This window comes from Actinomadura sp. NTSP31 (assembly GCF_041951385.1).
Classification (GTDB): domain Bacteria; phylum Actinomycetota; class Actinomycetes; order Streptosporangiales; family Streptosporangiaceae; genus Spirillospora; species Spirillospora napierensis.
In genome coordinates this window covers 1-56,436 of the sequence record NZ_JBGNUT010000022.1, presented here as the reverse complement: position 1 = coordinate 56,436, position 56,436 = coordinate 1, and the positions used below count along the sequence as shown (strand labels likewise).

The following is a 56,436-nucleotide window of genomic DNA, read 5'->3' as shown; positions in this document are numbered from 1 at the left end:
GGACGACCTTGCCGCGCGCCCGCCCCGACAGGCTCAGCTCCGCGGCCGCACGCCAGTCGTCCAGCGGGAACGTGCGGGCCACCGGCACCGTGAATCGGCCCTCCGCCGCGAGCTGGGCGTACTCGCCGAGCACGTCGTTGCGGACGGTGCCGACGCCGCCGGGGCCACTGAAGAGTGCGCCGTGCTCCTTGGCCGCGTCGAAGTCGCTCACCGTCAGCACGTGTTCGGGCGCCTTCACGGTGCGCACGAGTTCCGGCAGCGCGTTGCTGACGGGCGCCGCGTCGAACGCGAGGTCGACCGGTCCGCCGGCGAGCGCCGTCACGCGCTCGGCCACGCCCTCGCCGTAACCGGTGACGTCGGCGCCCGCGGCGCGCAGGGCTTCGGCGTGCGTCCGGCCGGCGGTGGCGACGACCCGCGCCCCGTGCCGGAGCGCGATCTGCACCGCGGCGTACCCGACGGTGGTGCCGGCGCCGTTCACCAGCACGGTCGCGCCATCGCGGACGCCGAGCGCGTCCAGGCCCCGGTACGCCGTCTCGACTGCCATCGGCAGCGCGGCGGCACCGACCGGGTCGAGCCCTTCCGGACGCGGGAACCAGACGTCCAACAGTGCCCGCTCGGACGCACCGGCGGACGTCCCGCCGAAGGGCGCCGGGCCGAACACGGGGTCGCCGACCCGGGTGCCGGTCACCCCGTCGCCGACCGCGTCGACCGTGCCGGCCACCTCGAGGCCGACGCCGCGCGGCAGGTCACCGCCGAACAGGCCGCCGCACAGCGCCCAGTCCGCCGGGTTGAGCCCGCACGCCTGGACGGCCACGCGGACCTGGCCGGGGCCGGGCGTGGGCGGTTCGGCGTCCTCCAGCCGCAGGACGTCGAGCGGTTCGCCGTACTCGTGGAACCGAAGGGTGCGCATGGGATCTCCTCCTGACGACGACAGATGCTGTCATCACTCACGCTAGCAGAGTGATGACAGCATCTGCTGTCGCTATACTCGCGGGCATGGCACGCTGGGAGGGCAACACGCGGGAACGGCTGGAACGAGCGGCACTGGATCTGTTCGGCGAGCAGGGCTACGACCGCACGACGGTGGCGCAGATCGCGCGGCGCGCCAACCTCACCGAGCGGTCGTTCTACCGCTGGTTCTCCGACAAGCGCGAGGTGCTGTTCGGCGGCGACGATCTCGAGAAGCGGTTCCTCGCCGCCCTGGACGCCGTCCCGGCGGGCACCGGCGCGCTGCCGGCCCTGCTGGCCGCGTTCGCCACCGCCCCGGAGGTGTTCCGTCCCCGCGACTTCCTGGAGAAGCGGGCGGCGGTCATCGCGGCGAACCCGCCCCTGCGGGAACGCGAACTGATCAAGCTCGCGTCGCTGTCCGCGGCCCTCACCGCCGCCCTGGAGGAGCGCGGCTGCGACCGGCCGACGGCGCGGCTCGCCACCGACGCCGGCCTCGCCGTCCTCCGCCTGGCCACCGAACGCTGGATGGCCGACGACCGGGCCGACTTCCCCCAGATGCTCTCCGCGGCCGCCGCGAAGCTCCTCGCCGTAGCCACCGAAGCCGCTCCCGCCTAGAACATGAGCGCCCCCACACAAAGCCCACTGGAAGACCTGGAAACGGTCGACTGGGCCGGCCTCCATCACGCATACGGCTCGGCCGAAGACGTCCCCGGCCAACTGACGGCACTGTTGTCAGCGGACGCCGAGGAACGTCACCAGGCCCAATACCAACTGCACGGGAACGTCTACCACCAAGGAACCCGCTGGCAGGCCAGCTGTCACGTCGTCCCATTCCTGACCGCACTGGTGGACGATCCGGCAACCCCGGACCGCGCGGCCGTGGTCAGCCTGCTCCGCGTCATCGCGCTCGGCGACCGCGATGACACCCATCTGCCCTTCGACCCCGACCGGGAATTCGCCCGAGCCGAGAACGTGACCGACGCCGACGTGGCGGCTGTCGTGGACTGGCTTTATGGTGACGGCGGAAAGGAGCCCGAGAAGAGCGAGGCGGTCGCCGCGTCCTGGGACCGCGATGCCTATCTCGCAGCAGCCGCGCTGAGCAACCGTTTCGCCGCTTGGGCCGACGACCCCGACCCGGTGATCGCCGCCAGAGCAGCCGAACTGCTGGCCTGGTTCCCCGCCGCCCGTCCCACCGTGTCGCGTCTGCTGCAAGTTCCCGCGACCAAGGAACACCAGTTGGCACGGGCAAGCGCCAATCTCAGCCTCGGCTATCTCGCCCCCGGCGAACCGGCCGTCGACGACCGGCTGACGGCCTTGCTCGCCGCCGGACCCTTCGGTGTCCGACTCACCGCGGCCGTCGCTCTCGCGCTCCGCCTCGGCGCCCGGCTCCCCGATGCCGCACTTCAGATACTCGCCGAGGCACCCGACCACACCGACGAGATCACGGTCACCGCATTCCCCATACCCTGGGACCGATCACTCCTCGGATTCACCGCCCTGGCCCTCTACCAACTCGGCCTAACCCCCTAACCCCAACGGGACTCGGCGGCCATCATTCGGGAAAGCCCCGCGGGGCGCGTGACCACGGGGACGGGCGGCCACTGCCGTCCTCGCCGGTGCCTGCGCCGCCGTCCTGAAGGCTCGGTGGCACGGACTGCTGCGCCTGTAACCTGGTGTCATGAGCGCGCAGCCGGTACAGGAACATGATCCGGACGATCCGGTCGAGATCCTGCGCGTGCTCGCGGAACCGCTGCACGCCCAGTTCCTCGCGGAGTACTACGCCGCAGCCGAGGAGGCGGCGCGCCGGGTGGACGGGTACCGCAGGCTCCACGATCTGTTGCGGCGGTGGCGGCTGGCCGCGGCCGCGATGGCGGATCCGGCCTTCGCCGAAAGCGTCGACCAGGTCCGCGAGGCGGCACGGACGGGCGACCTGGACGGTGCGGTCCCGATCGAAGACCTGGTACCGGACTGGTCCGAACGACAGCGCCGACACCGCCGGTGAGCTATCGGCCCGTCTTCGTTGGACGTGCTCTCCTGCAGGTCAATGGCCTTCCCAAGGAAGCCTTCGACGCGTTGCTAGAGCGAATACTGACGCTTGTGGAGGCGCCGTGGGACGCCGCCGTCATGCCACCCGGTGACGACCGGGCATTTCGGCTGGCGGTGTTCGGCGAGGGGCTCGGGCAAGTGGCCTTTCACGTCGATGACGACGCTGCCGTGATCCGGATCTTCGAGCTGCTCTGGATCGGCTGAGAGGGTCTGCTGCACCTGAGAGGTGTCCCGTGACCGGACGCCGGCAGGATCCCTGCCGGGCCGGGTCTGGGTCTTCGTGCTCGCCGGCCGGCTCGTCCGGATCCTTACGGTCGAGCCGGCGCCTACCGGACATGCCGGTCGGGTCTTGGGCCTGAGCGAGTTCGCCCGGCGGCCGGCCGTCACTGGGTCTCGGTGATCACCGTGGCGGCCTGGCCGGAGAAGCGGACGTTGACGTTGTGCGGTGCGGCCTGCGCCCAGTCGTCGAACCCGTCGACGGAGCACTTGCTGTCGTCGGGCGGGGTGCTGCCGTCGGGGCAGTGGCCTCCGGCGACGTACACGACGGTGTCGTCGGCGACGAAGAAGCCGACGTTGCCGACGAGGAACTTGCCCGGCGCCAGGTAGCGCAGCTGGCCCCACTTGGAGGTGATCTGCTGGCCACCCTGCTGCGCGGGCGGGGTGTGACGGACCACCGGGGCGCCCGACCCTCCCGAGCCTTGCGGGGTCGCGGCGCCGCTCGGCGTGGACTCGGCGCTCGGGGTGGAGGCCGGCGCGGGCGTCGATGCGGCGGGCGACGAGGGCGAGGCCGTTGCGGAGCCGCCGGCGTTGATGCTGCCGCTGCCGTTGCAGGCCGTCAGGCCGAGGGCCAGTGCCGCCGTCACTCCGGTGATCACGATCTTCCGCATGGGTCGCCGCTCCCGTTCTCGGTGCGCTGCCTTCTTGGTCGCGCTGTGCCAGGTGAGATGCGGACGCGGCCCGGCGAGGTTGGCGCGCCGGGACGTGATCAATCCGACCCGCCGCATCCCGAACCCACCAGCCGGCGCGGGCGTCAGGATGGGCGACGGCACGCAAAGGTTCGCGCAGTCCAGTCGTTTCTTAATCGCGGACGCGAAAACGCCTCTATCGCGCTTCCGGAGGCTGGAACGCGACCCGATCCGTCCCGAACCCGCAAGCCGGCGCGGGCATCCGCCATCCCCGGGCGGGAACTACCGGCTGCCGCCGCCGAACGAAGGCGCCGAACGACTCGACGATCGTCCGACATGTCTGACGTGCCGGGCTTGCCATCCGGAGGGTGGACGGTTCGCGAAGTCCTGGTCGGTGTAGCCGCCGCCTAATAGCGTTCGATGCATATAGCGTGCCGTCGGGCGGTCTTGCTCCACGGTGTTCCAAAGACCAGGGAGCGCGAGAGCGCCGAGGTCGAGCGAGCCATGTAGGCACGTAAACGATGCGAAGCCGAACACGGTCACGCGCAGTGGAACTACAACAGGGAGGTGTGACACGTGAATGAACACAGCCCTCACTACCGTTGGACGCCAGGGGCCGGCCGCGACAGCGATGGGGTACGCGCGGGCCGGGAGGAGGCCCGTCTGGCGTTCGAACTGGGCAACGCGGTTCGGCACCGGCGCCTCGCGCTGGGATTGACACAGGCGGAACTCGCCAGGAGGGCGGGGATGACGCAACCCGCCTTGTCCCGCCTCGAGTCGGGAGGCCCCACACCGACCATCGGGGTTCTCGAGAGGCTTGCGCATGCACTCGATGCCAGGCTCAAGGTGGAGTTCACCGACGCCGCCTGAGGAAGCATGTCGTCCGTCCGCGATGAGCCCTCGTCCGGCCGTCGCGGACGAGGGCTCTCTGGCGGGAGTCGTCAGGGCAGGTCGTGGGCGTTGGTCTTCACGCGGTCGGTGAAGGTTCGCCAGGCGGGGGCGTCGAAGGCCAACTTCGGGCCGGTCGGGTCCTTGGAATCGCGGACTGCCACGAGCGGCGCCACCCCGGCAACCTCCACGCAGTTACCACCATCGTGTCCGCTGCGGCTCGCCTTGCGCCATGCCTCGTCCGCCACCTGCCGGACGCTCCCGACCTCGACGCACTCCCCGCCCTGATGTCCACTGCGGCTGGACTTGCGCCACTTCACGGTTGAGAGGTCGGACGCCGTCACCCGTACTCCTCGCTTCTCACGCGACGCGTGAACACGCGCCAGGCGGGGACGTCGAACGCGAGTTTCGGGCCGTTCGGGTCCTTGGAATCACGCACCGCCACCACCGGCGCCACGCTCGCGACCTCCACGCACTCGCCGCCCTCATGGCCGCTGCGGCTCGCCTTGCGCCATGCCTCGTCCGCGACCTGCGGGACGCTCCCGACCTCGACGCAGTCGCCGCCTTCGTGTCCGCTGCGGCTGGACTTGCGCCACTTCACGGTTGAGAGGTCGGACGCCGTCACCCGTACTCCTCGCTCTTCACGCGACGCATGAACACGCGCCAGGCGGGAGCGTCGAAGGCTAGGTTCGGGCCGTTCGGGTCCTTGGAATCGCGGACTGCCACGACCGGTGCGATCTCCGCCACCTCGACGCAGTCACCGCCTTCATGGGCGCTGCGGCTCGCCTTGCGCCACTTCACGGTTGAGCGATCACTTATGATCATCCGTACTCCTCCATGACGCTTTTAATCAGGGTCCGCGACTCCTCCACCCGGAGCGCATAACCCCGCAGTGAGTTGTACCTTACTGCGAAGCCCGCGACGATACGCGGCTCTTGCAGGAGCATTCCCTGCCCTGCCATCTCGCCGTAAACGATGTCGGGCGCATTCGAGAAGCCCAGGATGGTGAAGCTGCCAGTGAGGCCTGGGTAGTACCTCGCGTCCTGCGGGACGACATCGATGGAGATATTGGAGCGTTCGCTCAGCGCGAGGATGTGTGCGAGTTGCTCGCGCATGACGTCCGCGTCGGCGACGGCTCGTCGCAATGCCGACTCGTCGAGCGTGAACCATATGTCGGGAGCGTTCTCCCGAGTGAGGATCTCCTGACGTTTGAGGCGCTCGGCCAGGAACCGCTCGGCGGTTTCGGGATCCTGCTTATGCCCGACCACCGCGCGGATGTAGCTCTCGCTTTGAAGTAGCCCGTGGACCATCGTGAGCTGGTAGACCCTCACCTGGCTCGCGTCGGCTTCGCGTTCCTGGTACTCGGTGAAGCCGGGCGGGAGGATGGCCTTGTGGCGGGTCTCGATGATCCGCTTCTGCTGGCGCTCGAAGACGCCGTTGGTGGCGAAGTGGGTGTCGAGGTTCTGCGCGAACTCCTTGGACGGGATGCTCTTGGCCGCTTCGACCTGGCTGATCCACTGCGGGGTGTAGCCGAGGGTCTCGGCGAGCTCGGTCTTGGTGAGGCCGGCCAATTCTCGCCAGGCCGTCACTTCTGAGGCGAATGCCTGAATTGCCGGGGCTTCGTATGGTTCGTTGCGCGAGCCCATGAGATCTCCTTTGGAAACCCGGGCCGGGTTTCGTTGATCTTTCGGGGGGTTGCGCCTTCCCCAGTGGGGGTTGCTGGCGGGGAGCGACGCACTTCTGTGAGTCTTATAACACATTCCGCGTCCGCGAATCCGAGCATGGGACCTGCCATGGACGATACAAAATCGAAACCGGACGGCTCGACTATCGAGCGTCTTCGACAAGAATTTCCTGGGCACCGTATATGGCGTTCGCGGCGTTGGGACGGGCTGCCCGGTGAATATGTCGCGACGCTAGTGGATCCGTGCGCGGGTGTAGACGCGACGGTGATGCGAGTGGGTCCGGAGGAACTGCGTACCGAGCTGGTTAAGGAAGCGGCGCGCGCGCAGAGCAGCATTAGGAAATTCCGATGAACGACCGGATCCGGTCATCGGAGGAGGCGCGGCCGGTGGGCGTCCCCCCGGATTCACCGGCCGCGCCGGACGCCTGGCTCGCGTGCTTCCAGCTCAACCGGCTCGCGCGGCGGCTGCGGCTCAACGGGTGGAGTGTGCAGTTCCGCTACGAGGGCTCGCCGCCGCTGCTGCGGGTCTGGGACGCGCGGATTCCGTGGCTCGGAGACAGCATCACGGCCGTGAGGGACGAGAACGGCTGCTGGTTCACGTCCAGTACGGGAGAACGGCTCTCGCCGTGCGGGGAGCCGGGGTTGGCGGTCTTGATGCTCGATCGGCGGCTTGGGGCGGTTGTGCGGGTGCTTTTGAGGGGCTGATGACAGCGGCGGGCCGTCCCCCTGTGGGAGGCGGCCCGCCGTGCGGTCAGGGTCAGGGTTTCGGGGTCACGTACACCATGCGCTTGCCGTAGTGCTCGGTCAGCGTCCACAGGCCGCTGCGGCCGGCGTCGGAACCGGGCCAGTACGAGAGGTCCTCTGGGCCGATCCCCGCGTAGTGGCCGGGTGCGAGGGAGCGGAGGAGGCCCGTCTTCCCGTCCGGTTGCGCGGCGTGGAGTAGCGCGCCGGCCGCGGTTTCGCCGCGGCTCTGGCTCAGGTACCACGTGCCGTCGTAGCGGGCCGCGCCCTGGACGTGGTCGACCGGCATCGCGTAGGCGCCGTCCGCGTGCCAGCACGGGATCGACTCGTGGCCCGGCAGGTCGGAGACGCAGGTGGCGTTCAGGTCCGGCTGCCCGTTGTCGCCGTTCAGCGGCCAGGCGGCGACCCGGCCGTTGGTGTCGCCCTTGGCCAGCTCGCAGTACTCGCCCGTCACCAGGTGGTCGGTGCCGCTGCGGTCGATCGACACGTACGAGGTGTTCGGCGAGCTGTTGTTGCGGCACTCGTACTTCGCGGTGGCCGTGCGCGGCACCGTGTTGGTGTAGGCGGCGACCTCGGGCATGACGTAGCGGTAGCCGTGCGAGTAGAACTTGCCGTCCTGCCGCCCGATCTTCGTCTTGTCGGTGATGTCCGCCTTATCGCCGGCGGACTGCAGGTCGAAGATGTACCGCATGTCGAACACCCGCACGCCGCGCGCGGTGTCCGCCACGTACAGGTAGTTGCCGTACCAGGCGATGCCGCCCGCGTGCAGGGAGCCGTGGCTCTCGTCCTGCGTGGTGCGCAGGCTCATGTAGCTGGCGTTGCCGGAGGCGTTGACGAACGGGTAGACGAGCAGGACGTGGGCGTACTTGCCGGTGTTCGGGTCGACGATCGAGATCCGGACGCCCTTGACGCACGTCTGCTCGGCCCACTCGCCGTCCTTCTTGTACTTGCACTGCTGGCCGACGGCGGTGCCGTGCTGCTGCTGGTACCAGGTGGTGACGAACGGCTGGGCCGAGCCCCAGTACTTGTCGTCCTGGGCGTCGGCGACGGTGGAGATGCCCTGCGGCGTCCACTCGTAGTTGCCGGACGCGGCGGAGTCCGAACCGTCCCAGCAGAAGCTGTAGGTGATGTCGGGACGCTGCGTGGTGCTGGTGTCGAGCGCCTGCGGGTTGCACGCCTTGCCGCTGGCGGTGCTCCCCTGCCGGGGGGCTTCGTTCAGGATGTTCTGGACGCCGAGCTTGGGGAGTTCGGCGTCCAACTGCTTGGTCCGGTCCAGCAGTTCCGCCTGGTTCCAGGCGGGCCGCATGTAGTAGTTGTCCAGGCTGGGGGTGGGCGGGTCGTCGGCGTGGGCGGGGCCCGCGACGGCCGTCAGGCCGGCGGCGGCGACCGCGGTCGCCGCGCAGGCGCGGGCCAGCGCCCTCAGGTGCCGTTTCATGGGAGCTCTCCTCGGGCGGTCACCTGGCCACCGCGATGGCCAAGATCATTTACCGGGAACCCGCCCCAAACTGGCACAGATCATCTGTTTTGTCGCATAGAAGCTCTAGCTACGTTAAGCGATGTTTCTTGCCCGTATCGTTAGAAATCGCAGCGCGTCACCAAGGGGGCGGCTCGGGTTGCGTAAAGCGGTGTGACGGAGGTCACTTCGGCCTCGGTGACTCGGCCCGGCGGTGGCCGCGCCTGGGCCGCCGCTCGTTCGACGGCTCCGAAGATCCTTTCTCGGCAGGGAGTCGCGCGGAGGGCGGATCAGGTTTACACCATTTCCGCAAGTTTCCGGAAATGGCCAGTCAGGCACTCTTTTCGGTGCATTTCGGTGGTGGGTGGATTGATCCCGCTAGGCTCCAGGCCCATCGTTCTCATCCGTCCCACCGGGCCTCGCCAGACGAGCGCACCCGCCTGACAGCCGCGCGGCTCCGCGGCCTCCCCGCCATCGGCCAGGTGCGAGTCCAGCCCGGGACGCACGGAGAGACCCCCCGATCAGAGGAGCAGGCAAATGCGCGCAACTCGGCTGGCCGCGGCAGCGGTCGCCACCGGGTCCATGGTGCTCGGGATGGCGGGGACCGCACTCGCCGCACCCGCCCAGGAGGGGCCCAAGGCGGGGCAGTTCTGCAAGAAGGTCGAGATCGGCAAGGAGGTCGAGCTCGCCGACGGCACGCTGCTGAAGTGCACGCTGAAGGCCGGGCAGAAGGTCCCCCACTGGGTGGACGTCACCGGCCAGACGCCGCCGACGGAGCCGCCCACGTCACCGCCCACGACGCCGAAGCCGGTCTTCAGGTTCGGGTTCGACAAGGTGCAGTTGTCCAGCCGCGTCGTCGCGCCCGGCCGCAAGACGACGTTCACGGTGACCTGCCCGAGCGCGGTGACCATCACCGGCAACGGCTACACCCGCGACCCGCTGGCCGTGCAGAAGGCCGGCAAGAGCACCTGGACCGCGACCGGCACCTTCAAGAGCAGCCTGCCCGACCCGACGGTCGTCACGGTGGTCTGCAAGGGCTTCGGGTCCGTCAAGTTCAGCACCCACCCGTCCAAGAACCCGTCCAAGCCCGGCAACAGCATGCAGCCGGCCACGCCGAAGATCCCGAACGGGCGGATCGACACCGGTGACGGCAGCATGTACGGCCGGTCGGCGGGCTCCGGGGCGCCGCTGATCGCGGTCGGCTGGGGCGTGCTCGCGGCCGCCGGGCTCGGCGCCGTCGCGCTGCGCCGCAGGACGGCCCGGGAGCGGTCGAACGTTGCCTGAGTTCCCAGCATCGGCCGCCGGTCGCCGCGTCCGTTTCGCGGCGGCCGGCGCGCTGCTCACCGGACTGCTGCTCGTCGGCTGCGGCGGCGGAGGGGACGGCGGCGACGCCTCCCCCTCGAAGTCGCCCGCGCCGAGCGCGACGCCGGCCGGCACCACGGCGGCGTCGAACGTCGCGTCGCTGTCCCCGTCCGAGCCCACCAAGATCACGATCTCGAGGATCGGGGTCTCGGCCCCGGTCGGGGAGATCGGGCTGCTGCCCGGCGGGCGGATCCAGGAACCGCCGCTGAGCAGGCCTAACCTGGCGGGCTGGTACAAGGAGGGGCCGACGCCGGGCGAGGTCGGCCCGGCGGTCGTTCTCGGCCACGTCGACGCGAACAAGAAGGCCGCGGTCTTCTACCGGCTGAAGGAGCTGAAGCCGGGCGACAAGATCCAGATCGGCCGCAAGGACGGGACGACCGCCACGTTCACCGTGGAGCGGACGCAGCGCGTCGGCAAGGACGCCTTCCCGCACCAGAAGGTCTTCGGCGAGTCGCTCGACCACGCGGCGCTCCGCCTGGTGACGTGCGGCGGCGCCTTCGACCCGAAGGCGGGCCACTACACCGAGAACCTGATCGTGTACTCGAAGCTGACCGGCTCCTGAGCCGCACGCGCGTGTCGGGCCCCGGCGAAACCGCCGGGGCCCGACATGCGGGGTGGTCGTCGGGCGCCGGAGCGCCCCGGGATCAGCGCCGGTACAGGTTGAACTTCTCCTCGCCGATGCGCTCGCGCAGCGCCGGGTCGTCGACGCCCTGGCCCTCGCCGGTGGCGCCGCACAGGACGGCGACCTTGCCGATGTGCTGGTTCGTCTGGACGGCCCGGGTCGCCTCGCCCGCCTCGTCCAGCGGGAACGACTTGGACAGCGTCGGGTGGATCATGCCGAGGGAGAACAGCCGGTTCACCTCGACGGCCTCGTGGTAGTTGAAGCCGTGCGAGCCGATGATGCTCTTCAGCCGCATCCACAGGAAGCGGTTGTCGTACTCGTGCTTGTAGCCGGTCGACGAGCCGCAGGTGACGATCTTGCCGCCGCGCTTGGCGACGTAGACGGACGCGCCGAACGTCTCGCGGCCGAGGTACTCGAACACGATGCCGGGGTCCTCGCCGACGAGGCCGCGGATCGCCTCGCCAAGGATCCGGCCCGCCTTGGGGTTGCGCAGGCCCTGCTCGCCGAGGTTCAGGTCGTTGCGGTTGATGACGTGCTCGCAGCCCTGCGCCCGGACGATGTCCGCCTTCTCCTCGGAGGAGACCACGCCGACCGGGATGCCGCCGCCGTTCCTGACCAGCTGCGTCGCGAACGAGCCGAGCCCGCCGGTCGCGCCCCAGATCAGGACGACGTCGCCCTGCTTCATGCGGGCGCCGTGCGTGCCGACGAGCATCCGGTACGCGGTCGCGGCGCACAGGGTGTTGGAGCCCGCCTCCTCCCAGCTGAGGTGCGCGGGCTTCTTGATCAGCTGGTTGGCCTTGACGATGCAGTACTCGCCGAGCGACCCGAAATTGGTCTCGAAGCCCCAGGCGAGCTGCGACTCCGACATCATGCCGTCGTCGTAGGAGCCGTGGTCCTCCTCGTCCACGTAGGACGGGGACAGGACGACCTTGTCGCCGACCTTCCAGCTCTTCACGCCGCTGCCGGTGCGGACGACGACGCCGGAGCCGTCGGAGCCGAGGATGTGGTACGGCAGGTCGTGGCGGGCACCGTGCCAGCCCTGCCGGCCGAACTTCTCCAGGAACGCGAACGTCGGCACCGGCTCGAAGATCGCGGACCAGACGGTGTTGAAGTTGATCGCCGCCGCCATCACCGCGACGACGCACTCGTCGGGCGCCAGCTCGGGCATGTCGACCTCGCCGACGTGCAGCGACTTGCGCACGTCCTTGTCGGTCTGGCCGTCGAAGATGCCGACCTCGTCCTTGCGGGTGAACGCGGCGCGGAACCGGGTCGGCAGGTCGATGTCCTGCAGCTCGGGTCCGCTCGCACCGGACCGGACGGCGTCGAGCAGGTCGTGGGCCATGAATGTCCTCCGTGGAACGACGGGGTGGGGGGCGCGGCCCTCAGCGGGCCAGAGTTGACCGTGCCGCGGTCCGGGCGCGGCCGGGCGCGTCCTGCGCCTGCGAGCCGTCCGCGGGCCGCCGTGTCTCACCGCTTGCGGTGCCGTCCGCGGCGGGTCCGCGGCCGGCGAGCCGGCCCTCCAGGTGCGCGGCGAGGATCTCCACGCCCGGCGGGTCCAGCAGGTTCAGGTGGTGCACCCCGGGGATCGTGACGATCTCCAGGTCGGAGCAGAGCCCGCCGAAACCGTTGGTCCCGTCGAGCACGTAACGCGCGTCGCGCACCGCCCAGGGGGTCTCCTCCGGGGCGTAGTAGAGGATGACGCGGCCGTCGTAGGGCTCCGGCCGGTACGCCTCCAGGGATCGGGTGTCCTGGTGGGACGTGAGCTGGTGGGTGAGGGCCGCCGGCGGGATGTAGTCCACCAGCGGCGCCGCCCGCTCCATGACCAGCGCGAACTGCGCCTCCTCGTCCAGGCCGGACAGCTCCTCGTAGGTGAGCGTGACGTCCAGCCCGTACGTCTCGTTGATGTAGTCGGCGAACGCGGAGAAGCGGCGGGCGAGGGTGTCGGACTCGTCGTCGACGGCGAGCGGGATGCCCGCGTCGAACAGCGCGACGAACTCGACCTCGCGCCCGGCCGCCTGGAGCCGGCGGGCCGTCTCGTAGGCGAGGACGCCGCCGAACGACCAGCCGCCGAGCCGGAACGCGCCCTCGGGCTGCGCTTCGAGCAGGTGCTGGACGTAGCGGGCGGCGCGCTCCTCGACGGACGGCGCGTCCTCGAACCGCTCCAGGCCGTAGACCGGCTGGCCGGCGCCGAGCAGGTCGACGAGCTGCCGGTAGCAGGCGGTGGTGCCGCCGGCGGGGTGCGCGATGAAGATCGGGCGGCGGTCCCCGGACGGCTTGAGCGGCCGGACGGTCTGCCGCGCGGCCTCCTCGTCGGCGGCCCGGATGACCTCGGCGACGTTCTCGGCGGTCGGCACCTCGAACAGCTCGCCGCGGGTGACCTCGCCGCCGAGTTCGGCGGCGACCATCGCGACGACCCGGTCCGCCTGGTGCTCCTGGCCGCCGAGGTCGGCGAAGAAGTCGGCGGTGACGCCGACCCGGTCCAGGCCGAGGACGTCCTCGAAGATCCGGACGGCGAGGCGCTCGGCGGCGTCGCGCGGCATCACGTAGCCGGACTCGGCGTTGGAGACGGCGGCGGGGGCGGCCGGCGCGGCGGCGCCGGCGAGGCCGAGCTCGCCGGCCGCCCACTCCTCGAACACGTTCACGCTCGCGCCCTGCAGCAGCACGGCGGGCGGGACGGTCAGGCCGAGGTCGTGCTCGACGCCGCTCTTGATCCGGACGGCGACGAGGGAGTCCAGGCCGAGGTCGGTGAGCGGGACGGCCGGGTCCAGGCGCTGCGGGTCGAAGCCGAGGACCGCCGCGATCCGGTACCTGACCTGCGCGGCGATCAGCCGGCGGGCCTCCGCCGGGTCGAGCTCCGCGAGCGCGTCGACGCCGGGCCAGTCGCCCGCGTCGCCGGCGCCGCGCTCGGCGGCGGCCTCGGTCAGCGCCGCGAAGTACGGCATGTCGCCGATCTCGGGGAACAGCTCGACGGCCGTGACGGGGTCGAAGCGGAGCACGCCCGTCGCGGCCATGCCGTGGGCGAGGAGCGCTTCGAGCGCCTCGGCGCCCTCCTGCGGGCTGATCGGGTCGATGACGTTCACCGCGGACTCGGCGGCGCCGCCGACGCGCGACCAGGTGCCCCAGTTGATCGTGGTCCCGGGGCGGCCGTGCGCCCGCCGGTACGCGGCCAGCGCGTCGATCGCCGCGTTCGCGGCCGCGTAGGCGGCCTGGCCGGGCGAGCCGAGCAGCGCCGCCGCGGACGAGTGCATGACGAGCCAGTCGAGGTCGATGTCCCAGGTGGCGTCGCTGAGCCGGCGGGCGCCCTCGACCTTCGCCGTCCACACCCTGTGGAGATCCTCGGCGCCGAGGTCGGCGATCAGCCGGTCGTCGATCGCGCCGGCGCCGTGCACGACGCCGCACAGCCGCACGCCGCCCTCCCGCGCGACCCTGACCAGGCGCTCGGCGGTGCCGGGCGCGGCGATGTCGCCGAGGACGACGCCGACGTCCACGCCGCTCTCGCGCAGCTTCGCGATCACCTTCTCGGCGTCGGCGCCGGGGCCGCCGCGGCCGGACAGCACGATGCGCCCGGCGCCGCGCTCGGCCAGCAGCCGCGCGGTGACCAGGCCGATCCCGCCGTACCCGCCGGTGATGACGTAGGCGCCGCCGCGCCGGACGATCTTCTTCGGCTTCGCAGCCGATGCCGACGAAGTCGGCCCGGGGGGTGCGGGGGGTCGTCCCCCCTCGGACGGCGCCGCCCCGGGCAGGGCGGCCTGCGCGAGGCGGGCGACGTACCGCGTGCCGCCGCGCCAGGCGACCTCGCGGGCGGCGGCGCCGCCGAGCAGCTCCCCGACCAGGTCGGCGGGGCGGTCGACGTCCACGAGCGTGGCCCGCTGGACGGTCCGCTCGAACGCCAGGACGCGGGTGAGCGCCGCCGCGAACCCGTGCCCGGGCTCGCCGGCCTCGCCCGCCCGCACGGGGACGGCGCGGTGCGTCGCGATGTACAGGCGCGGGCCGTCGGGGAGGGTGCGGCTCACGTCCGCGATGGCGAGCACGAGGTCCTCGTCCACGAGGTCGGCGGACGGGACGAGCACGACGCCGTCGACCGGGTCGTCCGTCTTCGGGAGTTCGTCCCGGTTCGCCAGAGCGTGCCGGACGACGCGGCGCCCGCGCGCCTCCAGGCCGGCGGCCGTGGCGCCGGCGAGCGCGTCGTCGTCCTCGGCGAGGACCAGCCAGAGGCCGTCGCCCTCGGCCGCCTCGGGGGCGTCGGCCTCGTCCCAGACCAGCTCGACCAGCTTGCCGGCGACCGGGACGGGCACGTCGTGGCGTTCGGCGCGGCGCAGCACGATGCCGGTCGCCTCGGCCAGTACCTCGCCGTCCCCGTCCAGCAGCAGGACGGACCCGGTGAGCTCGCCGTCCTCGTCGGTCACCGCCGCGCGGACGTGCCCGCCGCGGTGCGACGGCCCGTACACGCGCAGGCTCCCGATCGTCTCGGCGAGCCAGACGCCGCCGCGCTCGCCCGCGAGCGCCGCCGCCTCGTCGGACAGCACCGCCAGGCAGCGGTCGAACACCTCGGGGTGCAGCCGGTAGTGCCGCGAACCGCGCTCGGCGCCCGCGACCTCCGTCGCCGCGCCGTGCTCCGGCGGGGCCGGGGTCCGGTCGTCCTCGCCGACGTCCGCGCTGGCCAGCCGCGCCCAGGTGCCGGCGGGCGTCAGCGCGTGGATCTCCACCCGCTGCTCGGTCTCGGCGAACGTCGTGGTCACGGTCGTGTGGTCGGCGAGCGCGAGCGGGCGCTCTATCCACAGGCTGTTGACGCGGACGGCGTCGGTCCCGAGCACGGTCGCGCCCGCCGCCAGCGCCATCTCCGCGAACGCCGCGACCGGCAGCACGTGCAGGCCGTGCACGGCCAGGTCGTTCAGCCAGGGCTGCGCCTCCAGGCCGACGTCGGCGCGCCAGGCGTGCCGGTCCTCGCCGGGCAGCTCGACGTGCGCGCCGAGCAGCGGGTGCTCGTCGCGGCCGCCGCGCTTGCGCGCCGAGAAGTCCACCCAGTGGCGCTCGTGCCGCCACGGCGACTGCGGGACGTCCACGATCCGTCCGTCCACAGGCTGTGCAACGGCCAGGCCGTGCGCGGCGAGCGTCGCGAGCTGCGCGTGGAAGGTCAGGGTGTCGTCGGTCTCCTGGCCCTTGGGCGCCCGCTTCAGCGTGTGCGTGACGAGGGCGCCGCTGCCGTCGAGGGTCTCCCCGACCGCGTGCGCGAGGATCGGATGCGCGTTGACCTCGACGAACGTCCGGAAGCCGTCCTCGGTCGCCGCCGACACCGCGTCCGTCAGCCGGACCGGGTTGCGCAGGTTCGCCGCCCAGTACTCGACGTCCAGCCGCGCGTCCTCGCCGTCGAACGCGCGCGGGTCGGGCAGGGCGGTCGTGTAGAGCCTGATGCCGTCGGCGAGCGGCGTGCCCGGTTCGAGGCCGACCTCGGCGAGCTGTTCGCGCAGGTCGGGCAGCAGCGGATCGACCTGCGGGGAGTGCCCCGCGCCCTCCGCCTGCACCATCCGGGCGAGCCGGCCCTCCGCCTCCGCGCGCTTGACGACCTCGGCGACCTGGCCGGCGTCGCCCGTCACGACCGTCTGCTTCGGCGACGAGTGCACCGCCGCGTACACCTCGGGCAGTCCGTCCGCCAGCCGCTCGACCTCCTGCGCGGACGCGCCGAGCACCGCCATCGCGCCGCCGCCGACCAGCTGCGTCAGCAGCCTCGACCGCCGGACGATCACCCGCACGCCGTCCTGCGGCGTCAGCGCGCCCGCGACGACCGCCGCCGCGACCTCGCCCATCGAGTGCCCGATCACCGCGCCCGGCGTCACGCCGTACGCCTTCCACATCCGGGCCAGGCCGAGCTGGATCGCGAACAGCACCGGCATCGCGTCGGCCGGGCCGTCCGGCTTGCGGCCCTCCTCGAGCAGCGCCCACAGGTCGGGGCCGCCCTCCTCGGCGAACAGGCCGTCCAGGTCGTCGATCGCCTCGGCGAACGCCGGCTCCTCCTCCAGCAGCCGCTGCGCCATGCCCGCGCGCTGCGCCCCGTACCCGGAGAACACCCACACCGGACGTCCCGGGACGCCGAGCGCCGAGCCGGTCACGACGCCGGGATGCGGACGGCCCTCCGCGAGCGCCTTCAGGCCCTCGACCAGGCCGGCGCGGTCACGGGCCGACACCGCCGCGCGGGACCGGCCGCGCCCGCCGCGCCGGTGCAGCGTCCGCGCCAGGTCGGCGAGCTTCACGTCGTCGCGGTTCGGGACCCACTCCGCCAGCAGCGCGGCGTGGTCGCGGACGCGGTCGTCGCTGGTGTCCGACAGCGGGAACGTCCGGACGACCGCCGCGTGCGACACGGCCTCCTGCGCCGGAGCCTCCTCCAGCAGGACGTGCGCGTTCGTGCCGCCGAACCCGAAACCGGACACGCCGGCCCGCGCCGGGTGGCCGCGCTCCGGCCACGGCGTCTCCTCGGCCACGACCTGGAGCCGCAGCTCGTCGAACGGGATGTGCGGGTTCGGCTCCTTGTAGTGCGCGCTCGGCGGGATCACCTTGTGATGCAACGCCAGGACGGTCTTGATAAGACCGGCTATGCCCGCCGCCGACTCCATGTGCCCGAGGTTCGACTTCGCCGAGCCGATCAGCAGCGGCTCGCCCTCGCCGCGCCCGACCCCGAGCACCTCGCCGACGGCCTTCGCCTCGATCGGGTCGCCCAGGAACGTCCCGGTGCCGTGCGCCTCGACGTAGTCGACCTCGCCGGTCCCGACGCCCGCCGTCGCGTACACGTCGCGCAGCAGCGCCCGCTGTGCGTCCGAGTTCGGCGCGACCAGGCCGTTGGAGCGCCCGTCGGAGTTGACGCCCGAGCCCTTCACCACCGCGAGGACGCGGTCGCCGTCGCGGACCGCGTCCGACAGCCGCTTCAGCACCACCGCGCCGCAGCCCTCCGCGCGGACCATGCCGTCGGCGGACGCGTCGAACGCCTTGCAGTGCCCGTCCCGCGCCGTCGCGTCGGCCAGGTCGAACGTCATCGTCACCGTCGGCGACAGCAGCAGGTTCACCCCGCCCGCGAGCGCCACGTCCGCCTCGCCGCTGCGCAGCGCCTGCACCGCCAGATGCGTCGACACCAGCGACGACGAGCACGCCGTGTCGACGATCATGCTGGGGCCGCGCAGGTCCAGCAGGTACGACAGCCGGTTCGCGATGATGCTGAGCGCCGCGCCCGTCGCGGTGAACGGCTCCAGCGACGCCAGGTCCGACGCGGTGAACGCCGCGTACTCCGGCGCCGAGACGCCCACGAACACGCCCGTGCGGCTGCCGCGCAGCGACGCCGGACCGATCCCGGCGTGCTCGAACGCCTCCCACGCCACTTCCAGGACGAGGCGCTGCTGCGGGTCCATCACCGCCGCCTCGCGCGGCGTGAGACCGAAGAACTGCGCGTCGAACCGCGCGACGTCGTCCAGGAACCCGCCGAGCCGCGTCGTCTTCGCGAGCCGGTCGGCGACCTCGGGGGAACCGTCGTCGAACGGGTCCCAGCGGCCGTCCGGGACCTCCCGGATCGCGTCGCCGCGCCCGGTCAGGAACCGCCAGTAGTCCTCGGGCCCGGTCAGGTCGCGGTCGCCGCCGGGGAATCGGCAGCCGATCCCGACCACCGCGATCGGCTCGTCCTGCCGGGCCTCGCGGACCGGCGACGCCGCCGCCTGCTCGGCCGCACCGTCGCCACCGCCCGCCAGCGCGCGGGAGAGCTTGTTGATCGTGGGGTGCTCCCACACCAGCGTCGCGGGGAGGGCCCGGCCCAGCATCTGCTCGAGATCCCCGGCGATCGCCACCGCGTCCCGGGACGCCAGCCCGAACTCCTCCAGCGGACGGTCGGGGTCGACCTCGGCCACGGTGATCCGGGAGCGCCGCGCGATCTGCTCGATCAGGTGCCGGCGAATCGCGTCCGCGGCGATCCGAGGGTCGCCGGGCTCGCCGGCTCCGGAACGATCGTTGCTCTGCATGCGGTGGGTTCCCCCCATGAAACCGGGATCGTTCATCGAAGCGGAGGGACCACTTTGTCCTACGGTGACCGGCTCACGATGCGCATCCAGACCACTTTTCTCCCCGGGCACTTGTCACGGTGATGACAAGACTCGGCAGTAACCAATGTGGCCTGATGGGATAGTTGTGGGACTCTGCCCTGCGAGCGGGCTGAGTGACCGGATGCCAACCAATCGTAACAATAGCCACGAACGCATTTAGGGGGAAGCGGCGGATTTCCCGCAGGCACGGGACGGACCGCCGCAGGACAGGTGACCCGGGGCCGATACCGATGGGCGCTGGCCGTGGTGGCCGTCAGCGCGTTCATGACCACCATGGACAACACGGTGGTCTTCACCGCCCTGCCCAGGATCATGGCGGACCTCGGCATGACGTCCTCGGCCAAGGACTGGGTCGCCACCGGCTACATCCTGATGTTCTCCTGCCTGATGATCACCGGCGGGCGGCTCACCGACCTCTACGGCTGCCGCGTCACCTTCACCACCGGCATGGTCGTCTTCACCGCCGCCTCCGCCGTCTGCGGCCTCGCGCACACCTCCGAAGTGCTCATCCTCGCCCGCATCGTCCAGGGCGGCGGCGCCGCGCTCGTCCTGCCCGCCACCCAGGTGATGGTCACCGTCGGGCGCAACGACAAGCAGCGCTCCATCGGCAACATCGTCTTCATCGGCGCCGCGTCCAGCGCCACCGCGCTCGGCCCCACCATCGGCGGCATCATCGTCGAGCACTTCCACTGGGGCTGGATCTTCCTCATCAACATCGTGCCCGGCATCCTGGTGATCCTGCTCGGCCTCTTCGTCCTCACCGGGCGCAGCAAGAACCGGCGCGCCCGCATCGACCTGCCCGGCGTGCTGATCTCCGCGACGATGCTGTTCGCGTTCATCTACGGCCTCGAGGACGGCAACAAGCACGGCTGGGGCGACCCGTCCGTGCTCAGCACGTTCGCCCTCGGCGTCATCGCGCTCGTCTGCTTCATCGTGGTGGAGAGCTGGGCCCCCGACCCGATGATCGACCTGCGGTTCTTCCGCAACCGCGTCTTCACCGGCGGGCTGCTGTCGCAGATGCTCTACGGCATCGGCTTCAACGGCATGATGTTCTATTCCCAGCCGTTCCTGCAGCGCTTCCTCGGCTTCTCCCCGCCCGAGGCCGGCCTGGTCATGCTGCCGCCCGCCATCGCGATCATGATCCTGACCCCGGTGGCGTTCCTGCTCGCCGCCAAGATCGGCCCGCGGCCCGCGATCGGCGCCGGGCTCGCCCTGATGGGCGTCGGCATGGTGCTGTTCTCCACCCTGCAGATCGGCGACGGCTACGCCGACCTCATGCCCGGCGTCATGCTCGTCGGCGTCGGCGCCGCCCTCGGCATGCCCCTGGTCATGTACGTGCTCAAGGCCGTCCCGGAGAAGCGCGCGGGCGTCGCCAGCGGCGTCATCAACGTCATCCGCGAGGCGTCCGGCGCCTTCGGCATCGCCATCGTCGGCCTGCTGATCCACGACATCCCGGACACGGGCGCGAGCGCCGAAGCCCTCGAGACCTTCCGGAAGGGCACCTCCTCCGGCCTCGTCCTCGGCGCCGTCCTCGTCCTCGTCGGCGGCGTGATCAGCGGCCTCACCCTGCCGAGCCGGCGCGGCTGGACCGGCCCCAAGCACGGCAAGCAGGCCCCGCTGGTCACCGAACCGGAACCGGCCCTCGCCACCGCCGCCGTCACCGCCACGCCCCGCGACCCGCTCCCCGTCGTCCGGCCCGCCGAGGCCGCACCCGTCCCCGCGCCCCTCTCCCTCAGGACGGAAACGGAGACCATGGCCGCACCCCCCACCCCCGGCCCCCACTGGTGGAGCGACACCCCCGACGACGAGACGCCCACCGCCTGGCGCCCCGCACCACCGGACGCGACGTCCCCCTGGCAGGACTGGGCCGACACCGCCATCCCCACCTGGACCAGCCCCGCCGAGGAGAACCCGTTCCCCGACGAGCCCACCTGGTGGACGCAGACCCCCGAGGGCCCCCCGCAACGCCCGCCGACCAGCCGGTGGTTCGACGACGAAACCGCCTCCCGCTCCCGGCCCTCCGGCGACGACCCCCTCGGCACCCTCCCCGACAACCACGAAGGCTTCCCCCTCGCGGCCCCGATCCCGCCCGGCGACAAGCTGCCCATCGAGCGGGAGGCCGAAGCCATCGCCAAGGCCCGCACGCCCGAGCAGGAGACACCGCCCGCCGACGCACTGAACACCACGCCGGCAGGCGTCCAAGACGTACTCAGCGCACCGGCCGAACCGACCGGCGCCGAGGTCGTCGACGGCCAGGTCGGCTGGGCGCCGGAGGCCGGCGGCGAACTCGCGACCACCGACGAGACGGACCCCACGGCCGAAAGCGCCAACGTCCCCCTGGGCAGCACCGAGCGCCAGGAACCCGACCACCAAACGGCGTCGTCCACCGGAGGCGGCCAGGGCGAAGCCTCGGACGGGTGGGCGCCGGAGGGCGGGGTCGAACTCGCGCTCGCGACAGCAGACGGGACGAGTCCGGCGACCGGAAACGCGGACGATCCCCTCGGCATCGCCGACCACCAGGCGGTACCGGCCGCCGGAGGCGGCCAGGGCGCCGCCTCGGACGAGTGGCCAGCAGAAGCCAGTGGCGAACTCGCGCTAGCGACAGGCCCGGCGGCCGGAGGCGCGGACGACTCTCTCGCCGGTGCCGAGCCCGAGGAGGCGGCGTCCGGCGGAAACGAGGCCGGGCCGGCCCTGCCGCAGGGGGAGCCTGGGGACGAGTGGGTGGCCGGGCGCGGGGGTGCGGCCGGCGACGAGGACGCGGGCGAGAGGCCGGAGGTCGGCGGGCCCGGGTGGCCTCCGCCGCCGCCCGACGGGTGGTTGTACGCGCCGTACGTGCCAGAGGACGAGGAGCCGGCCGGTGAGCCGGACCCGCGTCCGCGTAGCGATGCCTGGTGAGGAGCTGCCGTGAGCCGAATCGTGATCTTCGCCGCCGGGTCGCGGGGGGACGTCCAGCCGTGCCTGGCGCTGGGGCGGGCGCTGCGGGAGCGGGGTGACGAGGTCCGGCTCGTGGCGAGCACGCGGTACGCGCCGATGGCGCTGGCGGCGGGGCTGGAGCCGGCGCCGCTGACGGCCGATCCGACGGAGATCCTGGAGTCGGACGCGGGGCAGGAGCTGCTGGCCGGCGGGCGGAACCCGGTGAAGTTCCTCGGCGGGTTCCGGCGCATCCTCGGGCCGATGGCCGAGCGGCTGCTGGGCGAGTGCCTGGACGCGTGCAAGGGCGCCGACCTGATCCTCGGGCCGACGCTGGGGTTCCTGCCGGAGCACATCGGCGAGCATCTGAACGTGCCGCGGGCGCTGATCCACTTCCAGCCGAGCCGGGCGACGGGGGCGTTCCCGCATCCGTTCGCGCCGCAGGCGCGGCTGCTGGGGCGGTGGGGGAACCGGGCGAGTTTCGGGGCGGTCGACCAGATCGCGTGGCAGCTGTCGCGGCCGTTCATCAACCCGTGGCGGGACGAGCGGCTCGGGCTGCGGCGGCTTCCGCTGCGGGGGTTGCGCAGCGACGGGACGACGGTGCTGGCGTGCTTCAGCGAGGCCGTGGTGCCGCGCCCGCAGGACTGGCCGGCGAATGTGCACATGACCGGGTACTGGTTCCTGGACGAGCCGGAGTGGGAGCCGCCGAAGGAGATCGCCGCGTTCCTGGAGGCCGGACCGCCGCCGGTCTATGTCGGGTTCGGGAGCATGGTGCCGAAGGACGCGGAGATGACGGGGCGGATCGTCCGGGCGGCGCTGCGGCTGGCCGGTGTCCGCGGCGTGGTGCAGGGCGACCCGGACACGTCGGACGACGAGGTCCTCGCGGTGCGGGACGTCCCGCACTCGTGGCTGTTCCCGAGGATGTCGGCGGTCGTGCACCACGGCGGCGCGGGGACGACCGCGGCGGGCCTGCGGTTCGGGGTGCCGACGCTGGTGTGCCCGTTCTTCGGCGACCAGCCGTACTGGGGCGAGCGGGTCGCGGCGCTGGGCGCGGGGCCGTCGCCGCTGCCGTTCCGCGCGATGACGGTACCGAGGCTCGCCCGCAAGCTGCGGCGGGTCGCCGAAGACCAGGAGATGGCCGACCGGGCGTACGAAGTGGGCCGGCGGATCCGGGCGGAGGACGGCGTGGGCCGCGCCCGCGAGATCGTCGCGGGGCTGCTGCGCTGAAAGTCAGTCGGAGCTCCACGTCCAGCCGTTGCCGTCCGGGGACGGGACGATCCGGCGCCTGACCCGCGGCGGGCGGACGGGCCGGGGCTGCGGCTGGCCGTTCGCCCACGGCGCCCACGGGGCCTGCTGTGCCGCCGGGCGGGGCGGGGCGTCGCGGAACACCAGCTGCGGGCGCTCGCCGTTGGGGGATCCGCCCGGTGTCGGACGGAACGCCGGCCTGAAGGCGTCGTTCGCCCCCACCATGGGCGCGTGGGACGGCGTCGGAACCGGCGTGGGCGCCACGACCGGAGGCGCGGGGGCCGGGGGCGCGGGGGCCGGAGGCGCGGCGGCCGAAGGAGCCGGTGCGTCGGGCTCGGCGGTGGCCTGTTCCCAGTGCACCCGGTACGGGTACGGCTGCTCTTCCGGCAGCGGCGGCGGGACCGCCACGGTCGCGGCCCCCGCGGCGGCGGGGCCGTGCTCCCGCAGGTCCATCCTGGCGTGCAGGAAGGCGAGCGGGCCGGGCAGCCACCAGTTCGCGGCCCCCATGAACCGCATGGTGGCGGGGACGAGCAGCGACCGGACGAGCGCGGCGTCCACGACGACCGCGACGAACATGCCGACGCCGATCAGCTTCACGACGGTGATGCCGGCGAGGCTGAACGCGGCGACGACGACGAGGAACAGCAGGGCGGCGCTGGTGATGATGCCGCCGGTGTGCTGCATGCCGCGCGCGACGGCGGCGCGGTTGTCGTGGGTGCGGTCCCATTCCTCGCGGATGCGGCTGAGCAGGAAGACCTCGTAGTCCATGGACAGGCCGAACACGACGGCGAGGATGAGGATCATGCTGGTGGCCTCGACGCCGCCGGTCGGGGTGAAGTTCAGCAGGCCGGCGAGGTGCCCGTACTGGAAGCCCCAGACGATCGCGCCGAACGACGCGCCGATCGACAGCACGTTCATGACGATGGCCTTCAGCGGCAGCACGACCGAGCCGAAGAACATGAACAGCAGGATGAACGTGGCGAGCCCGACGGCGATCGCCATCTTCGGCAGGCTGCGCATCAGGCTGGACATCAGGTCCATCTGCGCGGCGGTGCTGCCCCCGACGTCGATGTGCATCGGGTAGCCGTCCTTGACCAGGCTCATGGCGCGGATCGACTTGACGAGGTCCTGCGCATGCTGGTCCATGGGCTCGTACTTGTGCGTGACGGAGATGCGCACGCCGCCGTACGTGCCGGAGTAGCCGGTGAACTTCGCCTCGGTGACGCCCGGCTCCGCGGCGAGCTTCTTGCGGAAGTCCTCCAGGTAGGGCGGGATGTTGTCGCCCGTCTTGGTCGGCCTCCAGTTGCGCGGGATGAGGTCGCCGGAGATCACCACGTCGATGGGCTCGGCGGACCCGTTCGGGAAGTCCTTCTTGACCGTCTCGACGACGGCGCGGGTCACGCTGTCCTTCGGCAGGACCCGCGCGTCGACGCTGCCGAACTGGACGTGCAGGAACGGCCCGAACAGCACGCCCAGGATGACGAGCACCGCGGCGAAGTACGGCAGCGGGTGCTTCATGACGCTGTGGCCGAGCCGGTACCAGAAGCCGCTGTCGGGGTCGCGCTGCGCCCGCTTGGACGTGGGGCGCCGCCACGGCATCCGCCCGCCCTCGACGCGCGGCCCGAGGAGGGCGAGGAGCGTCGGCAGCAGGACGGTCGCGCCGAACACCGCGACCATGACGGTGGCGATGCCCGCGAGCCCGATCGTGCGCAGGAACATCTGCGGGAACAGCAGCAGGCCCGCCAGCGCGGCCGAGACGGTGACGCCGGAGACCATGATGGTGCGGCCGGCGGTCGCGAGGGTCGCGGCGAGCGCGTCCTCCCGGATCGGGCGCATCGTCTCCCGGTGCGCCTTCTTCGCGTCCTTGCGTGCGGCCCGCCCGCGTTCCTGCTTCCAGGGTTTCCCTGGCGGGATGCCGTGCGCCGCCATGCCGCGCTGCAGTTCCTCGCGGAACCGGCTGATGATGAACAGCGAGTAGTCGATCGCGAGGCCGACGCCCATCATCGTGACGACCTCGAGCGCGAAGGACGTCACGTCGGCGGCATAGGTGACCACGTGCAGGACGGCCAGCCCGCCGATCATCGAGAAGATCGCGACGACCAGCGGCAGGGACGCGGCGACGACCGCGCCGAACAGCAGCACCAGCAGGATCAGCAGCGGCAGCGCGGTGATGGTCTCCGCGCGGACGATGTCGGCGGTGACCTGCTCGCCGAACTCCTCGTTCAGCGGTACGGCGCCGCCGTACCGGACGGACAGCCCCGGCGCCCGCAGCCGGTCCTTGATCGCCTGGTAGTTCTCCGGCTTCTTCGCGTCGTTGCCCTTGAGCTTCACCGCGACGAACGTCTCGTGCTTGTCGCGGGACGCGAACGACGCCGCGTCCTTCTCGTTGTCGAGGGCCCAGTACGAGATGAGCTCGGCGACGCGGTCCTTGGGGAGCCGCGCGACGGTGGTGATGACGGCGGCCTCGTAGCGCGGGTCGTCCACCGTCATGGTGTCGCTCTTGTAGAGGACCAGGACGTCGGGGTTGGTGCTGCCGAAATAGGTCGCGCCGAGCTTGGCGACGAGCGTGGAGGAGGCGTTCGGGTCCTCGAAGCCGCCCGCCTTGAACTTGGCGAACACGCCGAGGCCCCAGCCGCCCGCGAGGGCGGCCACCAGCAGGATGAAGACGAGGCTGAACCAGCGCCGCCGGTGGATCAGACGCCCCAGCCCCGAGAGCATGGTCCTCCTGTGTCGTCACGGCCGTGGGGCGCGACGCCCCGCGGCCCGTCCGCCCGGCGCCGTCCTGCCTGCGCGGCGCCGGTCGCGCCGAGGTTACCGGCGGGACGCGAGCCGCGCCGCCGTGGTGGGCAGCCCGCCGTCCAGGTACCGCCGCCGGGTGGCGGCACGGGCGATCTTGCCGCTGGACGTGCGGGACACGCCACCCGGCTCGATCAGCAGGAACTCGTGCACGCTCATCTCGTGCTCGACGTTGACCGCGCCGCGCACCGCCGCCTCGACCTCGTCCAGGTCCAGGCGCCCGAGCGGGACGCGGCGGTTGCGCTCGGCGACCACGATGAGCCGCTCGGTCTCCTCGCCGGGCAGCGCGAACGCCGCGACGTGGTCGGGCCGGACGGCGGGGTGCGCCTCCTGCGCGGTGACCTCGATGTCCTGCGGGTAGTGGTTGCGGCCGTCCACGATGATGAGGTCCTTGATGCGGCCGGTGACGTACAGCTCGCCTTCGTGGACGACGCCGTAGTCGCCGGTCTTCGTCCACGGGCCGGCCGGCAGGCCGGCCGGCTCGGCGAGCTCGCCGCCGAAGGTGTCCTGGCTGCGCTCGGAGTTGCGCCAGTAGCCGGCGGCGGTGTTCGGGCCGTGCACCCAGATCTCGCCGACGCGGCCGTCGGGCTGCTCGGTGCGCGCGTCCGGGTCGACGATCGCGACGATCTGCCCGGACGGCCGCCCGCACGACACCAGGGTGCTCGCCCGCTCGGCGTCGGCGCCGCACAGCCGCAGCTCGCCCTGGGTGAGCAGCTCCCGGTCCACCGAGATGATCTTCGGCGGGACGTCCTCGGCCGCCGCGGTGACGAACACCGTCGCCTCCGCCAGGCCGTAGCCGGGGGCCTGCGCGCCCGGCCGCAGCCCCGCCGGGGCCAGCGCGTCCGCGAACGTCGACAGCGTGGACGTGCGGATCGGCTCCGCGCCGTTCAGGCAGGTCGTCAGCCCGGACAGGTCCAGGCCCGCCAGCTTCTCCGGCGACGCCGTCGACGCCACGTACTCGTAGGCGAAGTTCGGGCCCGCCGTGTACACGTTCTTGCCCGGCCGCGCGGCGATCAGCTGCAGCCAGCGCATCGGGTTCATGATGAACGACACCGGGTCGGTGTAGATCGCGTGGTCGCCGCGCACCAGCGGCAGCGCCATCGTCGCGATCAGGCCCATGTCGTGGAACAGCGGCAGCCAGCTCACCAGCTCCGGGTCCGGCTTCTCCGGCGCCCAGCCCGCCCACAGTTGCGCGGCGTTCGCCGTCACGTTCCCGTGCGTGATCTCCACGCCGGCGGGCCGGCGCGTCGACCCCGAGGTGTACTGCAGGTACGCCAGGTCGTCGAACCCGATCGGCTCGTCCTCCCAGGAGTCGGCGAGCGCCTCGTCGACCTCCTCGGCGAACAGGATCTCCTTCGGCTGCGGGACGTCGGAGTCCGCGAGGAACTTCTCCACGTGCGGCAGCGCGTTGCGGGTCGTGACGATCACCGCCGGCTCGCTGTCGGTGTAGGCGCCGAGCAACCGGTCGGCGTGCCCGGGCAGGTCGGGCGAGAACAGCGGCACCGCGACGACGTGCGCGTACATCGCGCCGAGCATCGTCATCATGTACTCGAGCGTCTGCGGCAGCAGCAACGCGGCCCGCTCGCCGGGCCCGGTCACCTGGCGCAGCGCGACGGCCGTCGCACGGGCGCGCCGGTCCGCCTCGGCCCAGTTCAGGGTGATGTGCCTGCCTGCGGGGTCGAGCGAATAGTCGACGAAGGTGAAGGCCGGGGCGTCCGGCTTCTCCCTCGCCCACCTCGCGACCCGTTCGATCAGCGGGGTGCGGCCGGAGCCGCCGGGCAGGAGTTCGGGAAGCAGCGAGCCCAATGCCATTGATCATTCTCCCGAGGGGACGGGCCGGGCGGGGCCATCGGTGGGGGGTGGGCGCCGTCGGCGATGCGTGCAGCCGGCCGGACGACTCGTCTGGCGCCCCCCGGCGACCGGCGATGATCGTGAAGCTACCGGATGGTAGGCGGCGGGCGATATTAGCCGGGCACCACATTCGCCGCCGCGGGGTTTGTCACCGCCGTGACAAGAGGAATGGCCCTTTCACACCTGGGCGCCGGGTTCGTTACCGACCGTGTGCGGACTACCGGCCGGCGGCGAAGATCTGCTGCATGATCCCCCATAAGCGCCGCTTTGCTGTCAGTCGATCAGCTTAACGACAAGAGCCACCATTCGGCGCCGGACGCGGACACCGGCCACCGAATCGCGCGGCCCGCGTCCGGCTCTCGCACGCGTCAGATGTACGCCCCGCCGCGCTCGGCGGCCGCCGCCCGCGCCTCCGCCGCCCGGGTCTCGGCGCGGTAGAGCGCGATCCGGCGCCGCCACAGCCCCACGCAGGCGGCGCCCCACAGCAGCGCGATCTCCGCCACCAGGGCGATGCCGAGCACGACGGCCCAGTCGGTGCCGTTGCCCTCCTGCATCCCGGCCGGCGACACCATCGTCATCCGGCTCTCGCCGTCGCGGGCGTCGTCGCTCGTGGTCCCCGCCATGGCCTGGCTGTTCGGCAGGGGCGCGGCGCCCGGCAGGTTCAGCGGCGGCAGGACGGCCCCGTGCGGCCCGGGCGTCGGGACGATCGGCATCTTCGGCACCTGCTCCTCCCCCGCGTACCCGCCGCGGGGCGTGCCGTCCTCACCGGAACCGCCGGTTCCGGTTCCGGCGAAGCCTTCATGGCACGGCTCGCCGAACGTCTCATCGTGAGCCCGCCCGTCCCGGCAGTGCGTCCCGCTCCCGCCGGACGAGAGCGACGGCTCGTCGCCCGCTTCCCAGCCGTCGTCGTCCGGAAGCGAGGGCGTACCCACGTGAAACGGAACGTCCCCGCTCTCCGGCACGCCCTGCTGGCTCGGCACTTCCTGCTGCACCGGCGCGGGGCCTCCCGCACCCGGCTTGCTCAACTGCCGTGGCCGCCCATGGTGCGCGGGCCGCCCCTGCTGCGCCGTCCCGCTGTGCTGAGCGTTCCCAGCGTGATGAGCGGGCCGGCCATGGTGCGAAGGCCGACCATGGAGGTGCGCCACGGGCTTGCCCTGATGCGCAGGCTGACCATGCGGCGCAGGCTTGCTCTGCGAGGCAGGCTGACCGTGCTGGACGGGCTTACCGTGCGACGCAGGCTTGCCGTGCGGTGCGGGCTTGCGAGGCGGCGCGGGCTTGCCGTGCGGTGCGGGCTTGCTGTGCGGTGCGGGCTTGCTGTGCGGTGCGGGCTTGCTGTGCGGTGCGGGCTTGCCGTGCGGTGCGGGCTTGCCGTGCGGCACGGGCTGACCGTGCGGCACGGGCTGACCGTGCGGCACGGGCTGACCGTGCGGCACGGGCTGACCGTTCGGGGCGGGTTGGCCTTGCTGTGCCGGTTGGCTTTGCGGGGCTGGCTTGCCGTGTGAGGTGGGCTGGTCCTGCGACGTGGGTTCGGGTTGTTGCGGGGATCGGGGCTGCTGCTGCAGCGGTGGACGGGCGGGCTGGGCTTGGGCCGGGGGTTGTTCCTGCTGGGCGGGCGTGGTGCCGGTCGCCGGGGGCGCGGTGTCGTGGTGGCAGGGGGCGTCGGCGCCGCCGCTGCAGTGCGCGGCGTCCTCGTTGGGGGCGGCGCCGGGCTGCGCGGGCGGGGCGTCCGCCGGTGCGGACGCGGGGCCGGAACCGAAGTCGAGGACGGCGCGGGTCGAGCGGGGCGCGGCGTTGTCGGCCTCGGCGAAGGTGAGGATGGCCGGCGGCGCCGCGGACGGGCGTCCCACCGCGGAGGACGGGACGGAGACGGTGCCGGTCCGCGTGACCGCCGCCGCGCCCACGTCGCCGAGGTCGCAGCGCAGTTCGTGGCCGGAGTCGAGCTGGGCGCAGTCCGCGGAGTGGCTCGTCCAGGACAGCGGGTCGCCGGCCAGCAGGCGCAGGACGGCGTGGTGCGCGACGCCGTCCTCGGCGTGGACGCGGACGGTGTAGCCGAGCGCGTACCCCGGTCCGCCGGACAGCCCGGCGGACGTCGAGGTCTCGGTGAGCAACCGGACCTCCGGCGGGTTCGCCTCCGCCGCGGACCCGGTGAGCACCATCGGCGGTACGGCGAGCGCGCCGCTCGCCATGATCGCGCCGACGCGCGCCCTGCTGCGTGTCCTGCTGCCACCGGTCCGCACGTGGTCCCCTCTCGCGGTTCACTTTCTCTGTTGCTCGCAGGGGGGCGGCGTCTCGTCGCCGTGTGTAGTCACTTATTGCCACTCCGTGGCCATGAGTAACGTGCTTTGTCCGGAGCGGGCCCCCTCTTTCGCATGGTGAAATCGGATCTCCGTAGAATCGGGGGCGTCGCGAGGAGAGGAGACGCGGGTGGCGGAGGCCGTACGGTCGCTGGAGCGCGCGTTCGAGCTGCTGGAGCATCTGGCGGACGCGGGCGGCGAGATGGCGTTGTCGGAGCTGACCGAGGTGTCCGGGCTGCCGATGCCGACCATCTACCGGCTCATGCGGACGCTGGTGAACCACGGGTACGTGCGGCAGGAGCCGTCCAAGCGGTACGCGCTGGGCCCGCGGCTCATCCGGCTCGGCGAGGGCGCGAACCGGCTGCTCGGGACGTGGGCGCGCCCCGTCCTGTCGCAGCTGGTGGACGAGGTGGGCGAGACGGCGAACATGGCCGTGCTGGAGGGCGACGAGGCCGTGTACGTGGCGCAGGTCCCGTCCAAGCACTCGATGCGGATGTTCACCGAGGTCGGACGGCGCGTGCAGCCGCACTGCACCGGTGTGGGCAAGGCGCTGCTGTCGCAGCTGCCGGACGCGCGGGTGCGCGAGATCCTCGGCCGGACGGGGATGGACGCGCACACCCCGAACACCTTCACCGACCAGGACGCGCTCCTGTCCGAGCTGCGCCGGATCCGCGAGCGGGGCTACGCGGTGGACGACGAGGAGCAGGAGATCGGGGTCCGCTGCGTGGCGGTGCCGTTGCCGGGAGCACCCGCGCTGACCGCGCTGTCGGTGTCGGGGCCGTCCGCCCGCATGACGCGCGAGGCCGTCGCCGACGTCGTCCCGGTCATGCGGGACGCGGCGGAGCGCTTCGCCAAGGAACTGGGCCCGACCGCATGACGAAGGCGAGACCACCGCGACGGTGGTCTCGCCTTCGAAGCCGTGCGGGTCAGTCGATCGGTTCGCCGACGATGACGGTCGGCCGGCCGCCGCGCTCCCAGGTCACGAAGTCGCCGGCGGACTTGACGAGGACCGCGGCCAGCCACAGGGCGAGCCCGGTGTCGTCGGCGATGCCGGCGATGGGAATGATGTCGGGGATGGCGTCGATCGGGGAGATGATGTACACGAGGCCGAGCGCGAGCAGCCCGAGCGTCCCGAAGGACATCCCCTTGTACTGGCCGCGCAGGACCGACTTCAGCATCCGGGGAACGGCGCGGACGCGCTCCCAGAAGCCGGGCGCGTCCGGCTGGAGGGTCTCGCTGTAGATCTGCCAGGCCTGCCCGGCGGCGGCCGTGCTGCGCTTCCTGTCCACAGGCACTCCTCGGTCAGGGTCTTTGAGGGCGCGCCCCCGCAGCGCCCACGTTCCTCTATGACGCGGGCCATGCCGGTTTTGTTCCCCTCCGGCGGTCATGAGGCCGGGGTCACAACCGGCGCGCCGCCGCGCCCGCCGGAATGACCGTCGGCGGCCCGTCCGGGCACCGGGCGCGGCCGTTCCCGCACGGGCCGGTTCGGGTTACCGGAAGTGAGGTCTTCGTCACTCCCGCGGGCAACGTGCGGTGATTCCGCCGCATTATCCGGCGCCCGCTGCCAGCATGAGAGGTCACGAGGGAGGGGCGCCGCCTCCCTGAGGCACGACCGGCACCGCCCGTCGAGCACCGCAGGAGCTGATCCACGACATGAGCGGCGACCATACGACCAGGCCCGTGCACGGGACGGCTGCGGGCGCCGCGTACGTGGCGCTGCCGCCCACCGCGGTCGACGCGACCGCGTCCGGGCCGACGCGGCTGATGATCGCCTGGCCCGGGTTCGACCCGCCGCGCACCGCGGCGGCGCTGGCGGCGGCGATCCCCATGACGGGCGTGCCGGTGTGGCGCGTCCACCTCGACCTGCCCGGGCGCTCGCCGGGCGGGCTCGGCTCTGGCGCGATCCTGGAGAACGAGGCGATCGAGGCCTACGGCCGCGCGGTCGAGCAGGCCGCGGCGGGGCTGCCCGCGGCCCTCGCGGAGATCCGCCGCGACCTCGGGCTGCCGGACGGGCCCGTCGCGCTCGCCGGGTTCAGCGCGGGCGGCGCGGCGGCGCTGCTGGCCGTCGCGCGCGGTGAGGTCGCGGTGAGCGCGGTCGCCGCGGTGGCGCCCGTCGTCGCGCCCGCGCGGGCGGCGCGGGCGGTGGAGCGGCGCGCCGGACGCGACCGGGCGTGGAGCGACCCGGCGCAGGCGCTCGCCGACCGGCTCGACCTCGGCGCGCTCGCCGGCGACATCGCCGCGCGGGACGTGCCGCTGCTGCTGGTCGGCGGGGCCCGCGACCGGGTCGTCCCGGCCGGCGAGGTCACCGCGTTCCGCGACGTGCTGCAGCGGCGCGGCGCCGGCTCGGTGGAGGCCACCACGTTCCGGATGGGGCACGCGCTGGCCGCCGAGCCGGGCACCGAGGCCCGGCCGCCGATCACCGACGCCGTCCGGGTGGACGGCGTGCTCACCGACTGGTTCCGGGAGCGCCTGGCGGACGTCCGTCCCGAAACGGATCAGGACGCCGCGCCCGCCGCGGCACCGGCACCCGCACCGGCCTCCGCGAACGACACCGCGCAGCAGGACACCGCGCCCTATCCGGCGCCGGCGCACGTCACGCATTGAGCCCTCTGTAGGCGGGCGCCTCCGCGCTCGGCGCCCGCCTACAGAGGGGATCCCCGGCCTGCGGGCAGCATGGTGCCCCCGCATGGCGGGTCATGTGGTGGTGATCAGCCCTTCGACAGGACCTCGTAGCGGACCGGGATGACGCCCGAGCCCGTGCCGCCGACCTTCTTCATCGCCGCCGTGGACAGGTCCAGGCAGCGGCCGCCCGCGTACGGGCCCCGGTCGTTGATGCGGACGACGACCGACCGGCCGTTGTTCTTGTTGGTCACGCGGACCTTGGAGCCCATCGGCAGCGTCTTGTGCGCGGCCGTGAGCTCGCTCGGGTCGAAGGGCTCGCCGCTGGCGGTCATCTGCCCCTCCCCGTAGAAGGACGCCTCGCAGCTGCCGGTGGCCAGCGCCTTCTTCTTCTGCGCCTTCTTCTTCGGCTCGGCCTTGTGCTCGGCGGCCGCCTCCGGCTTCGCCTTCTTGGCGGGGTCCTTCTTGCCGTGCTCCGGGTCGGGGTCGCGGGGCGCCCCGCGGCTGGCCCGGGACGGCGTGGCCCGCGGCGGGTCCGCCGCCGGGGTGCTCGCGTGCGGGACGGTCTGCGCGGCCTGGGCCGAGTCGGCCGGGGCCTTACCGCCGTTGACGATGGCGAACGCGCCGACCGCGAGGACGGCGGCGGCGATGCCGGAGACGACCAGTGCGGTGCGCAGGCGCGGCCGTGGAAGGCGCGCGAGAAGACGACGTCGTACGTCAGGGTTTCCCACGAAGGATCCTTCGGTAGGGGACAGGACCCCGGACGCCCGGCGTTTCTCGCCGCCGTTCTCGCGGCGCGCTCAGGCGACCTCCACGTCCCCGAGTCCCACACCGCCCGCGGGCTTCAGCGCCCGCCTCCGCGCTCGTTCTCGGCGCGACCGCGTCATCGCGGCTTCGGCGTCCGGCAAGTGCGGCCGCATTGCCTCTTCACTTTTGATCTCGAAAGCGGCGCACAAGTCCTTGACCGTACGTTGCGTCCCGAGTGAATCAAGCACAGGCCCCGGGTTTGTGGGGTTTGTCACCTCTCTTTTTGCCCTGTGAAGCTGATCCACTCCGCTGGGTGAGGACATTTCAAGATCCCATTTACCCGCCATGGAAGGTGTGATCTCGGACATATAACAAGCGTTCGTTAGGCAGCAGAACGGGGCGTTCCGGGATGCACATTGCATCTCCGGAACGCCCCGTTAGACGGTGGTTTTTGCGGTTCCCGGGTCAGTTCACCGAGGGCAGCTTCGGCAGGTAGACCGGCGGGCCCTGCAGCTCGCCCACCAGCCCGTCGCCGGCTCCGGCGCGGCCGGTGTCGGACGGCCGCTCCCGCGTCTTCAGCACGTTGACGACGTCGCCGATCTGCGCGTGCATCTCGTGCACGGTGCCGTTCGTCTCGCCGACCAGGCTCGTCGGCCCCGGCTTGCCGCGCCGCGCCCCCGCCCCGTCCGGCAGCACCATCGAGATCGGCGCGGCGGAGCGCAGCGAGGCGGCGTCGCCCGGCAGCCCGAGCGTCACCGCGTCGCCGAGCGGGCCGCCGCCGGACCCGGCGGACCGGCCGTTCGGCAGCGCCCCCGCGGCCCCGGTCACCTGCCCGACCTTGCTGCCCGTCACCCGCTTCGGGACGGCGGCGACGCGCCCGACGACGCGTCCGGGCACCTCCGCGGCCTCGCCGACCGGCTCCGGGAACCCGGCGGACCGCGCGGCGGCCCGGTCGGTGATGCCGAGGCAGCTGCCGCTGCGCGGCGCGGAGATCGGCGCGGCGTCCCGGCCGGGCGTCAGCGCCATCGACTGGCGCGGCAGCAGCCGGGTGACGCGGGTGCCGTCCACGGTCTTGACCGCGTCGACCCGGCAGGCGGCGCGGGCCGACGAGGCCGGACGGGCCGGGGAGGCGGTGCGGGACACGGGCAGGCCCGGAGCCAGGCCGGCGCGCGCCCCGGGGCGGGCGGCGGACGCGAGCGCGCCGTCCGCGGTGCCGGTCGCGAGGCCGGCGGCGCGGCCCGCGGCGTCCGGGACGGGGGCGGGCAGCGCCACCGGCGGCAGCGCGGGGCCGACCTGCCCGGCCGTCCCGTAGACGAGGTCGGCCACCGGGCCGTCCGCGGCGTTCGCGGGCGCGGCGCCGGCGGCCAGCGCCGCGGCGAGCGGGACCGCCACGGACAGGCCCAGTAGATTTCTGGCGGATCGGTTCATTCTTTTTCCCCCGAGGTTCTCGGAACGACTCTGCGCGGTCTGCGTGCGCCTGCGGCGTGCGATTTCCGGCGCACCGTCGAGCGGGCACGTTAGTACAGCCGGGATGGCGCGCATGCCGAATACGGGAATCGATCAGGGGGAGACGGCAAAGATCTACGGAAAGGCGAGGCGGGGGCGCCCGTGGACGCCCCCGCCTTTCACCGTGCCGTTACCTCACTCCGCGCCGAGGGCGATGGCCTCCTCGACCTCGCCCTGGCGGGCGGCCAGCTCGGCGGCGTACTTCTCCTCGTCGACCTTCTCGGCGATCTCCTCGTCCTGGCGCATCAGCGCCTCGAGGTCGGCCTTGGCGTTGTCGAGGACGCCCATATCGGCATAGGCGGCCTTCACTTTGTCGCCCCAAAGGCCGACGTCCCGGACGCACGGCACGATGCGACTGAAAAGCAGCGACTGGTAGAGCGTGTACATGTCGGAGTTGTCGACGTATTCCATGCACTTTTCCACCGGCATGTCCAGCTGCTCGAACACCTCGCGGCCCTTGAACCGGTCGCGCATGAGGTAGCAGCCCTCGACCACGAACTCCTCGCGCTCGGCCCGCTCCTTGTCGGTGAGCTGCGCGTAGTAGTCCTTGAGCGCCAGCCGGCCGAACGCGACGTGCCGCGCCTCGTCCTGCATGACGTACGCGAGCAGCTGCTTGACCAGCGGGTTGGTCGACATGTCCCGGTAGAGCCCGAACGCGGCGAGCGCGAGGCCCTCGATCAGCACCTGCATGCCGAGGTAGGGCAGGTCCCAGCGGCTGTCCTCCAGCGACTCGGCGAGCAGCTTCGCCAGGTCCTGGTTGACCGGGTAGTACATCCCGATCTTCTCGTGCACGAACTTGGCGTACAGCTCGACGTGCCGCGCCTCGTCCATCGTCTGCGTGGCGGCGTAGAACTTGGAGTCCAGGTCGGGAACGGACTGGACGATGCGCGCCGACACGTTCAGCGCGCCCTGCTCGCCGTGCAGGAACTGGCTGAACAGCCAGGACCCCTGGTGGCGGCCGAACTCGTCGCGCTCCTTCTGTGACATCTTGTCCCAGATGTCGGAGCCGACGAGGGGGTTGAAGTTCTCCGGCAGCCCGGCGACGTTGACCGGATCGACCTCGAGGTCCCAGTCGATGCGCTTGGTGGCGTCCCACTGCTTGTCCTTGCCCTTCTGGTACAGGCTCAGCAGCCGGTCGCGACCCTCGTCGTACTCCCAGGTGAACCGGGCGTCCCCCGCCATGGGGACGTTCCACGTGTCCGTGGGCACGGGCGTGGAGTAGAGGTCGTAGGAACTCACGGGGGATCCTCCTCGGGGTTGCGCCGCAGCACCGCGACGCGGTGTGCTCCGCCCACCGCTTTACATACCTTCGTAACATGTAAAGCGCGGGGAGACCAGACCCCACCCGGAGGCAACCCGGCCACGACAAAAGTCATCCCCGGACCAGGACAAGGCTCACTGACCCCCCGGCCTGCGCGTTCGTAGCATTGACGGCATGGCCGCCCACCGGCATACGATTCGAGCGTCATGACCACGAGGTTCCTCGACAGCGGAGGCTTCGACGACGCCGACACCGGGAGGGCCCGGCGGCGGCGCGCGTTCTGGTCCTCAACCGGGCTGGTCTACCTCGTCCCCGTCGCCGTCGAGGTCGCCGGCTACTCCGGCGCCCGCATGGCACTGGCCATCGCGGGGTTGCTCGCCTTCATCGGCCTGTTCCTGGCGACGCCGCTCAGCATGACGAGCTGGATCGACCCGGTCAGGACCCGCACGTACGTCCTGCTCGCCGCGTTCGCGGTGCTCGCCGCCGCGCTGCCGTTCGCGTTCGGCCCGGCATGGCTGGGCACCTCGATCTACCTGTCGATGGTCTTCGCCATGACGCTGCCGATGAACCGGGTGCTGTGGGGCGTCGGCGGCACCGTGGCGCTCATCGCGGTGCAGTGCCCGCTGGTCGGGGCGCCGGGCGCGCTGTGGCCCATCGCGCTCACCACGCTCTCGCTCGGGCTGTTCATGGTCGCCTTCCGGCACGCCCGGACGCTCGTCCAGCAGCTGCGCGAGGCGCGCAGCGAGGTCGCCCGGCTCGCGGTCGCCGACGAGCGGCTGCGCATCGCCCGCGACCTGCACGACCTGCTCGGGCAAAGCCTGTCGCTGATCGTGCTGAAGAGCGAGCTGGCGCGGCGGCTCGGCGAGCGGGACGCGGACCGCGCCATGGCGGAGGTGAGCGACATCGAGTCGGTGGCGCGCCAGTCGCTCGCCGACGTCCGCGCCGCGATCTCCGGGTACCGGAGGCGGAACCTCGCCGAGGAGCTGGACGGCGCCCGCGCGGTGCTGGCGGCCGCCGAGACCGAGGCGGTCGTGCGGACGTCCGGGGCGCCGCTGCCCGACCCGGTCGACGCGCTGTTCGGCTGGGCGGTCCGGGAGGGCGTCACCAACATCGTCCGGCACGCCCGCGCGCGCCGCGTCACGATCACGGTCGGCCGGGCGGGCGGCGAGGCCGCCCTGGAGATCGTCGACGACGGGTGCGGCGAGGCCGCCGCGGGGCACGCGCCGGGGCACGGGCTGGAGGGCCTCGCGGAGCGGGTCGCGGCCGCGGGCGGGACGGTGTCGGCCGGGCCCCGCGACGGCGGCGGCTTCCGGCTCGCGCTGCGCGTGCCGCTCGCGCCCGTCGCCGCGGGACGGGCGCCGGTGGAGTCCCGCTCGTGATCCGCGTGATGCTCGCCGAGGACCAGCGGATGGTCCGCCCGCGCGATGCAGGCCGGGGCGGCGGCGTTCGCCGGCCCGAACCCGCTGTCAGCCGTCAGCGGGACTGGAGGGCGTCGAGGCCGACGGCCTGGGCGACGATGAGGCGGCGGTCCAGGCGGGGGTCCTTGATGTCGACGACGTAGCGGTCGCGGAGGCCGAACTTCTTCTCCACCGAGAAGACGACCTGGTCGCCCGCGTAGAAGTCGAAGTGGTACGGCCATGCGAACGGCAGGTTCTCCGCGTACGGGATGAAGCCCCACACGCGGCGCAGCACCGCGACGAACTTGTTGCGCTCGCTGCCCGTCGTCACGCCGAGCCCGGGCTGCTCCAGGTGCCAGGTCGAGGCGATCAGCGACTTCTTGAAGTCCTTGCGGAACAGCCCGATGGACTGCCCGTTCGCATCGGTGATGTCGTAGGCCGACGCCAGGTCGATGCGCTTGCGCGCCTTGAAGCCGAGGATGGGGCGGGTCTTGGAGTCGTCGGCGTAGAGCGTCACCTGCTCCTTGAACGCCAGCCGCTTCTGCTGCGCGAACGCCAGCAGCTCTCCCTCACCGCCGTCGGGGTTCTCGGCGTGCACCTCGTACTGGTTCACCATCAGGCGCACCCGCTGCCGGATCAGCAGCCGGTTCTGCGCCTGAAGCCGCTCTTCGTCCAGCGAACTCACCCTTGTTCCGTCGTGTTTTCGCGCGAGTCTGCCATATACGACGGCTCGTGGGTGTTTTCCCGGCAAATTGCCGAAGGCGGCCACGCGGCGGATCGGGGGCGGGGCGGGCCGGACCACGCGGGGGCGCGGTCAGGCCTCTTCGATGTGCCCGGCGAGGTAGCCGTGGATCAACCGCTCCGCCTCGGCGACGATCACCGGGTCGCCGGCGGGGTCGCGGCGGAACGCCATCTTCAGCACCGCGTCGCCGGCCTCCACCGCGATGGCCAGGGCGGTGGCGAGGCCGGGGGTGTCCTGCACGCCGAACGTGTCGACGATCATCTCGCGCAGCCGGTCGGCGACGACCGCGTTGTTGTCGGCGTCGGAGTCGAGCAGGTTCACGTCGGCGACGTCGCCGAAGCGCAGCACCCGGAAGCCGGGCACGGTGCGGTGCATCTCCACGAAGATCTCGATGATCGCGCCGACCGTGTCGGACCAGTCGGCGAAGACGCCCTCGGCGAGCCGGGCGGAGACCCGCTGCCCGAACACCTCGAGGTTGCGCAGCGCGAGCGCCTGCGCCACGGCCCGCTTGTCGGGGAAGAACTGGTACACCGAGCCGATGGCGACCTCGGCGCGCTGCGCGATCCGCGTGGTGGTGAGGCCGTCGTAGCCGTCCTCGTCGAGGATGTCCGCGCACGCGTCGAGCATCCGCTGGACGCGTTCGGCGCTGCGGCGCTGGGCGGGACGTCGGCGGAGCGGGGTGCGGATCTCGGTCACGCCACCATTGTCACCCGAACCCGCCATGCTCGGTCATGGCGCGGGCCGCGATCGCCACCCGGCGGTCACGGGACTCTTCCGCGCCGACCACCTCGCCCCGTAAAGTCCGAACACTATTCGCGTTCAGGGGGAAGGTACGGATGGGGCTTCCGGAGGGCTTCCGGTGGGGCGTCGCGACCGCCGCCTACCAGGTGGAAGGCGCCGTGCACGAGGACGGCCGCGGGCCGTCGACCTGGGACGTCTTCGCCCACACCCCGGGAAAGGTGCGGGACGGGCACACCGGCGACGTCGCCTGTGACCACTATCACCGGTGGCCCGAGGACGTCGGGCTGATGCGGGACCTCGGCGTCGGCTCCTACCGGTTCTCGATCGCGTGGCCGCGCGTCCAGCCGTCCGGGAGCGGCGCCGCCAACCCCGCGGGCCTCGACTTCTACGACCGGCTCGTCGACGCGCTGCTCGCCGCCGGCATCGACCCCGCCGTCACCCTCTACCACTGGGACCTGCCGCAGCCGCTGGAGGACGCCGGCGGCTGGATGAACCGCGACACCGCCTACCGGTTCGCCGAGTTCGCCTACCGCGCCGCCGACCGCCTCGCCGACCGCGTCGGCACGTGGATCACGCTGAACGAGCCGGTCGTCGTCACCGCCTACGGGTACGCGTTCGGCGTCTACGCGCCCGGCCGGACCCTGATGCTGGACGCGCTGCCGACCGCGCACCACCAGCTCCTCGGCCACGGCCTCGCCGTCACCGCGCTGCGCAGCCGCGGCGCCCGCCGGGTCGGCCTGGCGAACCACTACTCGCCGGCCTGGCCCGCCGACCCGGCGTCCGAGGCCGACCGGGGCGCCGCGCTCGCCTTCGACACCTTCATGAACCGGATGTTCACCGACCCGGTCCTGACGGGCGCCTACCCCGACCTCGCGGCGCTCGGCGGCCCCGACCTCGCCCCGCACATCCACGACCTGGACATGTCCGTCATCGCCTCGCCGATCGACTTCCTGGGCGTGAACTACTACAACCCGACCCGGCTCAGGGCGCCGTCCGACGGCGGCCCGCTCCCCTTCAACATGGTGGACATCACCGAGTACCCGGTCACCGGGATGGGCTGGCCGATCGTCCCCGAGGCGTTCCTGTCCCTGCTCCGCGACCTGGACGAGCGGTACGCGACCCGGCTGCCGCCGCTCTACGTCACCGAGAACGGCTGCTCGTTCCCCGACGAGGTCGCCGCCGACGGCACGGTGGACGACACGGCCCGCATCGCGTTCCTCGACGCGCACATCAAGGCGATGCGGACCGCCATCGACGACGGCGTCGACATCCGCGGCTACTACACCTGGTCCCTCCTGGACAACTTCGAATGGGCCGAGGGGTACCACCCGCGGTTCGGGCTCGTCCACGTCGACTACGAGACGCAGAAGCGGACGCCGAAGAAGTCCTACGGCTGGTACCGGGACCTCATCGCCGCGTCGTCGAAGTGACGCATAACGGGCTTTGCTGCCAGGATCCCGGTATGGATTCGCTTTCCGAGGTCCGCGCGGGCATCGACGCCATCGACGCCGACCTCGTCCGGCTGCTGGCCGACCGCCAGCGGCTCGTGCGGGCCGCCGCCGCGTTCAAGGCCGACGCGGGCGCCGTCCGCGCGCCCGGCCGGGTCGAGCAGGTCGTCGCGCAGGCCCGCGACCGCGCCGCGTCCGCCGGCCTGTCCCCCGAGGTCGCCGAGGCGGTGTGGCGGGCGATGATCGGCGCGTTCATCGACCTCGAACTGGACGAGCACGCCCGCCGCACCACCGGCTGACCCTGCCCGCCGACCCGCCCGCCCGAACGGTCAGGCGCCGGTGCGGGCGGCCCACAGGTCGAGGGCCTTGTACGCCGGGACCCACTCGTTCGCGTACGCCGCGCGGACCGGCTCGGGCAGCGGCGCCAGCATCGCCGCCGTCGCCCGCTCGGACGCGCCGTCCAGCATCCACGGGATGACCCGCGGTATGTCCGACCCGAAACGCTGCCCGCTGGCCTGCCCGAACTGCTGCCACTGCGCCTCGGTCAGGGTCGCGTCGATCAGCGGGAGCGCCGCGTCCTCCTCGTGCTTGAGGTGCCCGGTCAGCACGGCGGCCAGCGCGTCGCTGAGCTCGCCGAGGCGCGCCGGGCCGGACTCGCGGTCGGCGAGCGCCGCGTCGAGCGCGTCGATGGCGGGGTCGACCGCCGCGTGCTCGGCCTCCATCGCGTCCAGCAGCGCCAGGTCGTCCGGACGGCCGGCGAGGGCCGCGCGCATCTGCGGCCACAGCGCCTCGTCCTCGGCGACGTGGTGGACGTGCAGCGCCTTCTTGAACAGCTCCCAGCCGACGGCGGTGGCCAGCACCTGCCGGGGGTCGTCGTCGGGGCGCTCGGTGACCTCGGCGATGTGCCGCAGCTCGCGGCGCAGCGCGTCGTGGAAGGCGTACATGCTCGACATGTCCAGCTTGCTCATCGCGGTTCTCCTCACCCGAACGGCTCGTACACCGCATTGACGGATCTCCCGGCACGGATGTGACCGCCGGCGCGAAGAAGATCGCCCGGAGATCGGTAGGGTTGCGGCCTCCCCCTCGTTTGGAGGTCCGCGCATGGCGGGGCCACGGCCGCTGCGTCCGAACGACCCGCGCGAGGTCGGCGGGTACCGGTTGACGGGACGGGTCGGCGAGGGCGCTCAGGGAACGGTCTATCTGGGCGAGTCGGACGATGGGGAGCGCGTCGCCGTGAAGGTGCTGCGCGCCGAGATCGACGGGGACCAGCGGGCCCGGACGCTCTTCGACCGGGAGCTGGCGGCGGCACGGCGGGTCGCGCCGTTCTGCACGGCGCGGGTGCTCGCGGCCGGAACGGACGGCGACGCGGCCTACATCGTCAGCGAGTACATCGACGGCCCGTCCCTGCGGGAACTGGTCGCCGGGCGCGGGCCGATGCCGGAGCCGGAGCTGCGGCGCCTCGCCATCGGCACGGCGACCGCGCTGGCCGCGATCCACGAGGCGGGTGTCGTGCACCGCGACTTCAAGCCCGCGAACGTGCTGCTCGGCCCGGACGGCCCGAAGGTCATCGACTTCGGTGTCGCGCGGCCGCTGGAGGCGACGTCCGCGACGCTGACGGGCGCGGTCGGCACGCCCGCGTACATGGCGCCGGAGCAGGTGTCGGGCGCGGCGGGCGGGGCGCCGCTGGACATGTTCGCGTGGGGCTGCACCATGGCCTACGCCGCGAACGGGACGCCGCCGTTCGGCGTCGACACCGTCCCGGCGATCATGCATCGGGTGCTGTACGCACCGCCGGCGCTGGGCGCGCTGGCGGGGGAGCTGAGCGCGCTCGTCGCGGCGAGCCTGGAGAAGGACCCGGCGCGGCGTCCGACGGCGCTGCAGGTGCTGACGCGGCTGCTCGGCACCGGGCCGGACGGGAACCTCCTGGCGGAGGGCACGTCGGCGGCGGCGACGCTGACCGCCGCGACGCCTCCGCCGTCCGCTCCTCTCCCGCCGCCGGCGACGATGCCCGGGCCGGTCCCGCCGCCCTATCGGACCGTCCCGGCGGCTCCCCCGAAGGGCAACAAGGCGCTGCTCATCGTGGGAGCGGTCGCCGGCGTGGTGCTCCTGGCGGCCGCGACGACGACCGCGGCCCTCCTGCTGACGGACGACGACGGCGGTAAGCCGTCGGCACGGCAGGTGACCGGCGCCGTCGCCACACCCGCCCGCACCGGCGCGACGGGCACCGGCGGGGCCCGCTGCACCTACCTGGCGCCGTCCCCCGGCGGTCGGGTCAAGGACGTCGGCACGCCGCCGGCGGTCGCGCAGGCGTCGGGCACCGTCCGCGCCGCCATGAAGACCGACCTCGGCACGCTCGACATCGACCTGGACGCCGCGAAGGCGCCCTGCACCGTGAACTCGGTGATGTACCTGGCGGGGAAGAAGTACTTCGACGGGACGCACTGCCATCGGCTCACCACCGACGCGTCTCTCAAGGTCCTCCAGTGCGGCGACCCGTCCGGGACCGGGACGGGCGGTCCGGGCTACCGCTTCCCCGACGAGAATCTCAGCGAGGCCACGTACACGCGCGGGACCGTGGCGATGGCCAACGCCGGCCCCGGCACCAACGGCAGCCAGTTCTTCATCCTGTACGGGGACGCCACGTCCCTGCCCAAGAGCTACACGGTGTTCGGGCACGTCACGTCCGGCATGGGCGTCGTGGACAAGGTGGCCGCGGCCGGGGCGGAGCCCGCGCAGGACGGCGCGCCGAAGCTGAAGGTCACCATCGAGCGGTTCACGACGTCGGCCGCGTAGGCGCCGGCGCGTAGTCGGGCAGCACGATCCCTTCGGCGGTCCTGCGGGCGATCTTGGCGGCCATGTTCTTGCCGGGCAGGTACGGCAGGAGCTTGTAGTAGCGGTTCAGGAGCGCGACCACGAAACGGCTCTCCGGCATCATCAGCTTGGCGACGCCGTCGCCCATCTTCTGGCAGCCCGCCACGTACTCGCGCATGACGTCCTGGTAGCGCGCGTAGGCGGCGCGGTGGTCGCCGCGTGCGGCGGCCAGTTCGCCCGCCAGCACGTAGGCGCCCACGATGGCGAGACCGGTGCCCATTCCGGACAGGGACGACGGGCAGTACGCGGCGTCGCCGAGCAGCGCGACGCGGCCGCGCGACCAGGAGTCCATGCGGACCTGTCCCACCGAGTCGAAGTAGAAGTCGGGGGCGTCGCGCATCTCGGCGAGCAGCCGGTCGCATTCCCAGCCGGTGCCGGCGAACCGCTCGGTGAGGACCTGCTGCTGCCGCGCCACGTCGTGGCGGTGCACGTCCTGCTCCGGCGAGCCGAAGTAGAAGGCGGCCCTGGCCTCGGCGTTGTGGCGGGCGCTGTAGACCGACGCGAGCTGCCCGGCGGTCCGGTAGACGTGCCCGGTGTACCGGAGCCCGAGGTGGTTGGGCACGGTGAAGATCGCGCAGTGCAGGCCGAGGTTCCGGACGAACCGCTCCGCCGGCCCGAACGCGAGGCGGCGGACGTTGGAGTGCAGCCCGTCCGCGCCGATGACCAGGTCGAACCGGCGCGGCGCGGACCGTTCGAAGGTCACCGTCACCCCGCCGGCGTCCTCGTCGAGGGAGGCGATCGAGTCGCCGTAGAGGTACTCGGTGGTGCCGCGGGTGGCGTCGTGGAGGATCCGCGCGAGGTCGCCGCGGAGGACCTCGATGTCGCCGGCGAACAGGTCCGCCGGCATGGACGCCTGCGGCTTGCCGTCCTTGTTGACGTAGGCCATCGCGCCCATGCCGGTCCGGGCGGCCTCGACGTCGTCGAGGATCCCCATCCGGCGCAGGACGGCCAGGTGGGCGTCGCCGCGGAAGTCGACGGCGTAGCCGCCGTCGCGGAAGCCGGGCGAGTTCTCCACGATCGTGGTGGTGAAGCCGTAGCGGGCGAGCCAGTGGGCGAGCGCGGGGCCGGCGATGGACGCGCCGGAGATCAGTACGTTCTTCATGCCGGTGAGCCTGCCGGGAGGCGCTCACCGGAGGCTCACCGCGCGCTCACCGCCCCGATGACCGACGCGTCGAGGCCGGCGGCGCGCAGCGCGTCCTCCCTGCTCAGCGCGGCTCCCTCCGCGTACGCGTCCGGGTGCGCGGCCGTCGCCTCCGGGGCTGTCCCGGACGGGACGCCGCACAGCGCCGCCGCCGCGCCGAGCAGCCGCGCGGCCCGCTCCGGCGCGCCCTCGGCGGCCTCCAGCAGCGCGAGGGCCTCGACCGCGCGGGCGCCCTCGAAGAACGCGCCGGTCGACGCCGCCGCACCGGCGGCCTCCCGGTACCGCGCCCGGGCCGTGCCGTGGTCGCCGCGCGCGGCGGCCACGCGGCCGAGCCCGATCAATGCGGTCGCCCGGCCGCCGACGCTCTTGATCCAGTGCGGGTCGAACCGGGCGAGCGCGTCGGTGTAGAGCCGTTCGGCCGCGTGGACGTCGCCGTCGAGGAGCGCGATGTCGCCGAGGCCGCGCAGCGCCGCCGCGAGATAGGTGGTGCTGCCCGCGCGGCGCGCCACGGCCGCCGCGCGCTCGTAGTCGGCGCGGGCCCCCGCCCGGTCGGCCTCGATCCGGTGATCGCCCCGGTTCACGAGCAGGTCGGCGGTGTCGTCCAGGGCGCCGAGCTCCCCGGTGAGGACGAGCGCCTCGCCGGTGAGCGCGACCGCCGCCGCGCGGTCGCCGCGCCGGGCCGCGAGCCCGGCCAGCGCGTCCAGCGCCAGCGCGGTGCCCCAGCGGTCGCCGAGCGCGCGGAACCCGCCGGCCGCCGCCTCGAACTCCCGCCCGGCCTCCCCGGCGTCGCCCGCGGCGAGGGGGCCGAATCCGGCGATGAAGTGCGCGGCGGCGCGCGCCCACGGGTCCGCCCCGTCGCGCCGGGCGAGGACCAGCGCGAACGCGGACCGCGCGTCCGGCTCGTCCGCCCTCCGCATCATCCACAGGAACGGGACGGCCGGATACCGGCCCGTATTCCCGTCCGCCCACGCCTCTTCGAGCGCCGCCTCCGCCGCCGCGCGGTGCCGCCGCCACACGTCCCGCCCGGCCGCGTCCGGCGCCGCGTGCAGCACGCACGTCGCGTACTCCTCGCCGAGACCGGGCGGGACCGGGCCCATCACCTCCACGAGCCGGACGGCCTGCGCGGCGACGGACCCGCCGCGGATCCACAGGTAGCTCGACAGCGACGCCGCCAGCCGCAGCCCGGTCGGCACGTCCCGCGCCTCGGCCGCCCAGCTCAGCGCGGCCAGCAGGTTGTCGTGCTCGGCCCCGAGGACGCGCAGCCATTCGAGCTGGTCTCCACTCCGCAGATGCGGATCGGCGGCCTGCGCCAGCTCCAGGAAATGCCGCGCATGCGCGTTCCGGGCGTCATCGAGGGGTTCGCCGCGTTCGGCGCCGTACGCGCGGATCGTCTCCAGCATCCGGTACCGGCCGTCCGCCAGCTCCAGCAGCGACTTGTCCACCAGCGACTCCAGCGCGTCGCCCGCGTCGCCGCAGATCCGGCGTGCCGCGTCCGGTGTCGCGCCGCCCGCGAACACCGTGAACCGCTCCGCGGCGCGCCGCTCGTCCTCGGTCAGCAGGTCCCAGCTCCACGCGACGACCGCGCGCAGCGTCCGGTGCCGCTCGTCCGCCGTGCGGCTGCCGCGCGACGGAACGCCGAGCCGGTCGTCCAGCCGTCCGGCGAGGTCGCCGACGTCCATCGTGCGCAGCCGCGCCGCCGCCAGCTCGATCGCCAGCGGCAGATCGTCGAGCGCCGCGCAGATCCGCCGGACGACCCGGGGGTCCGCCGTGAATCCGCGCCGGACGGCCGACGCGCGCGCGGTGAACAATCGCACGGCCGCGTCGCCGTCCAGCGGGCGGACGGGCCACAGGTTCTCGCCGGTGATGCCGAGGGGTTCGCGGCTCGTCGCGAGGACGCGCAGCCCCGGGCACGCCGCGAGCAGCCGCCCGGCGAGCGCGGCGACCGCCTCGACGACGTGCTCGCAGTTGTCCAAGACGAGCAGCAGCGACCGGTCGGCGAGCGCCGTGACCAGCCGGTCCTCCGGCCCTTGCGCGGCGTCCGCGGCGTGCGGGGCGTGCGGGGCCGCTTCGCGCAGGCCGAGCGCGCCGAGCAGCGCGCGGGGCAGCACCGCGCCGTCCCGCAGCGGCGCCAGCTCGGCGAAGCACGCGTCCCCTTCCCCGCCACGGCCGCCCACCCGGCCCGCCACCTCGATGGACAGCCGCGTCTTCCCGACCCCGCCGGGCCCGGTCAAGGTCACCAGCCGCGCCGAGCCGAGCAGATCCGCGAGGCCGTCCACGTCGCCGTCGCGTCCGATGAGGGCCGTCAGCGGTGCCGGCGGCCTTGCCGGGGCCGGAGCCGGGTCGCCGCGCAGCAGGTCCCGGTGCAGGTCGGCGAGGTCGGCGGACGGATCCGCGCCGAGCTCGTCGGCGAGGCGCCGCCGCGTCTCCTCGAACACCACGAGCGCCTCGGCCCGTCCGCCGCCGTCCCGCAGCGCCCGCATCAGCAGGACGGCGAGACGCTCGCGCAGCGGATGCCGGCCGACCAGTTCCCGCAGCTCAGGCACCACGTCGCGATGCCGGCCCCGGCGCAGGTCGGCCTCGATCCGGTCTTCGAGCGCGGCGAGCCGCCGCTCCTCCAGCCTCACCGCCTCGGTCTCCGCCTGCGGCACATCGGCCAGCGCCGGGCCGCGCCACAGCTCCAGCGCCTCGCGCAGCAGCGCGGACGCCCGCTCCGCGTCACCGTCGCGCAGCGCTTCCCGGCCCGCGTCCGCGAGCCGCTCGAACCGTCCCGCATCGACGTCGTCCGGACGCACCGCGATCCGGTAACCGTCGCCGACCCGCTCGATCGACGTCTCCCGGCCGAGCGCCGCTCTCAGCCGCGACACCTGGGAGTGCAGCGCGTGCCCCGCCGTCCCGCCCTCCGCCAGCCGGTCCGCCGGGACCGCTTCGCCGGGCCGGACGAGCAGCAGCGCCAGCAGCGCCCGCCGGGCGGGACCGCCGAGCGGCACGTCGTCCCCGCCGTCCCGCCACGCCCGGGTCTCGCCCAGGATCCCGAACCGCATGCCCGAATCATCCCAGCCGGGCGACCCCGAACGGGTTGTCGACGGCGTACCGCCAGCACCCGTCCGCCCCGCGCCTCGCCACGTCCGTCGCGGTGCCCTCGATGTGCACCGGGGCGCCGTCCCGGCCCGTGCCGTCGATCACCCAGTCGACGATCAGCAGCGCCACGTCGCCCGCCGCGTAGACGTGCCGCGGGGCGACCGTGATCGGCACCCCGAGCGCCACGAATCGCTCGTTCGCCGCGCGGGCCTCCCCGCCGCTCAGTCCGGTGCCCGGCTCGGGCACGAACACCGCTCCGTCCTCGTACAGTTCCGCCACCGCCGCGGTGTCCCCGCTGTTGAACCGCTCCTGGAACACCTCGGGGACGTCCTCGGGACGCATCGCCGGCCGCCGCATCGTGATCCTTCCGGTAGACAAGATCGTCGAGACGCGGCAACGCTAGGAGGCCCGTTCATGGCTCACCAAACGGTCAGTCGCCCGGGACTGCCCGACGACCCCCGCGCGGACGCCGCCGCGCCGGACCCGTCCTGCCCGGTCGAGATCGCCCTCGACGCGCTGCGCGGACGGTGGACGACGCTGGTGATCCGCGAGCTGCTGCGCGGCGACCGCTCCTTCACCGGGCTGCGGACCGCGCTGCCCGCGCTGTCGGACAAGGTGCTCGCCGACCGGCTCGCCCATCTCGTCCGCGCGGGCGTCCTCGACCGGCACCGCGAACCGGGCGTGCCGCCGCGCACCCGCTACCGCCTCACCGACCGGGGCCGGCGCCTCGGGCCGGTGCTGCAGGCCCTCTGGGACTGGGGCGCCGCGGCGCCCTAGCCGCAGGTCAACGGGTGGCGGCGGCGATGACGCGGGTGAGGGTGCCGTGCAGGTCCTCCAGCTCGTCCAGGCCCATGCCGAGCCGCTCCATGATCGTGGCCGGGATCTTCTCCGCCTCCTCGCGAAGGGCCCGGCCCGCCTCGGTGACGGTGACGGCGAGCAGCCGCTCGTCGCGGGCGTCGCGCTCGCGGCGGACGAGGTCGGCGGACTCCAGCCGCTTGAGCAGCGGCGACAGCGTCCCCGGATCGAGCTGGAGCAGCCGGCTCAGCTCCTTGACCGACAGCCGCCCGTGCTCCCAGAGCGCCAGCATCACCAGGTACTGCGGGTGCGTCAGGCCCATCGGCTCCAGGATCGGCCGGTAGAGCGCGAGCACGCTGCGCGACGCCACCACCAGCGCGAAGCAGACCTGGTTCTCCAGCGCGAGCGGGTCGGGAACGTCGTCCAGATCACGTGCCACGGGTCCTCCGCTCGCCGGGTGCCTCGGCTATAAAGGTTACTACAGCAATGTTTTGTGCACCAACGGTTGGCGAGGCAACGGAGGACGCATGTTCCGCAGGGAGCCCCTGGAAGAGCGCATCGCCCGCCGCCAGGCGGAACTCGGCCCCCGCCCCGCCGGGGCCGGCGGCCAGTTCGACCACCCCACCGCCAAGTACCTGTTCATCGGGCTGCTGGTCGTGACCGTGGCCGCCCACGTCGTCGGCGGCGTCCTGTTCGCCGTCATGGGCTGAGGCGGGACGCATGGCACTCCGCCGCCCCTCGTTCCTGCCGTCCCTGGACGAACTGGAGCAGCAGGCTCAGGACCGCTCCGCCCAGGGCGCCCGGAAGGGCTCGCAGTTCGACCATCCGACCGCCAAGTACCTGTTCGTGGTCATGCTCGCGGTGACCGTCCTCGCGCACGTGATCGCCGGCGTCGTCTTCCTGGTCCTGGGTCACTGAGCCGCGAGCCCGGCGACCCACTCCGCGCTCGTCATGACGCCGGCCTCGCGCGGGAAGAACCGTTCCACCAGGAACCGGTGCATCTCCTCGTCGGCGTCGTCGCACCCGTCCGACAGGACGATCTGCGCATACTGCCGCTCCGTCGCGTCCCGCAGGGTGCTGATGACGACGCCGCCGGTCGCCAGGCCGGTCAGCACGAGCGTGCCGGCGCCGCGCGCCGTGAGCAGCGCGTCCAGGTCCGTGCCGGCGAACGCGCTGAAGAACCGCTTGTCGAGGACGGGTTCGCCGGGCAGCGGCGCGACGGCCGGGTGGATCTCGCTCTCCGGGTTCGACTCGGTGATCGTGTCCGTGCCGAGCAGGCCCTGGAACGGCCTGTTCAGCGGCCCGATCTCGGGGTGGCCATCACGGTGCCGGACGCGGACGTGGATCACCGGCACGCCCGCCGCCCGGGCCGCCCCGACCGTCCCCGCCAGCCGGGACAGGTACCCGTCCGCACGGTCTCCGAGCTGCGCCGCCACGGCACGCTGCACGTCCATCACCAGAAGCACTTGCATGTCGCGGTTCACGGCGGACATGACACCGCCCGCCGGGGCGCGGCGTCCAACATCCTTGCGGCCGACTCGACAACCAGTGGTTGTCTTCGCAGCGTGGTTGACTGTCCCGATGATCGACTATGAGGTGTTGCGCGTCTTCTGCGACGCCGGCGGGGCGCACGGCAACCGGCTCGGCGTCGTCCGCGACGGCGCCGCCGTCCCCGGCGAGGCCGGCCGCCAGGCCGTCGCGAAGGAGCTGGGCTTCAGCGAGACGATCTTCATCGACGATGCCGGGCGGGGCGCCGTCGACATCTACACCCCGTCCGCGCGGCTGCCGTTCGCCGGACATCCGTGCGTCGGCGCCGGCTGGCTGCTCGGCGTCCCCGCGCTGGTCACCGCGGCGGGCGTGGTCGACGTCCGGCGCGACGGCGACCTCACCTGGATCACCGGGCGCGCCGACTGGGCGCCCGGCCGCACCCTCCGGCAGTACGGATCGGCGGACGAGGTCGACGCGCTGCCCGTCCCGCCGCCGGGCGAGTGGATCTACGCGTGGGCGTGGCAGGACGAGCCGTCCGGCCGGGTCCGCGCCCGCGGGTTCCCCGGCCGCGGCGACGGCATCGACGAGGACGAGGCGACCGGCGCCGCCGCGCTCCTGCTGACCTCCCGGCTCGGCCGCCCGCTCACCGTCGCCCAGGGACGGGGCTCGCAGATCATGACGGCGCCGCGCCCCGGCGGCCTGATCGAGGTGGCCGGACGGGTCCGGCGCGAACCCCACGGGGAAACCGGTTGACGGGACTGCGAGCATGGCGCCATGAACCGCACCTTCGATGACCTGGTCGAAGAGGCCGATTCCGCCTCCGTCGACGGCTGGGACTTCTCCTGGCTGGAGGGCCGGGCGACCGAGCAGCGGCCCTCATGGGGCTACCAGCGGCTGATGAGCGAGCGGCTCGGCAGGGCCACCGCGGCACTGGACGTCCAGACCGGCGGCGGCGAGGTGCTGGCCGAGGCCGCCGCGTTCCCGCCGACGATGGTCGCGACGGAGTCGTGGCCGCCCAACGTCGCCAAGGCCACGCGGCTGCTGCACCCGCGCGGCGCGGCGGTCGTCGTCCATCCGGAAGAGCCGCCGCTGCCGTTCGCCGACGGCGCCTTCGACCTGGTCACCAGCCGCCACCCCGCCGTCGTCTGGTGGACGGAGATCGCCCGCGTCCTCGCGCCCGGCGGCACCTATTTCGCGCAGCACGTCGGACCCGCCAGCGTCTTCGAGGTGACCGAGTTCTTCCTCGGGCCGCAGCCCGCCGCACGGAGCAAACGCGACCCGGAGATCGAGAGCGCGGACGCCCGCGCCGCCGGCCTCGACGTGGCCGACCTGCGCCTGGAACGGCTGCGCATGGAGTTCTTCGACATCGGCGCGGTCGTCTACTTCCTGCGCAAGGTGATCTGGATCGTCCCCGGCTTCACCGTCGAGCGCCACCGCGACCGCCTGCGGGACATGCACGAGCTGATCCAGCGCGACGGGTCGTTCGTCGCGCACTCGTCCCGCTTCCTCATCGAGGCGCGCAAACCCGCCTGAACGGGGCCCGGCGCGAAATGTGCAGGATCTCGGTCACGCATGCATAACCGGCGCGCTGGTAAATGCGTTCCGCGCCGTCGTTGTCCGGCATCAGGAATGGCGTAGCGATCCCGATGGCCCGGCCTTCGCGCGTGAGCCACGCCGTCACCGCCGCCGCGATCCCGCGCCGCCGATGGGACGCGCGCACGCCGACGCCCGCGAGCTCGCTGACACCCCGGTGCGGCGGCCCGAACTGCCCGGCACCGACGCCCTCGCCGCTCGCCGCGTCCACGGCAAGCGCCACGAGCCCGCCGCGCTCGACCACCTGCCGCAGTCGCGCCACGTCGTGCTCCGTCGCCTCCGGCATGCCGTAGGCCTCGCTCTGCACTGCCGCGACCTGCCACAACAGCGCGTCGTCCGCGGCGTTGACGATCTCGACCGGGCCGTCCACGACGGGCATGGGCTTTGCCTGCGCGCAGGTCAGGATCGGCAGCCGCCGCTCCGGACGGAACCCGGCGGCCAGCAGCGCCGCCTCCACTCCGGGGGCCGCGGCGGGCAGGTACTCCAGCCGCGGCGTCCGACGGCGATCCGCGAACGCCGCGACCAGGTTCGCGACGTCCCGCGAGGTGGGCCGGGCGCCGTCGTCCGGGACGGCGTAATTGAAGAACAGGCCGTCATCGTGCTCGTCCAGCCTGGCAAGAAACGGCGGAACGCGGACGGCACCATCGCCCGCGGCGGCGCGCAGATAGGCGTGCACATCGGATTCGAACATGGTGAGGAGACCTCTACTGGTTCAGGCGAATGGGAACGGCGGCGTGCTCGGGCCGTTCCGTGACCAGCACCGGACGATGGTCCGGTGATGTGCGGCGGCCCGTCAGCGGGTCGCGTGCACAGGCCTCACTCCTCAAGATCGTGATCGGACGACGAGGCGAATCTACGTCACGCCGGCATCGGCGACCACCGAATAACCCTGCGGGGGGGTAAGGTAGGCGTACGTCGTACTCCTACGAGGAGCGTCCGCATGAGCATCCGTTCCGCACGCGACCTGACCGACTTCCTCGCCGACTACACCCGCGACATGGCCGTCTCGGACGAGGAGCCGGCCGCGATCCTCGACCGCTACTTCGTGCCGGACTTCGAATACCGCAACGACGGCCTCCTGATCGACCGCCGCCGGATGATCGAGCACGCCGGACCCGTCCGCAAGAACATCGACAAGGCGGCGATGGCGGCCGCCCACCATGCGGGCCTGGAGATCCACGAGGCGATGGTCTCCGGCGACCAGCTGGCCGCCCGGTACACGCTCCGCACCAGAATGCGGAAGGGAAAGACGTTCGCCGCGGAGATCTACATGTTCGGACGCCTCGCGCCCGACGGACGCATCCAGCGGGTCGACCAGATCACCAGGCAACTCGACGAATGAGCGGACCTCAGGCGCCGGCACCCCAGTGCGGGTACAGGTCGCGCAGGACGCCGAGTTCGGCGGCGTGGTGGGTGAATTCGTCCAGCACATGTAGCGCGGTGTCGATCACCGGGTAATGCGAGTACCCGAAGAAGGCCGCGCCGGACGGCCCCCACCAGCGCTCACCGGCGATCGCACCGAGCGGCTCACGCCAATGGACGCGAAACGCCGTCTCGAGAAACTCGATCCCGCCGGCGGCCGTCCCGGAGAATTCGACGTCGTCCAGCGTGATGTTCCGGCCGTGGAAGAGACGGGTGCCGTAGTCGACGAATGTCAGCCCCACATGGCCCATGCGCCACGCAATGGTCGCCACTGGCACCGGATCAGGAGCAGGGCCGCCGCCGCCCTCCGCGTCGATCAGCCACCGGCCCCCGGCGTCCGGCCGGAGCGTCCACCCGCCCGGCGCGGGTTCCCACAGGTACTCGTCGTCGGTGAGCCCCTCCAGACGCCCCCGCGTCCGCTTCCAGACCTCATCGAACGCCCGGCCGATCGACTCACCCACACTGGTCATGAGCCCACTACATCACGATTCTAGCAAGCACACACAGCCTTTATTAAAATGGCCACGCGGCCGTAAACCCACATCTCAAAAGCCAATCATGCCGAACGACACCATTGACCGGCAACCGTTCGGACCGTACCTGAGGCCGCCGTCATGACACCACGAATGCCCTTCATGCCGGTGCCGATCAGATGTCGCGGCCGAGAAAGGCCAGCAGCTCACGATGCGGAGTCGCCCCGTCCGGCGCGGGACGCTCGGGACCGAACATGCCGGGCCGGCGGAACGCACCGAAGTCCATCCCCCGCATGACCGCAAGGAGGTCTCGGCAAGCGGCCTGATCGATGAGCGCCTCGCGGCCGGTGGCGACGGCCAGGTCCGCACCGTGGGCGAGCAACTCGGTGAGGTGGATGAGCGCCGCCATCGGTCCCGGCACCACACCGAATCCCAGCCGGACGTCCTTCCCGAGGACCCCCGGACGATGCCAGGCCGCGCGGTCGAGAGCGGCTGCCGTACCGAACGCCGCCTGCGGATCGCCGCCGAGCCAGTCGTCCTCGTGACGACCGCCCGGGTCCGTGCCATCGAGCTCGGCGGCAAAGATCCGCATGCCGCCGACGAGGTGGTTGAGCTCAGTCCGAACGTCCCAGCCCGCACAGGGCGCAGGCGCGGCGAGCAGATCACCGGTGATGCCGCCGACGACGTCCGACACCATCACCAAGGCGCGGTCGATCTGGTCGATCACGTCCGTCATGTCGCCCTCCGAGGCACTAAGGCAGCTACTGACTGCGTTTGATGAGACAGTAGCCTGGGACCATCGCAAACGCAAGTCAGCACTGCATTAGTGGAACCGGCATGGGCCGTGCTTGCAGGGGCGGTGTCTGTGCAGGGTCTTCGTGCCTTGGGCAGTAAGGGTGTTCGGGCGGTGGGGGCGGCGCTGCGTACGGGGCCGCCCCTCCAAAGTCAAGGGCGCCTTCGGCGTCGCTTCGCGATGGACTTCGTCCACCCTTGACTTTGGAGCCTCTGCGGCCCCTGAGGCAGCGCTTTAGGGGCAGGCTCCGCCTGCCCCGCCTGGTCGCGCCGCCCCCACCGCTCGCCCACGAACGGGCCGAGCATAAATAGGCGAGATCGACGCCCGCGTCCTCGACCTATCGAGCCCGGCGAGCCCGGTACGACGGATGACCGAACGACCCGGAGATCCTCAAAGCACTCTGGCGACTCGATGACCGCGCCGATCTGGCGCCCCTCCCACCGCCGTGTTCGGAGACGAGGGCGTCATTCACCTCACCGCTCTCAACCTGCGGGGTCTCCCGCAGCAATTCGCCTGCGAGCGGCCACCGCACCACCGCACCACCGCCAGGACAGCGCTCAGGGGCACCGGATGTATCTGGCCTGGCCGGAGCAACGCTTCAGCCTCACACCGCCCGAGGACTCCAATGACCTGGTGCGGGCCGCGCATACGGAGCTCGGCGAACAGTTCGTCGGCTGGATAGGGCGCTTTGTGGGCCGTAGTCACCACAGCGGTCCGCCCGCCGAGGTGGTGAAGCCCGACGACAGTTCCGCGCCCCGCTCCCAGACCGGGGCAGCTCCGACCGCCCCTTGCTCCCGTCACCATCCTGACGCCGTTACAGCGCATGAAGGTTGTGGCTGTGGTGGGCAGGGGCCGAGCGCCCGCGTCGGCGATGCGCCTAGACCGGTCGGCCGTTCGAGGCGATCGCTGCCGCGGGCATGCATCAACCCGGTGTGGTGGTGCTGTGAGGTGGTGATCAAGCCGCCCAGGCCAGGCCGCCGGGTGGACCAGTGTCGCCGGGTGGTCGTCTGTCTGACGGTGGTAGCAACCGGTAGACGTACCGCCCATCGGGATCTTTGCCGATGCCGATCTGCTGGGGGCTGGTGTGTTTGAAGCGGTTGTGCCATCCGCAGGTGAGGGTGAGCTGGTCGATGTCGGTGGGTGAGTGTCCGAGGGCCCAGCCGTTGACGTGGTCGACCTCGCACAACGTCCCCGGGATCTCGCACTCCCGCACCGCACAAGTGGAGTAGAGGGTCTCCAGCACCTGCCGTTGGGCCGCGCTGGCGAACCGCTCCCGATACCCGAGGTACAGCGGCGTGTGTCCCCGTCCGAGCAGGAGGGGTGAGACTCCGGCCGATAGGGCGATGCGGCGGGCTTGGGCGGCGGGGATCGGTGTCCCGTCGGTCAGGCGGGCCGGGGCGTTGCCGCCGGTCAGTGTCTCCAGGTCGCAGATGACGGTGACCTTGGTGGCCTTGTGCCCACCGGACAGCACGCTGGACAAGGCGGCGGCGGTGCGTTCGCCGACGTCGCGGGTGTCCTCGGGCTCGGCCGGCTTGACCAGCGGAGCGAGCGCGCCATCCCAGATCGCGGCGTCCTCGGCGTTCAGCCAGCCCTTGATGTACCGGCCGCCGTCCAGGGAACCAGTGCTGGTGATCCAGGACTTGGCGTACCCGCGCTTGGCATCCTCACCGGGGACGGCCTCAGTTCCGTCCCGTTCGGCGATCACATCGCGAATGCGGCGGCCGAACACTCCCACTTTCGCGGCCGAGAAGCCTTGGTCGACGAAGTTCAGCAGGGTGGTCTCGGCTTCGGCGCAGTCGGTGTCCTCCAGCCTGGCCACACTCTGCGCGACCGTGGCCGCGTACCCATACGACAACTCCCCGGCGGCGAGGCGTTCCGCGACCTGGGGAAGGCGGTGCCGCTGGCGGGCGAGAATCAGGCGTTCGGTGGTGCGGTTCTCCCGCATCCCCAACCGCGACCGCAACCATGCCCGGGTGGAGGGATATCCCCAGCGTTTCTGTTCGCCGCTGATGTCGACGCGGCGGATGAAACCGGCGAGTGCGCTTTCCTGGATATCGCAGGCAGCGGCAAGGCTCTCGGTGAGTTCCAGGCACGCCGCCGCCGACTCCGGGGCTTCGCGCTGGGCGAGTTCAGCAGCGATCACCGAGACCGCGTCCACCAATTGCATGGTAGACGCGGTCTCCAGGTCGACCGTCACTGATTGCATAGGTAAAGCATACTCTACGTGGCCGACATTCGCGACTTGAAAGGGGTCGTGTTTTGTGGCTCCGGGGATAGGTATGGCTAGATATACCTCCGGCGCCTCAGGCCAGTGCAACCGGTTTGTTAATTGTTCCACTGACCCTTCTTGTTGAACACGCGGGCGTGGGCGGGCGGTGGGGGTGGCGCGACCGGGCGGGGCAGGCGGAGCCTGCCCGTTTGCGCTGCCTCAGGGGCCGCAGAGGCTCGAAAGTCAAGGGTGGACGAAGTCCATCGCGAAGCGACGCCGAAGGCGCCCGTGA

The 56,436-nt window shown here is 72.4% G+C and carries 50 protein-coding genes (1 of these 50 only partly in view); 22 read left to right on the top strand and 28 right to left on the bottom strand.

Annotation, left to right across the window (positions count from 1 at the left end):
* Positions 1 to 910, bottom strand: the 5' portion of a protein-coding gene (locus tag ACA514_RS31645) for an NADP-dependent oxidoreductase (protein ID WP_375044932.1). The gene continues 14 nt to the left of window position 1, outside the view; only the first 910 of its 924 coding nucleotides appear in the window; it begins with the start codon at positions 908 to 910; its stop codon lies off the left edge, out of view.
* Between the two features lie 86 nt (positions 911 to 996).
* On the opposite strand from ACA514_RS31645, the gene ACA514_RS31640 reads away from it, so the two are divergent.
* The 4 genes from ACA514_RS31640 (at position 997) to ACA514_RS31625 (ending at position 3,198) form a co-directional block, all read left to right on the top strand.
* Positions 997 to 1,563: a helix-turn-helix domain-containing protein gene (locus ACA514_RS31640; RefSeq protein WP_375044931.1), complete on the top strand. Its 567-nt coding sequence runs from the start codon at positions 997 to 999 to the stop codon at positions 1,561 to 1,563.
* A 3-nt stretch (positions 1,564 to 1,566) separates the two neighbouring features.
* Positions 1,567 to 2,478, top strand: a complete 912-nt coding sequence (locus ACA514_RS31635; protein WP_375044930.1) for a hypothetical protein — start codon at positions 1,567 to 1,569, stop codon at positions 2,476 to 2,478.
* Positions 2,479 to 2,626: 148 nt separating this feature from the next.
* Positions 2,627 to 2,950, top strand: a complete 324-nt coding sequence (locus tag ACA514_RS31630; protein ID WP_375044929.1) for a DUF6247 family protein — start codon at positions 2,627 to 2,629, stop codon at positions 2,948 to 2,950.
* The gene (locus ACA514_RS31625) at positions 2,947 to 3,198 is read left to right on the top strand and encodes a hypothetical protein (RefSeq protein WP_375044928.1); all 252 of its coding nucleotides are present in this window, start codon (positions 2,947 to 2,949) and stop codon (positions 3,196 to 3,198) included. Before ACA514_RS31630 ends, ACA514_RS31625 begins: the two co-directional genes overlap by 4 nt.
* Before the next feature lie 179 nt (positions 3,199 to 3,377).
* Here ACA514_RS31625 and ACA514_RS31620 read toward each other — a convergent pair whose 3' ends face one another.
* On the bottom strand, positions 3,378 to 3,881 hold the full coding sequence (locus ACA514_RS31620) for a hypothetical protein (protein WP_375044927.1): 504 nt from the start codon (positions 3,879 to 3,881) through the stop codon (positions 3,378 to 3,380).
* Between the two features lie 594 nt (positions 3,882 to 4,475).
* On the opposite strand from ACA514_RS31620, the gene ACA514_RS31615 reads away from it, so the two are divergent.
* Positions 4,476 to 4,769 (top strand): helix-turn-helix domain-containing protein, encoded by a 294-nt coding sequence (locus ACA514_RS31615; protein WP_375044926.1) that lies wholly within the window; start codon positions 4,476 to 4,478, stop codon positions 4,767 to 4,769.
* A 71-nt stretch (positions 4,770 to 4,840) separates the two neighbouring features.
* Here the strand turns inward: ACA514_RS31615 and ACA514_RS31610 are convergent, their stop codons facing one another.
* Genes ACA514_RS31610 through ACA514_RS31595 form a run of 4 tightly spaced genes read right to left on the bottom strand, consistent with a single transcriptional unit; the run spans position 4,841 to position 6,433 of the window.
* Positions 4,841 to 5,131: a DUF397 domain-containing protein gene (locus ACA514_RS31610; protein ID WP_375044925.1), complete on the bottom strand. Its 291-nt coding sequence runs from the start codon at positions 5,129 to 5,131 to the stop codon at positions 4,841 to 4,843.
* Positions 5,128 to 5,412 carry a DUF397 domain-containing protein gene (locus tag ACA514_RS31605; RefSeq protein ID WP_375044924.1) on the bottom strand — a complete coding sequence of 95 codons (285 nt, stop codon included), beginning with the start codon at positions 5,410 to 5,412 and terminating at the stop codon, positions 5,128 to 5,130. The genes ACA514_RS31610 and ACA514_RS31605 overlap by 4 nt, the downstream gene beginning before the upstream one ends.
* Positions 5,409 to 5,612, bottom strand: coding sequence for a DUF397 domain-containing protein (locus ACA514_RS31600; RefSeq protein ID WP_375044923.1), 204 nt, complete (start codon positions 5,610 to 5,612; stop codon positions 5,409 to 5,411). The genes ACA514_RS31605 and ACA514_RS31600 overlap by 4 nt, the downstream gene beginning before the upstream one ends.
* A complete protein-coding gene (locus ACA514_RS31595; RefSeq protein ID WP_375044922.1) occupies positions 5,609 to 6,433 on the bottom strand; it encodes a helix-turn-helix domain-containing protein in 825 nt (274 codons plus the stop codon). Before ACA514_RS31595 ends, ACA514_RS31600 begins: the two co-directional genes overlap by 4 nt.
* A 386-nt stretch (positions 6,434 to 6,819) precedes the next feature.
* On the opposite strand from ACA514_RS31595, the gene ACA514_RS31590 reads away from it, so the two are divergent.
* Positions 6,820 to 7,176 carry a hypothetical protein gene (locus ACA514_RS31590; protein WP_375044921.1) on the top strand — a complete coding sequence of 119 codons (357 nt, stop codon included), beginning with the start codon at positions 6,820 to 6,822 and terminating at the stop codon, positions 7,174 to 7,176.
* Between the two features lie 52 nt (positions 7,177 to 7,228).
* On the opposite strand, the gene ACA514_RS31585 is transcribed toward ACA514_RS31590, so the two are convergent.
* The gene (locus ACA514_RS31585; RefSeq protein WP_375044920.1) at positions 7,229 to 8,647 is read right to left on the bottom strand and encodes a hypothetical protein; all 1,419 of its coding nucleotides are present in this window, start codon (positions 8,645 to 8,647) and stop codon (positions 7,229 to 7,231) included.
* Positions 8,648 to 9,202: 555 nt separating this feature from the next.
* Between ACA514_RS31585 and ACA514_RS31580 the strand changes: the two genes are divergently transcribed.
* Together ACA514_RS31580 and ACA514_RS31575 are read left to right on the top strand one after the other, a co-directional pair.
* The gene (locus ACA514_RS31580) at positions 9,203 to 9,949 is read left to right on the top strand and encodes a hypothetical protein (RefSeq protein ID WP_375044919.1); all 747 of its coding nucleotides are present in this window, start codon (positions 9,203 to 9,205) and stop codon (positions 9,947 to 9,949) included.
* Positions 9,942 to 10,589 (top strand): class F sortase, encoded by a 648-nt coding sequence (locus tag ACA514_RS31575; protein ID WP_375044918.1) that lies wholly within the window; start codon positions 9,942 to 9,944, stop codon positions 10,587 to 10,589. Before ACA514_RS31580 ends, ACA514_RS31575 begins: the two co-directional genes overlap by 8 nt.
* A gap of 82 nt (positions 10,590 to 10,671) precedes the next feature.
* On the opposite strand, the gene ccrA is transcribed toward ACA514_RS31575, so the two are convergent.
* Positions 10,672 to 11,991, bottom strand: a complete 1,320-nt coding sequence (ccrA, locus tag ACA514_RS31570; protein WP_375044917.1) for a crotonyl-CoA carboxylase/reductase — start codon at positions 11,989 to 11,991, stop codon at positions 10,672 to 10,674.
* Positions 11,992 to 12,031: 40 nt separating this feature from the next.
* On the bottom strand, positions 12,032 to 18,643 hold the full coding sequence (locus tag ACA514_RS31565) for an SDR family NAD(P)-dependent oxidoreductase (RefSeq protein WP_375044916.1): 6,612 nt from the start codon (positions 18,641 to 18,643) through the stop codon (positions 12,032 to 12,034).
* Between the two features lie 291 nt (positions 18,644 to 18,934).
* Here ACA514_RS31565 and ACA514_RS31560 point away from each other — a divergent pair, with 291 nt between their 5' ends.
* Positions 18,935 to 21,619, top strand: a complete 2,685-nt coding sequence (locus ACA514_RS31560; protein ID WP_375044915.1) for a DHA2 family efflux MFS transporter permease subunit — start codon at positions 18,935 to 18,937, stop codon at positions 21,617 to 21,619.
* A 9-nt stretch (positions 21,620 to 21,628) separates the two neighbouring features.
* Positions 21,629 to 22,861, top strand: coding sequence for a glycosyltransferase (locus ACA514_RS31555; protein WP_375044914.1), 1,233 nt, complete (start codon positions 21,629 to 21,631; stop codon positions 22,859 to 22,861).
* A 3-nt stretch (positions 22,862 to 22,864) separates the two neighbouring features.
* Here ACA514_RS31555 and ACA514_RS31550 read toward each other — a convergent pair whose 3' ends face one another.
* The 3 genes from ACA514_RS31550 to ACA514_RS31540 all read right to left on the bottom strand — a co-directional run bounded on the left by ACA514_RS31550 (position 22,865) and on the right by ACA514_RS31540 (position 29,763).
* Positions 22,865 to 25,597, bottom strand: a complete 2,733-nt coding sequence (locus ACA514_RS31550; RefSeq protein ID WP_375044913.1) for an MMPL family transporter — start codon at positions 25,595 to 25,597, stop codon at positions 22,865 to 22,867.
* A gap of 93 nt (positions 25,598 to 25,690) precedes the next feature.
* Positions 25,691 to 27,487 carry a fatty acyl-AMP ligase gene (locus ACA514_RS31545; protein WP_375044912.1) on the bottom strand — a complete coding sequence of 599 codons (1,797 nt, stop codon included), beginning with the start codon at positions 27,485 to 27,487 and terminating at the stop codon, positions 25,691 to 25,693.
* A 407-nt stretch (positions 27,488 to 27,894) separates the two neighbouring features.
* Positions 27,895 to 29,763 (bottom strand): hypothetical protein, encoded by a 1,869-nt coding sequence (locus ACA514_RS31540; RefSeq protein ID WP_375044911.1) that lies wholly within the window; start codon positions 29,761 to 29,763, stop codon positions 27,895 to 27,897.
* Positions 29,764 to 29,950: 187 nt separating this feature from the next.
* Here ACA514_RS31540 and ACA514_RS31535 point away from each other — a divergent pair, with 187 nt between their 5' ends.
* Positions 29,951 to 30,697, top strand: a complete 747-nt coding sequence (locus ACA514_RS31535) for an IclR family transcriptional regulator (protein WP_375044910.1) — start codon at positions 29,951 to 29,953, stop codon at positions 30,695 to 30,697.
* Positions 30,698 to 30,746: 49 nt separating this feature from the next.
* Here the strand turns inward: ACA514_RS31535 and ACA514_RS31530 are convergent, their stop codons facing one another.
* Positions 30,747 to 31,109, bottom strand: coding sequence for a DUF1232 domain-containing protein (locus tag ACA514_RS31530; protein ID WP_375044909.1), 363 nt, complete (start codon positions 31,107 to 31,109; stop codon positions 30,747 to 30,749).
* Between the two features lie 364 nt (positions 31,110 to 31,473).
* On the opposite strand from ACA514_RS31530, the gene ACA514_RS31525 reads away from it, so the two are divergent.
* A complete protein-coding gene (locus ACA514_RS31525; protein WP_375044908.1) occupies positions 31,474 to 32,424 on the top strand; it encodes a prolyl oligopeptidase family serine peptidase in 951 nt (316 codons plus the stop codon).
* Between the two features lie 104 nt (positions 32,425 to 32,528).
* On the opposite strand, the gene ACA514_RS31520 is transcribed toward ACA514_RS31525, so the two are convergent.
* The 3 genes from ACA514_RS31520 to ACA514_RS31510 form a co-directional block, all read right to left on the bottom strand.
* Positions 32,529 to 33,170 carry a septal ring lytic transglycosylase RlpA family protein gene (locus ACA514_RS31520; RefSeq protein ID WP_375044907.1) on the bottom strand — a complete coding sequence of 214 codons (642 nt, stop codon included), beginning with the start codon at positions 33,168 to 33,170 and terminating at the stop codon, positions 32,529 to 32,531.
* A gap of 481 nt (positions 33,171 to 33,651) precedes the next feature.
* Positions 33,652 to 34,614 carry a hypothetical protein gene (locus tag ACA514_RS31515; protein ID WP_375044906.1) on the bottom strand — a complete coding sequence of 321 codons (963 nt, stop codon included), beginning with the start codon at positions 34,612 to 34,614 and terminating at the stop codon, positions 33,652 to 33,654.
* A gap of 213 nt (positions 34,615 to 34,827) precedes the next feature.
* Entirely contained in the window at positions 34,828 to 35,931 is a 1,104-nt protein-coding gene (locus tag ACA514_RS31510) for a ferritin-like domain-containing protein (protein WP_375044905.1), read from the bottom strand.
* A 228-nt stretch (positions 35,932 to 36,159) separates the two neighbouring features.
* Between ACA514_RS31510 and ACA514_RS31505 the strand changes: the two genes are divergently transcribed.
* The gene (locus ACA514_RS31505) at positions 36,160 to 37,332 is read left to right on the top strand and encodes a sensor histidine kinase (protein WP_375044904.1); all 1,173 of its coding nucleotides are present in this window, start codon (positions 36,160 to 36,162) and stop codon (positions 37,330 to 37,332) included.
* A 94-nt stretch (positions 37,333 to 37,426) separates the two neighbouring features.
* On the opposite strand, the gene ACA514_RS31500 is transcribed toward ACA514_RS31505, so the two are convergent.
* Positions 37,427 to 38,035, bottom strand: a complete 609-nt coding sequence (locus ACA514_RS31500) for a hypothetical protein (RefSeq protein ID WP_375044903.1) — start codon at positions 38,033 to 38,035, stop codon at positions 37,427 to 37,429.
* Positions 38,036 to 38,164: 129 nt separating this feature from the next.
* A complete protein-coding gene (locus ACA514_RS31495) occupies positions 38,165 to 38,788 on the bottom strand; it encodes a TetR family transcriptional regulator (protein WP_375044902.1) in 624 nt (207 codons plus the stop codon).
* 140 nt (positions 38,789 to 38,928) lie between these two features.
* On the opposite strand from ACA514_RS31495, the gene ACA514_RS31490 reads away from it, so the two are divergent.
* Positions 38,929 to 40,263, top strand: a complete 1,335-nt coding sequence (locus tag ACA514_RS31490; RefSeq protein WP_375044901.1) for a GH1 family beta-glucosidase — start codon at positions 38,929 to 38,931, stop codon at positions 40,261 to 40,263.
* 32 nt (positions 40,264 to 40,295) lie between these two features.
* The gene (locus ACA514_RS31485; protein WP_375044900.1) at positions 40,296 to 40,580 is read left to right on the top strand and encodes a chorismate mutase; all 285 of its coding nucleotides are present in this window, start codon (positions 40,296 to 40,298) and stop codon (positions 40,578 to 40,580) included.
* Between the two features lie 30 nt (positions 40,581 to 40,610).
* On the opposite strand, the gene ACA514_RS31480 is transcribed toward ACA514_RS31485, so the two are convergent.
* Positions 40,611 to 41,249, bottom strand: coding sequence for a hemerythrin domain-containing protein (locus ACA514_RS31480; protein ID WP_375044899.1), 639 nt, complete (start codon positions 41,247 to 41,249; stop codon positions 40,611 to 40,613).
* 133 nt (positions 41,250 to 41,382) lie between these two features.
* Between ACA514_RS31480 and ACA514_RS31475 the strand changes: the two genes are divergently transcribed.
* Complete coding sequence (locus tag ACA514_RS31475) at positions 41,383 to 43,074, top strand: peptidylprolyl isomerase (RefSeq protein WP_375044898.1); 1,692 nt, start codon at positions 41,383 to 41,385, stop codon at positions 43,072 to 43,074.
* Here ACA514_RS31475 and ACA514_RS31470 read toward each other — a convergent pair.
* The 3 genes from ACA514_RS31470 to ACA514_RS31460 are packed head-to-tail and all read right to left on the bottom strand — an operon-like array spanning position 43,055 to position 47,728.
* Positions 43,055 to 44,254 carry an FAD-dependent monooxygenase gene (locus ACA514_RS31470; RefSeq protein WP_375044897.1) on the bottom strand — a complete coding sequence of 400 codons (1,200 nt, stop codon included), beginning with the start codon at positions 44,252 to 44,254 and terminating at the stop codon, positions 43,055 to 43,057. The genes ACA514_RS31475 and ACA514_RS31470 overlap by 20 nt on opposite strands.
* A gap of 35 nt (positions 44,255 to 44,289) precedes the next feature.
* Positions 44,290 to 47,334, bottom strand: coding sequence for a BTAD domain-containing putative transcriptional regulator (locus tag ACA514_RS31465; protein WP_375044896.1), 3,045 nt, complete (start codon positions 47,332 to 47,334; stop codon positions 44,290 to 44,292).
* 7 nt (positions 47,335 to 47,341) lie between these two features.
* Positions 47,342 to 47,728 (bottom strand): YybH family protein, encoded by a 387-nt coding sequence (locus ACA514_RS31460; protein WP_375044895.1) that lies wholly within the window; start codon positions 47,726 to 47,728, stop codon positions 47,342 to 47,344.
* Between the two features lie 57 nt (positions 47,729 to 47,785).
* Between ACA514_RS31460 and ACA514_RS31455 the strand changes: the two genes are divergently transcribed.
* Entirely contained in the window at positions 47,786 to 48,148 is a 363-nt protein-coding gene (locus ACA514_RS31455) for a winged helix-turn-helix transcriptional regulator (RefSeq protein ID WP_375044894.1), read from the top strand.
* A gap of 7 nt (positions 48,149 to 48,155) precedes the next feature.
* Here the strand turns inward: ACA514_RS31455 and ACA514_RS31450 are convergent, their stop codons facing one another.
* Positions 48,156 to 48,605 (bottom strand): MarR family winged helix-turn-helix transcriptional regulator, encoded by a 450-nt coding sequence (locus ACA514_RS31450; protein WP_375044893.1) that lies wholly within the window; start codon positions 48,603 to 48,605, stop codon positions 48,156 to 48,158.
* Between the two features lie 88 nt (positions 48,606 to 48,693).
* On the opposite strand from ACA514_RS31450, the gene ACA514_RS31445 reads away from it, so the two are divergent.
* A complete protein-coding gene (locus ACA514_RS31445) occupies positions 48,694 to 48,876 on the top strand; it encodes a hypothetical protein (protein WP_375044892.1) in 183 nt (60 codons plus the stop codon).
* Between the two features lie 10 nt (positions 48,877 to 48,886).
* A complete protein-coding gene (locus ACA514_RS31440; RefSeq protein WP_375044891.1) occupies positions 48,887 to 49,084 on the top strand; it encodes a hypothetical protein in 198 nt (65 codons plus the stop codon).
* Here the strand turns inward: ACA514_RS31440 and ACA514_RS31435 are convergent.
* A complete protein-coding gene (locus ACA514_RS31435) occupies positions 49,078 to 49,638 on the bottom strand; it encodes a cysteine hydrolase family protein (protein WP_375044890.1) in 561 nt (186 codons plus the stop codon). The two genes, ACA514_RS31440 and ACA514_RS31435, sit on opposite strands and share 7 nt — an antisense overlap.
* Before the next feature lie 109 nt (positions 49,639 to 49,747).
* On the opposite strand from ACA514_RS31435, the gene ACA514_RS31430 reads away from it, so the two are divergent.
* Positions 49,748 to 50,407, top strand: coding sequence for a PhzF family phenazine biosynthesis protein (locus tag ACA514_RS31430; protein ID WP_375044889.1), 660 nt, complete (start codon positions 49,748 to 49,750; stop codon positions 50,405 to 50,407).
* 21 nt (positions 50,408 to 50,428) lie between these two features.
* On the top strand, positions 50,429 to 51,187 hold the full coding sequence (locus tag ACA514_RS31425) for a class I SAM-dependent methyltransferase (protein ID WP_375044888.1): 759 nt from the start codon (positions 50,429 to 50,431) through the stop codon (positions 51,185 to 51,187).
* Here ACA514_RS31425 and ACA514_RS31420 read toward each other — a convergent pair.
* The gene (locus tag ACA514_RS31420; RefSeq protein ID WP_375044887.1) at positions 51,162 to 51,938 is read right to left on the bottom strand and encodes a GNAT family N-acetyltransferase; all 777 of its coding nucleotides are present in this window, start codon (positions 51,936 to 51,938) and stop codon (positions 51,162 to 51,164) included. The genes ACA514_RS31425 and ACA514_RS31420 overlap by 26 nt on opposite strands.
* A 249-nt stretch (positions 51,939 to 52,187) precedes the next feature.
* Here ACA514_RS31420 and ACA514_RS31415 point away from each other — a divergent pair, with 249 nt between their 5' ends.
* Entirely contained in the window at positions 52,188 to 52,589 is a 402-nt protein-coding gene (locus ACA514_RS31415; protein WP_375044886.1) for a nuclear transport factor 2 family protein, read from the top strand.
* 7 nt (positions 52,590 to 52,596) lie between these two features.
* On the opposite strand, the gene ACA514_RS31410 is transcribed toward ACA514_RS31415, so the two are convergent.
* From ACA514_RS31410 to ACA514_RS31400, 3 genes are all read right to left on the bottom strand, one after another.
* On the bottom strand, positions 52,597 to 53,139 hold the full coding sequence (locus tag ACA514_RS31410; protein WP_375044885.1) for a DinB family protein: 543 nt from the start codon (positions 53,137 to 53,139) through the stop codon (positions 52,597 to 52,599).
* A 178-nt stretch (positions 53,140 to 53,317) separates the two neighbouring features.
* Positions 53,318 to 53,878, bottom strand: coding sequence for a TIGR03086 family metal-binding protein (locus tag ACA514_RS31405; protein WP_375044884.1), 561 nt, complete (start codon positions 53,876 to 53,878; stop codon positions 53,318 to 53,320).
* A 1,012-nt stretch (positions 53,879 to 54,890) separates the two neighbouring features.
* The gene (locus tag ACA514_RS31400) at positions 54,891 to 56,141 is read right to left on the bottom strand and encodes a DUF222 domain-containing protein (RefSeq protein WP_375044883.1); all 1,251 of its coding nucleotides are present in this window, start codon (positions 56,139 to 56,141) and stop codon (positions 54,891 to 54,893) included.
* Positions 56,142 to 56,436 lie beyond the last annotated feature (295 nt).

Coding starts and splice junctions, on each gene's coding strand:
- ACA514_RS31640 (WP_375044931.1), top strand. CDS start 997: ATGGCACGCTGGGAGGGCAACACGCGGGAACGGCTGGAACGAGCGGCA.
- ACA514_RS31635 (WP_375044930.1), top strand. CDS start 1,567: ATGAGCGCCCCCACACAAAGCCCACTGGAAGACCTGGAAACGGTCGAC.
- ACA514_RS31630 (WP_375044929.1), top strand. CDS start 2,627: ATGAGCGCGCAGCCGGTACAGGAACATGATCCGGACGATCCGGTCGAG.
- ACA514_RS31620 (WP_375044927.1), bottom strand. CDS start 3,881: ATGCGGAAGATCGTGATCACCGGAGTGACGGCGGCACTGGCCCTCGGC.
- ACA514_RS31600 (WP_375044923.1), bottom strand. CDS start 5,612: ATGATCATAAGTGATCGCTCAACCGTGAAGTGGCGCAAGGCGAGCCGC.
- ACA514_RS31595 (WP_375044922.1), bottom strand. CDS start 6,433: ATGGGCTCGCGCAACGAACCATACGAAGCCCCGGCAATTCAGGCATTC.
- ACA514_RS31590 (WP_375044921.1), top strand. CDS start 6,820: ATGAACGACCGGATCCGGTCATCGGAGGAGGCGCGGCCGGTGGGCGTC.
- ACA514_RS31585 (WP_375044920.1), bottom strand. CDS start 8,647: ATGAAACGGCACCTGAGGGCGCTGGCCCGCGCCTGCGCGGCGACCGCG.
- ACA514_RS31580 (WP_375044919.1), top strand. CDS start 9,203: ATGCGCGCAACTCGGCTGGCCGCGGCAGCGGTCGCCACCGGGTCCATG.
- ccrA (WP_375044917.1), bottom strand. CDS start 11,991: ATGGCCCACGACCTGCTCGACGCCGTCCGGTCCGGTGCGAGCGGACCC.
- ACA514_RS31565 (WP_375044916.1), bottom strand. CDS start 18,643: ATGCAGAGCAACGATCGTTCCGGAGCCGGCGAGCCCGGCGACCCTCGG.
- ACA514_RS31550 (WP_375044913.1), bottom strand. CDS start 25,597: ATGCTCTCGGGGCTGGGGCGTCTGATCCACCGGCGGCGCTGGTTCAGC.
- ACA514_RS31545 (WP_375044912.1), bottom strand. CDS start 27,487: ATGGCATTGGGCTCGCTGCTTCCCGAACTCCTGCCCGGCGGCTCCGGC.
- ACA514_RS31525 (WP_375044908.1), top strand. CDS start 31,474: ATGAGCGGCGACCATACGACCAGGCCCGTGCACGGGACGGCTGCGGGC.
- ACA514_RS31515 (WP_375044906.1), bottom strand. CDS start 34,614: ATGAACCGATCCGCCAGAAATCTACTGGGCCTGTCCGTGGCGGTCCCG.
- ACA514_RS31505 (WP_375044904.1), top strand. CDS start 36,160: ATGACCACGAGGTTCCTCGACAGCGGAGGCTTCGACGACGCCGACACC.
- ACA514_RS31490 (WP_375044901.1), top strand. CDS start 38,929: ATGGGGCTTCCGGAGGGCTTCCGGTGGGGCGTCGCGACCGCCGCCTAC.
- ACA514_RS31485 (WP_375044900.1), top strand. CDS start 40,296: ATGGATTCGCTTTCCGAGGTCCGCGCGGGCATCGACGCCATCGACGCC.
- ACA514_RS31480 (WP_375044899.1), bottom strand. CDS start 41,249: ATGAGCAAGCTGGACATGTCGAGCATGTACGCCTTCCACGACGCGCTG.
- ACA514_RS31475 (WP_375044898.1), top strand. CDS start 41,383: ATGGCGGGGCCACGGCCGCTGCGTCCGAACGACCCGCGCGAGGTCGGC.
- ACA514_RS31470 (WP_375044897.1), bottom strand. CDS start 44,254: ATGAAGAACGTACTGATCTCCGGCGCGTCCATCGCCGGCCCCGCGCTC.
- ACA514_RS31465 (WP_375044896.1), bottom strand. CDS start 47,334: ATGCGGTTCGGGATCCTGGGCGAGACCCGGGCGTGGCGGGACGGCGGG.
- ACA514_RS31460 (WP_375044895.1), bottom strand. CDS start 47,728: ATGCGGCGGCCGGCGATGCGTCCCGAGGACGTCCCCGAGGTGTTCCAG.
- ACA514_RS31455 (WP_375044894.1), top strand. CDS start 47,786: ATGGCTCACCAAACGGTCAGTCGCCCGGGACTGCCCGACGACCCCCGC.
- ACA514_RS31445 (WP_375044892.1), top strand. CDS start 48,694: ATGTTCCGCAGGGAGCCCCTGGAAGAGCGCATCGCCCGCCGCCAGGCG.
- ACA514_RS31440 (WP_375044891.1), top strand. CDS start 48,887: ATGGCACTCCGCCGCCCCTCGTTCCTGCCGTCCCTGGACGAACTGGAG.
- ACA514_RS31435 (WP_375044890.1), bottom strand. CDS start 49,638: ATGCAAGTGCTTCTGGTGATGGACGTGCAGCGTGCCGTGGCGGCGCAG.
- ACA514_RS31430 (WP_375044889.1), top strand. CDS start 49,748: ATGATCGACTATGAGGTGTTGCGCGTCTTCTGCGACGCCGGCGGGGCG.
- ACA514_RS31425 (WP_375044888.1), top strand. CDS start 50,429: ATGAACCGCACCTTCGATGACCTGGTCGAAGAGGCCGATTCCGCCTCC.
- ACA514_RS31420 (WP_375044887.1), bottom strand. CDS start 51,938: ATGTTCGAATCCGATGTGCACGCCTATCTGCGCGCCGCCGCGGGCGAT.
- ACA514_RS31415 (WP_375044886.1), top strand. CDS start 52,188: ATGAGCATCCGTTCCGCACGCGACCTGACCGACTTCCTCGCCGACTAC.
- ACA514_RS31410 (WP_375044885.1), bottom strand. CDS start 53,139: ATGACCAGTGTGGGTGAGTCGATCGGCCGGGCGTTCGATGAGGTCTGG.
- ACA514_RS31405 (WP_375044884.1), bottom strand. CDS start 53,878: ATGACGGACGTGATCGACCAGATCGACCGCGCCTTGGTGATGGTGTCG.
- ACA514_RS31400 (WP_375044883.1), bottom strand. CDS start 56,141: ATGCAATCAGTGACGGTCGACCTGGAGACCGCGTCTACCATGCAATTG.